At 71.3% G+C, this 56,331-nt stretch carries 46 protein-coding genes and 1 tRNA gene (1 of these 47 running past the window's edge); 19 read left to right on the top strand and 28 right to left on the bottom strand.

Going from position 1 to position 56,331, the window contains the following annotated elements:
• Positions 1-5: 5 nt before the first annotated feature.
• Positions 6-1,529, bottom strand: a complete 1,524-nt coding sequence (gene rpsA, locus ACGFU6_RS27630; protein ID WP_097963511.1) for a 30S ribosomal protein S1 — start codon at positions 1,527-1,529, stop codon at positions 6-8.
• A gap of 399 nt (positions 1,530-1,928) precedes the next feature.
• Between rpsA and ACGFU6_RS27625 the strand changes: the two genes are divergently transcribed.
• Positions 1,929-2,741 carry a class I SAM-dependent methyltransferase gene (locus ACGFU6_RS27625; RefSeq protein WP_393614711.1) on the top strand — a complete coding sequence of 271 codons (813 nt, stop codon included), beginning with the start codon at positions 1,929-1,931 and terminating at the stop codon, positions 2,739-2,741.
• Positions 2,742-2,790: 49 nt separating this feature from the next.
• The gene (hrpB, locus tag ACGFU6_RS27620; RefSeq protein WP_393614710.1) at positions 2,791-5,310 is read left to right on the top strand and encodes an ATP-dependent helicase HrpB; all 2,520 of its coding nucleotides are present in this window, start codon (positions 2,791-2,793) and stop codon (positions 5,308-5,310) included.
• On the opposite strand, the gene ACGFU6_RS27615 is transcribed toward hrpB, so the two are convergent.
• The 3 genes from ACGFU6_RS27615 to ACGFU6_RS27605 form a co-directional block, all read right to left on the bottom strand.
• Entirely contained in the window at positions 5,297-6,304 is a 1,008-nt protein-coding gene (locus ACGFU6_RS27615; protein WP_393614708.1) for a DUF3068 domain-containing protein, read from the bottom strand. The two genes, hrpB and ACGFU6_RS27615, sit on opposite strands and share 14 nt — an antisense overlap.
• 81 nt (positions 6,305-6,385) lie before the next feature.
• Positions 6,386-6,523 (bottom strand): SPW_0924 family protein, encoded by a 138-nt coding sequence (locus tag ACGFU6_RS27610; RefSeq protein WP_123469382.1) that lies wholly within the window; start codon positions 6,521-6,523, stop codon positions 6,386-6,388.
• Positions 6,524-6,761: 238 nt separating this feature from the next.
• Positions 6,762-8,534 (bottom strand): lytic transglycosylase domain-containing protein, encoded by a 1,773-nt coding sequence (locus tag ACGFU6_RS27605; protein WP_393614707.1) that lies wholly within the window; start codon positions 8,532-8,534, stop codon positions 6,762-6,764.
• Between the two features lie 200 nt (positions 8,535-8,734).
• Between ACGFU6_RS27605 and ACGFU6_RS27600 the strand changes: the two genes are divergently transcribed.
• On the top strand, positions 8,735-9,601 hold the full coding sequence (locus tag ACGFU6_RS27600) for a DUF4184 family protein (protein ID WP_393614705.1): 867 nt from the start codon (positions 8,735-8,737) through the stop codon (positions 9,599-9,601).
• Positions 9,602-9,672: 71 nt separating this feature from the next.
• On the opposite strand, the gene polA is transcribed toward ACGFU6_RS27600, so the two are convergent.
• A complete protein-coding gene (polA, locus tag ACGFU6_RS27595; RefSeq protein WP_393614704.1) occupies positions 9,673-12,384 on the bottom strand; it encodes a DNA polymerase I in 2,712 nt (903 codons plus the stop codon).
• A 169-nt stretch (positions 12,385-12,553) separates the two neighbouring features.
• Between polA and ACGFU6_RS27590 the strand changes: the two genes are divergently transcribed.
• The 7 genes from ACGFU6_RS27590 to ACGFU6_RS27560 all read left to right on the top strand — a co-directional run bounded on the left by ACGFU6_RS27590 (position 12,554) and on the right by ACGFU6_RS27560 (position 21,776).
• Positions 12,554-14,827: an FdhF/YdeP family oxidoreductase gene (locus tag ACGFU6_RS27590; protein WP_393614703.1), complete on the top strand. Its 2,274-nt coding sequence runs from the start codon at positions 12,554-12,556 to the stop codon at positions 14,825-14,827.
• Between the two features lie 116 nt (positions 14,828-14,943).
• Positions 14,944-15,414 (top strand): PaaI family thioesterase, encoded by a 471-nt coding sequence (locus ACGFU6_RS27585; protein WP_393614701.1) that lies wholly within the window; start codon positions 14,944-14,946, stop codon positions 15,412-15,414.
• 646 nt (positions 15,415-16,060) lie between these two features.
• Entirely contained in the window at positions 16,061-17,272 is a 1,212-nt protein-coding gene (locus ACGFU6_RS27580) for a branched-chain amino acid ABC transporter substrate-binding protein (RefSeq protein ID WP_393614785.1), read from the top strand.
• A 100-nt stretch (positions 17,273-17,372) separates the two neighbouring features.
• Positions 17,373-18,302: a branched-chain amino acid ABC transporter permease gene (locus ACGFU6_RS27575; RefSeq protein WP_393614700.1), complete on the top strand. Its 930-nt coding sequence runs from the start codon at positions 17,373-17,375 to the stop codon at positions 18,300-18,302.
• Between the two features lie 5 nt (positions 18,303-18,307).
• Entirely contained in the window at positions 18,308-20,149 is a 1,842-nt protein-coding gene (locus ACGFU6_RS27570; protein WP_393614699.1) for a branched-chain amino acid ABC transporter permease, read from the top strand.
• Positions 20,150-20,154: 5 nt separating this feature from the next.
• On the top strand, positions 20,155-21,063 hold the full coding sequence (locus tag ACGFU6_RS27565; RefSeq protein WP_393614783.1) for an ABC transporter ATP-binding protein: 909 nt from the start codon (positions 20,155-20,157) through the stop codon (positions 21,061-21,063).
• On the top strand, positions 21,060-21,776 hold the full coding sequence (locus ACGFU6_RS27560) for an ABC transporter ATP-binding protein (protein WP_393614697.1): 717 nt from the start codon (positions 21,060-21,062) through the stop codon (positions 21,774-21,776). Before ACGFU6_RS27565 ends, ACGFU6_RS27560 begins: the two co-directional genes overlap by 4 nt.
• 74 nt (positions 21,777-21,850) lie before the next feature.
• Here the strand turns inward: ACGFU6_RS27560 and ACGFU6_RS27555 are convergent, their stop codons facing one another.
• Entirely contained in the window at positions 21,851-22,507 is a 657-nt protein-coding gene (locus tag ACGFU6_RS27555; RefSeq protein ID WP_024492786.1) for an ANTAR domain-containing response regulator, read from the bottom strand.
• A gap of 95 nt (positions 22,508-22,602) precedes the next feature.
• On the opposite strand from ACGFU6_RS27555, the gene ACGFU6_RS27550 reads away from it, so the two are divergent.
• Both ACGFU6_RS27550 and ACGFU6_RS27545 read left to right on the top strand, forming a co-directional pair.
• A tRNA-Leu gene (locus ACGFU6_RS27550) sits at positions 22,603-22,677 on the top strand.
• A gap of 108 nt (positions 22,678-22,785) precedes the next feature.
• Positions 22,786-23,550, top strand: a complete 765-nt coding sequence (locus ACGFU6_RS27545; RefSeq protein WP_393614696.1) for a transcriptional regulator — start codon at positions 22,786-22,788, stop codon at positions 23,548-23,550.
• Between the two features lie 9 nt (positions 23,551-23,559).
• Here ACGFU6_RS27545 and pyk read toward each other — a convergent pair whose 3' ends face one another.
• Positions 23,560-24,993 (bottom strand): pyruvate kinase, encoded by a 1,434-nt coding sequence (pyk, locus tag ACGFU6_RS27540; RefSeq protein WP_393614694.1) that lies wholly within the window; start codon positions 24,991-24,993, stop codon positions 23,560-23,562.
• Between the two features lie 125 nt (positions 24,994-25,118).
• Positions 25,119-25,817, bottom strand: a complete 699-nt coding sequence (locus ACGFU6_RS27535; protein WP_393614693.1) for an SIMPL domain-containing protein — start codon at positions 25,815-25,817, stop codon at positions 25,119-25,121.
• A gap of 180 nt (positions 25,818-25,997) precedes the next feature.
• On the opposite strand from ACGFU6_RS27535, the gene ACGFU6_RS27530 reads away from it, so the two are divergent.
• On the top strand, positions 25,998-27,815 hold the full coding sequence (locus ACGFU6_RS27530) for a bifunctional metallophosphatase/5'-nucleotidase (protein ID WP_393614692.1): 1,818 nt from the start codon (positions 25,998-26,000) through the stop codon (positions 27,813-27,815).
• An 88-nt stretch (positions 27,816-27,903) separates the two neighbouring features.
• Here the strand turns inward: ACGFU6_RS27530 and ACGFU6_RS27525 are convergent, their stop codons facing one another.
• The 3 genes from ACGFU6_RS27525 to ACGFU6_RS27515 form a co-directional block, all read right to left on the bottom strand.
• Complete coding sequence (locus ACGFU6_RS27525) at positions 27,904-29,340, bottom strand: lysine N(6)-hydroxylase/L-ornithine N(5)-oxygenase family protein (RefSeq protein ID WP_393614690.1); 1,437 nt, start codon at positions 29,338-29,340, stop codon at positions 27,904-27,906.
• Positions 29,337-30,746, bottom strand: a complete 1,410-nt coding sequence (locus ACGFU6_RS27520; protein WP_393614688.1) for a pyridoxal phosphate-dependent decarboxylase family protein — start codon at positions 30,744-30,746, stop codon at positions 29,337-29,339. Before ACGFU6_RS27520 ends, ACGFU6_RS27525 begins: the two co-directional genes overlap by 4 nt.
• Before the next feature lie 272 nt (positions 30,747-31,018).
• On the bottom strand, positions 31,019-32,137 hold the full coding sequence (locus ACGFU6_RS27515) for a serine hydrolase domain-containing protein (RefSeq protein ID WP_393614687.1): 1,119 nt from the start codon (positions 32,135-32,137) through the stop codon (positions 31,019-31,021).
• A gap of 193 nt (positions 32,138-32,330) precedes the next feature.
• On the opposite strand from ACGFU6_RS27515, the gene ACGFU6_RS27510 reads away from it, so the two are divergent.
• Positions 32,331-33,020 (top strand): TetR/AcrR family transcriptional regulator, encoded by a 690-nt coding sequence (locus ACGFU6_RS27510; RefSeq protein ID WP_393614685.1) that lies wholly within the window; start codon positions 32,331-32,333, stop codon positions 33,018-33,020.
• Here ACGFU6_RS27510 and ACGFU6_RS27505 read toward each other — a convergent pair.
• The 3 genes from ACGFU6_RS27505 to pepN all read right to left on the bottom strand — a co-directional run bounded on the left by ACGFU6_RS27505 (position 33,008) and on the right by pepN (position 37,372).
• On the bottom strand, positions 33,008-34,045 hold the full coding sequence (locus tag ACGFU6_RS27505) for a CU044_5270 family protein (RefSeq protein WP_393614683.1): 1,038 nt from the start codon (positions 34,043-34,045) through the stop codon (positions 33,008-33,010). The genes ACGFU6_RS27510 and ACGFU6_RS27505 overlap by 13 nt on opposite strands.
• Complete coding sequence (locus tag ACGFU6_RS27500) at positions 34,042-34,698, bottom strand: RNA polymerase sigma factor (RefSeq protein ID WP_393614681.1); 657 nt, start codon at positions 34,696-34,698, stop codon at positions 34,042-34,044. Before ACGFU6_RS27500 ends, ACGFU6_RS27505 begins: the two co-directional genes overlap by 4 nt.
• Before the next feature lie 169 nt (positions 34,699-34,867).
• Positions 34,868-37,372, bottom strand: coding sequence for an aminopeptidase N (gene pepN / locus ACGFU6_RS27495; RefSeq protein ID WP_393614680.1), 2,505 nt, complete (start codon positions 37,370-37,372; stop codon positions 34,868-34,870).
• A 185-nt stretch (positions 37,373-37,557) separates the two neighbouring features.
• On the opposite strand from pepN, the gene ACGFU6_RS27490 reads away from it, so the two are divergent.
• Entirely contained in the window at positions 37,558-38,106 is a 549-nt protein-coding gene (locus ACGFU6_RS27490) for a MarR family winged helix-turn-helix transcriptional regulator (protein ID WP_393614678.1), read from the top strand.
• Between the two features lie 199 nt (positions 38,107-38,305).
• Here the strand turns inward: ACGFU6_RS27490 and ACGFU6_RS27485 are convergent, their stop codons facing one another.
• From ACGFU6_RS27485 to ACGFU6_RS27435, 11 genes are all read right to left on the bottom strand, one after another.
• Positions 38,306-39,376 carry a Rieske 2Fe-2S domain-containing protein gene (locus ACGFU6_RS27485; protein WP_393614676.1) on the bottom strand — a complete coding sequence of 357 codons (1,071 nt, stop codon included), beginning with the start codon at positions 39,374-39,376 and terminating at the stop codon, positions 38,306-38,308.
• A gap of 7 nt (positions 39,377-39,383) precedes the next feature.
• Positions 39,384-39,614 (bottom strand): recombinase-like helix-turn-helix domain-containing protein, encoded by a 231-nt coding sequence (locus ACGFU6_RS27480; RefSeq protein WP_393614675.1) that lies wholly within the window; start codon positions 39,612-39,614, stop codon positions 39,384-39,386.
• Between the two features lie 22 nt (positions 39,615-39,636).
• Positions 39,637-40,599 carry a PDR/VanB family oxidoreductase gene (locus ACGFU6_RS27475; RefSeq protein ID WP_393614674.1) on the bottom strand — a complete coding sequence of 321 codons (963 nt, stop codon included), beginning with the start codon at positions 40,597-40,599 and terminating at the stop codon, positions 39,637-39,639.
• Positions 40,596-42,266 carry a thiamine pyrophosphate-binding protein gene (locus ACGFU6_RS27470; RefSeq protein ID WP_393614672.1) on the bottom strand — a complete coding sequence of 557 codons (1,671 nt, stop codon included), beginning with the start codon at positions 42,264-42,266 and terminating at the stop codon, positions 40,596-40,598. Before ACGFU6_RS27470 ends, ACGFU6_RS27475 begins: the two co-directional genes overlap by 4 nt.
• A 32-nt stretch (positions 42,267-42,298) precedes the next feature.
• Complete coding sequence (locus ACGFU6_RS27465; protein ID WP_393614670.1) at positions 42,299-43,096, bottom strand: SDR family oxidoreductase; 798 nt, start codon at positions 43,094-43,096, stop codon at positions 42,299-42,301.
• Positions 43,097-43,216: 120 nt separating this feature from the next.
• Positions 43,217-43,984, bottom strand: coding sequence for an SDR family NAD(P)-dependent oxidoreductase (locus ACGFU6_RS27460; RefSeq protein WP_393614669.1), 768 nt, complete (start codon positions 43,982-43,984; stop codon positions 43,217-43,219).
• Positions 43,984-44,505 carry a cupin domain-containing protein gene (locus ACGFU6_RS27455; RefSeq protein WP_393614667.1) on the bottom strand — a complete coding sequence of 174 codons (522 nt, stop codon included), beginning with the start codon at positions 44,503-44,505 and terminating at the stop codon, positions 43,984-43,986. Before ACGFU6_RS27455 ends, ACGFU6_RS27460 begins: the two co-directional genes overlap by 1 nt.
• 55 nt (positions 44,506-44,560) lie before the next feature.
• Positions 44,561-45,349, bottom strand: a complete 789-nt coding sequence (locus tag ACGFU6_RS27450) for an alpha/beta fold hydrolase (protein ID WP_393614665.1) — start codon at positions 45,347-45,349, stop codon at positions 44,561-44,563.
• Complete coding sequence (locus tag ACGFU6_RS27445) at positions 45,346-46,185, bottom strand: aspartate dehydrogenase domain-containing protein (RefSeq protein WP_393614663.1); 840 nt, start codon at positions 46,183-46,185, stop codon at positions 45,346-45,348. Before ACGFU6_RS27445 ends, ACGFU6_RS27450 begins: the two co-directional genes overlap by 4 nt.
• A complete protein-coding gene (locus ACGFU6_RS27440) occupies positions 46,182-47,138 on the bottom strand; it encodes a VOC family protein (protein ID WP_393614661.1) in 957 nt (318 codons plus the stop codon). Before ACGFU6_RS27440 ends, ACGFU6_RS27445 begins: the two co-directional genes overlap by 4 nt.
• 38 nt (positions 47,139-47,176) lie before the next feature.
• Complete coding sequence (locus ACGFU6_RS27435) at positions 47,177-48,661, bottom strand: aldehyde dehydrogenase (protein ID WP_393614660.1); 1,485 nt, start codon at positions 48,659-48,661, stop codon at positions 47,177-47,179.
• Positions 48,662-48,981: 320 nt separating this feature from the next.
• Here ACGFU6_RS27435 and ACGFU6_RS27430 point away from each other — a divergent pair, with 320 nt between their 5' ends.
• Positions 48,982-50,424 (top strand): MFS transporter, encoded by a 1,443-nt coding sequence (locus ACGFU6_RS27430; protein WP_393614658.1) that lies wholly within the window; start codon positions 48,982-48,984, stop codon positions 50,422-50,424.
• Between the two features lie 30 nt (positions 50,425-50,454).
• On the opposite strand, the gene ACGFU6_RS27425 is transcribed toward ACGFU6_RS27430, so the two are convergent.
• Together ACGFU6_RS27425 and ACGFU6_RS27420 are read right to left on the bottom strand one after the other, a co-directional pair.
• The gene (locus ACGFU6_RS27425) at positions 50,455-50,790 is read right to left on the bottom strand and encodes a chorismate mutase (protein WP_393614656.1); all 336 of its coding nucleotides are present in this window, start codon (positions 50,788-50,790) and stop codon (positions 50,455-50,457) included.
• 198 nt (positions 50,791-50,988) lie between these two features.
• On the bottom strand, positions 50,989-51,867 hold the full coding sequence (locus ACGFU6_RS27420; RefSeq protein WP_393614781.1) for a helix-turn-helix domain-containing protein: 879 nt from the start codon (positions 51,865-51,867) through the stop codon (positions 50,989-50,991).
• 270 nt (positions 51,868-52,137) lie between these two features.
• Between ACGFU6_RS27420 and ACGFU6_RS27415 the strand changes: the two genes are divergently transcribed.
• The 3 genes from ACGFU6_RS27415 to ACGFU6_RS27405 all read left to right on the top strand — a co-directional run bounded on the left by ACGFU6_RS27415 (position 52,138) and on the right by ACGFU6_RS27405 (position 55,974).
• Positions 52,138-53,958: a beta-galactosidase family protein gene (locus ACGFU6_RS27415; protein WP_393614655.1), complete on the top strand. Its 1,821-nt coding sequence runs from the start codon at positions 52,138-52,140 to the stop codon at positions 53,956-53,958.
• A gap of 81 nt (positions 53,959-54,039) precedes the next feature.
• Complete coding sequence (locus tag ACGFU6_RS27410; protein WP_393614654.1) at positions 54,040-54,948, top strand: hypothetical protein; 909 nt, start codon at positions 54,040-54,042, stop codon at positions 54,946-54,948.
• A gap of 51 nt (positions 54,949-54,999) precedes the next feature.
• The gene (locus ACGFU6_RS27405) at positions 55,000-55,974 is read left to right on the top strand and encodes an ankyrin repeat domain-containing protein (protein ID WP_393614652.1); all 975 of its coding nucleotides are present in this window, start codon (positions 55,000-55,002) and stop codon (positions 55,972-55,974) included.
• A gap of 140 nt (positions 55,975-56,114) precedes the next feature.
• Here the strand turns inward: ACGFU6_RS27405 and ACGFU6_RS27400 are convergent, their stop codons facing one another.
• Positions 56,115-56,331 carry the final stretch of a DEAD/DEAH box helicase gene (locus ACGFU6_RS27400; RefSeq protein WP_393614650.1) on the bottom strand. It continues 1,370 nt past the right edge of the window, so only the last 217 of its 1,587 coding nucleotides appear in the window; the start codon falls outside the window, past its right edge — the gene reads right to left on this strand; the stop codon is at positions 56,115-56,117.

The following is a 56,331-nucleotide window of genomic DNA, read 5'->3' as shown; positions in this document are numbered from 1 at the left end:
GAGCGTCAGCTCTGGCCGCCCGCCAGCTTCTCGCGCAGGGCAGCCAGGGCCTCGTCCGACGCCAGGGCGCCGGAGTTGTCCGCGGACTCCGAGGAGTACGAACCGCCGCCGCCGCCACCACCGCTGCCGCCGGAGGCAGCCGGAGCCGCGCCGGCCGGGGCGGCAGCGCCCTCGGCAGCAGCGGCCTCGTCGGCCTCGCGGGACTTGATGACCTGGGCCTGGTGCTGCTCGAAGCGCGTCTGCGCCTCGGCGTACTGGGTCTCCCAGACCTCGCGCTGAGCCTCGAAGCCCTCGAGCCAGTCGTTGGTCTCGGGGTCGAAGCCCTCGGGGTAGATGTAGTTGCCCTGGTCGTCGTACGACGCGGCCATGCCGTACAGCGTCGGGTCGAACTCGACCGAGGCCGGGTCGCCACCGAAGGACTCGTTGGCCTGCTTCAGCGAGAGGCTGATGCGACGACGCTCGAGGTCGATGTCGATGACCTTGACGAAGATCTCGTCGTTGACCTGGACGACCTGCTCCGGGATCTCCACGTGGCGCTCGGCCAGCTCGGAGATGTGGACCAGGCCCTCGATGCCCTCGTCGACGCGCACGAACGCACCGAACGGAACGAGCTTGGTGACCTTACCGGGAACAACCTGCCCGATCTGGTGCGTCCGGGCGAACTGCTGCCACGGGTCTTCCTGCGTCGCCTTGAGCGACAGGGAGACACGCTCGCGGTCCATGTCCACGTCGAGAACCTCGACGGTGACTTCCTGGCCGACCTCGACAACCTCGGAGGGGTGGTCGATGTGCTTCCAGGACAGCTCGGAGACGTGCACGAGACCGTCGACGCCACCCAGGTCCACGAAGGCACCGAAGTTGACGATCGAGGAGACGACGCCGGAGCGGACCTGACCCTTCTGGAGGGTCGTGAGGAACGTCTGGCGAACCTCGGACTGGGTCTGCTCGAGCCAGGCACGGCGGGACAGGACCACGTTGTTGCGGTTCTTGTCCAGCTCGATGATCTTGGCCTCGAGCTCCTTGCCCACGTACGGCTGGAGGTCGCGGACGCGGCGCATCTCGACGAGGGACGCCGGCAGGAAGCCCCGGAGGCCGATGTCGAGGATGAGACCACCCTTGACGACCTCGATGACGGTACCGGTGACGATGCCGTCTTCTTCCTTGATCTTCTCGATGGTGCCCCAGGCACGCTCGTACTGAGCGCGCTTCTTCGAGAGGATCAGGCGGCCTTCCTTGTCCTCCTTCTGGAGAACCAGGGCCTCGATCTCGTCGCCGACCTTGACGACCTCGTTGGGGTCGACGTCGTGCTTGATCGAGAGCTCGCGGCTCGGGATGACACCTTCGGTCTTGTAACCGATGTCGAGGAGGACCTCGTCGCGGTCAACCTTGACGATGACACCATCGACGATGTCGCCGTCGTTGAAGTACTTGATCGTCTCGTCGATGGCCGCGAGGAACGCGTCCGCGTCGCCGATGTCGTTGACCGCAACCTGCGGAGTGGTGGCGGTGGTCTCGGTGCTGCTCGTCATGTGGGAAAGGGCTCCGGTACGGACAGTGAGTCGAAGTTACTGCTACGCCGTGAGCCCGTATCGCCTCTGCAGAAGCCGGACAGCCTGGGAAGCGCCGAATCCCGCGAGCGGGAGGCGCCTCGTAAACCGAGGGGACATACAACAGATGCGAGCGCGGCCTGCTAGGTCTGAGGCGCGCAGGCTCGCAGCGCAACTTGTAGCATACGGGGGCAGCAGGGCAGGGTCAATGCGCGAAGGCGCACACCAGGGGCGGAAGGCCCCATACCCGGCACAACTCGTGTTCACCGAGGCCACATCGGCCCCGATGGTGGCCGGGACACACGGGTTGCCCCCACCCAGATCCCCCCTTGGTACGTACCGCGTACGACGGGGTGAAGGCAAACTACAGCGACGGGCACGATGAGCCAAGAGACCGACCGGACCGAACCCGAGGTGACGCGCCGCAGCGCCGGCGAGGCCGAGAGCAGCAGGGCCAGCCGCGGCTGGTGGAACAGCAACGCCGACGACTACCAGAACGAGCACGGGACGTTCCTGGGCGATGACAGGTTCGTCTGGGGCCCGGAAGGCCTCGACGAGATGGAGGCCGGACTCCTGGGCCCCCTGGACGACCTGGCGGGTCTGGACGTCCTGGAGATCGGGGCGGGCGCGGCCCAGTGCTCCCGCTGGCTGGCCGCCCAGGGCGCCCGCCCGGTCGCCCTGGACCTCTCGCACCGCCAGCTCCAGCACGCGCTGCGGATCGGCGACGGTGTCCCCCTGGTCGAGGCGGACGCCGGGGTGCTGCCCTTCCGCGACGGCAGCTTCGACCTGGCCTGCTCCGCCTACGGCGCGGTGCCGTTCGTCGCCGACCCGGTGCAGGTGTTCCGCGAGGTGCACCGGGTGCTGCGGCCCGGCGGCCGCTGGGTCTTCTCGGTCACGCATCCGGTCCGCTGGGCGTTCCCGGACGAGCCGGGGCCCGAGGGCCTTTCCGTCGCCGCCTCCTACTTCGACCGCACCCCCTATGTCGAGCAGGACGAGCGCGGCGAGGCCGTCTACGTCGAGCACCACCGGACCGTCGGTGACCGGGTGCGGGACGTGGTGGCGGGCGGCTTCCGCCTGGTCGACCTGGTCGAACCGGAGTGGCCGGTCTGGAACAGCCAGGAGTGGGGCGGCTGGTCGCCGCTGCGCGGCAGCCTGATCCCCGGGACCGCGATCTTCGTCTGCGAGCGCGACTGAGCCACCGGCCGGTGCGGGGCGCGGCGGCGGGCCGTACGAGACTGGGCACGTGATCCGCACCGACGCCCTGGACCAGCTGCCCGTCCGCACCGCCGTGCCCGCGCTGCGGCGGGCCCTCGACGACCGGGGCACGGCCGTGCTGTGCGCACCCCCCGGCACCGGCAAGACCACCCTCGTCCCGCTGGTCCTGGCCGGACTGACCGGCGACGGGCCGGTGCGCCGGGTCGTGGTGGCCGAACCCCGGCGGATCGCGGCCCGCGCCGCGGCACGGCGGATGGCCTGGCTGCTCGGTGAGCGGCCCGGCGAGCGGGTCGGCTTCACCGTGCGCGGCGAGCGGGTGACGGGCCCGCGCACCGTGGTGGAGGTGGTCACCACCGGGGTGCTGCTCCAGCGGCTCCAGCGCGACCAGGAACTGTCCGGCACCGACGTGGTGATCATCGACGAGTGCCACGAACGCCATCTGGACGCGGACACCGTGGCCGCGTTCCTGCTGGACGTACGGGAGGCGATCCGGCCCGATCTGCGACTGGTCGCCGCCTCCGCGACGACGGACGCGCAGGGCTGGGCCCGGCTGCTCGGGGACGCCCCGGTGGTCGAGGCACAGGGGGTGTCCCATCCGGTGGAGGTGGTGTGGGCGCCGCCGGCCCGGCCGGTGCGGCCGCCGCACGGGATGCGCGTGGACCCGGCGCTGCTGAGCCATGTCGCCTCGGTGGTGCGGCGGGCGCTGGCCGAGCGGGACGGCGACGTGCTGTGCTTCCTGCCCGGGGTCGGCGAGATCAGCCGGGTGGCGGGGCAGCTGTCCGGCGTCGCGGCCGAGGTGCTCCAGGTGCACGGGCGGGCCCCGGCGGCGGTGCAGGACGCGGTGCTGGCCGGTTCGTCCGAGGGGCGCCGGGTGGTGCTCGCGACCTCGGTCGCGGAGTCGTCGCTGACCGTACCCGGGGTGCGGACCGTCGTCGACTCGGGGCTGGCCAGGGAGCCGCGCACCGATCACGCCCGGGGCCTGAGCGCCCTGACGACGGTACGGGCCTCGCAGGCGGCGGGCCGGCAGCGGGCGGGCCGGGCCGGCCGCGAGGCGCCCGGGGCGGTGTACCGCTGCTGGGAGCAGGCGGAGGACGGGCGGCTCGCCCGCTTCCCCTCCCCCGAGATCAAGGTGGCCGACCTCGCGGCGTTCGCCCTCCAGGCGGCCTGCTGGGGCGATCCGGACGCGACGGGACTCGCCCTGCTCGACGCACCGCCGGCCGGTGCGATGGGCGCGGCCCACGAGGTGCTGACGGCGATCGGCGCGGTGGACGCCGACGGCCGGGTGAGCGCGCGCGGCGTACGGATGTCCCGGCTCGGGCTGCATCCCCGGCTGGCCAGGGCCCTGCTGGACGGCGCGGCCTCGGTCGGCGGGCGCCGGGCCGCGGAGGCGGTGGCGCTGCTGAGCGAGGAACCGCCCCGGGAGTACGGGGACGACCTGGCGGCCGCGTTGCGCACCGCGCGCCAGGGCAAGGACGCCTACGCGGCCCGCTGGCGCCAGGAGGTACGGCGGCTGTCGTCCTCACTGAAGGACGTGAAGGGCGGGGAGGACGGTGCCGGTGGCGGGCCGGGTCCTGACGATGCCGCCGTCGGTCTGGTGGCGGCCCTCGCGTTCCCGGAGCGGGTGGCGCGGGCCCGCGGCGAGGGGGCGTTCCTGATGGCGTCCGGCACGGGCGCGGAGCTGCGGGACGGCTCACGGCTGCGCAGCGCCGCCTGGCTGGCCGTCGCGGTCGCCGACCGTCCGTCGCACGCCGCGTCGGCGCGGGTCCGGCTCGCCGCCGTCATCGACGAGGACACGGCACGCCTGGCCGCCGGACACCTGCGGTTCGCGGGCGAGGAGGTCCGCTGGGACGGCCACGACGTGGTGGCCCGCCGGGTGGAACGCCTCGGCGCCGTCGAGCTGTCGGCGCGCCCGCTGAAGCAGCCCGATCCCGCCCTGGTCCGCGAGGCCCTGGTGGAGGGGCTGCGGCGGGAGGGGCTCGGCCTGCTGCGCTGGACCCGGGACACCGGCGCGCTGCGCGAGCGGCTGGCCTTCCTGCACCGGGAGCTGGGCGAGCCCTGGCCGGACGTGTCGGACGAGGCGCTGCTGGACCGTACCCAGGAGTGGCTGGAGCCCGAGCTGTCGCGGGCCCGGCGCCGCTCGGCGCTGGCCGGGATCGACGCCGGGCAGGCGCTGCGCCGGCTGCTGCCGTGGGCGACCGGCGAGGCGGCCCGGCTGGACGAGCTGGCGCCGGAGCGGATCGAGGTGCCGAGCGGTTCGCGGATCAGGGTGGAGTACGGCGGGGCGCAGCCGGTGCTCGCGGTGAAGCTCCAGGAGCTGTTCGGGCTCCAGGAGACCCCGCGGGTGGCCGGGGTGCCGGTCCTGGTGCACCTGCTCTCCCCGGCCGGGCGCCCGGCCGCGGTGACGGCCGACCTGGCCTCGTTCTGGCGGGAGGGCTACAGGGCGGTGCGCGCGGAGCTGCGTGGCCGGTACCCGAAGCATCCGTGGCCCGAGGACCCGACGACGGTCGAGGCGACCCGGTTCACGAAGGCCCGGCTCAAGCGGGAGTAGGTTCCGGGTCGGGGACGGGTTCCGGTGCGGCGTGCGGCCTCGGTGTGCCCGGCCGCCGGGAGCGGGCCTCCAGCCAGAGCGAGAGGGCCAGGAGCGCGGCACCGAGGAAGAGGAAGCCCCAGGGCAGGTACGAGGTCAGCAGCAGGACCAGCACCCGCTGGGACTTGACCTGGTCGACGATCGAGGCGATGTAGTCCTCGCGCATCTTCACGTGCCCGGCGAACACGGTGACGGTGTCCTTGGGCATGCCCATCGCCTTCGCGTTCCGCATCTCCTCCTTGTGGATCTCCTCGCCGTTGACCGGCGCCCCGGTGACGGGGTCGACCCAGAACATCCGCTTGGTGGTGTACCAGCGGGTCATCCCGGTCTTGGCGATCTGCTCCGGGGTGATGCCCTTGATGGGCATCGTCTTCGGCATCGGGACCTTGGTCCACGGGATGGTCTGCTCGAAGTAGTAGACCTCCATGCCCCGGAAGTTCTGGGTGCCCTTGTAGTGGATGGGCGAGCTGGTGCGGGTCTGGGCGTCGAAGTACTCGTAGTCGCGCTTCTCGGTGAGGAAGGGCCACTTGAACTCGATGCCCTCGCGGCTGACCCGGTCGCCGTCGACCATCTCGCCGGTGGCGTGCACCGGGGCCTGGCTGTGCGCGTCGAAAATGTAGCGCTCGGGGATCTTGGACACCATCTTGCCGTCCGGGCCCTGGACGTAGGAGAGCGCGTCCCAGACGACGACGTCACGGCCGGCGCTGCGCTCGATCTTCTCGGACGCCTCCACGTCGCCCTTGAGCGTCTGCACGATGGTGATCTTGTCGACCTTCTTGGCCGTGAGGGTGCTGTAGTCGAGCAGGGTCGCGGGCTTCGCCTCGAGCACCGTCTCCTGGTACTGGTTCGGCGGGATCTTCGCCAGCCGGGGGAAGGCGTACCAGCGCAGCAGCGGCGACAGCGCGGCGAAGAAGACGGCGAAGGCCAGGAGTACGAGGCTGGCTCGGCGGCGCATGGGGTGTCCTCCCTCTGCATTCCGTGGTGCGGACGGCGTTGTGCGGGCGGGCGTGGTGCGGTGCGGACTCCGTACGGACGGCTAGTTCTTGGGGCCCGGGACGGTGGTCAGCAGGGGTTTGGGCGAGGTCTCGCCGGGTGGTGCGCCCACCGCGCTGATGGTGAGCACGAGGGCGAGGGCGGCGGCCAGTCCGATGGCGGCGGCGACTAGGGCACGCAAGCTCGGCCTCCCGGGGCGCGGAACTGATGGGGCGTCAGGGCTGGGGCACCGTAGCAACCCGGGCGCGAGATGAGAACACCGGCGTACCCCGCGACCGGAAGGAGAGAAGGCCGGTCCCCGCGGTGTCTCCCTCGGGGCAGGTCCCGGCAAGACCGCTGAGCGCCTGACACCCGCACGACGGCGAACAGCCCCCGCGCCGGGTCCCGGCGCGGGGGCTGTTGCGGTTGCGGACGTCCGGTCAGGCGCCGGCCCCGGTGCCTGTCTCACTGCCCGTCTCGGTGCCTGCCCCGGTGCCGGTTCCGGCATCGGTCCCGGTCCCGGCATCGGTCGCCGCTTCGACCGTCAGCTCGATGACGACGGTGGCGCCGCCCTCGGCGGTGAGGCGCAGCCTGTACGTGCCCGCGGTGTCACCGGCGTGGATCTTGGCGAGGACGAGCTTCCCGTCGGCGTCGGTGCTCAGCTCCGTCAGGGTGCGGACCTGCTTGCCGTCCTTCCCCTCGAAGTAGGGGCCCTTGCCGTTCTCGACCGGCTTCTCGTCGTCGGTGATCATCGTGGCGGTGACGGCGACACCGTCGGCGGCCGCCTTCTTGTACAGCGCCTCGAACGCGATGTCGTCGAAGATGGCGCCGGTCTCGGCGGTCAGCTTCTCGGTGCCGGTCCTGGCGATCGTGTCGGCCTGCCTGGCGGTGACCGTCGCGGGGTAGCTCACGGCGGGCAGCGAGGTGCCGGTGGCCGTCGCCCGCACGGCGAACTCGCCCGTCTTCTCGCCCGCCTTCAGCACCGGCGCGGTGACCGTGCCGTCGGCGCCGGTGGTGAGGATGACGGTGCGCTTACCGCCGGCGAACGCGGCATCGGTGTCACCGGTGACGGCGAAGGTCACGGACACCTTGGCGAGCGGGCCGCCGAGGCCGTTGCGCGCCCGCACCTTGATCCGCTCGGCGAACGCGTCGCCCGCCGTGGCGGTCAGCGCGCCGGTGCCCGCGTTCCGCACACCGGCGAGGACCTGGGACGGCGTGGGGTCGGGCGTCGGCGGGTACGACGGCTTGTCGGCCGGACCGCCGGGGTCCGACGGGCCGGGGCTCGGCTTCGAGGGGGGCTTCGGGGTCGCCGAACCGTGCGGCGTGGGCGACGGATCGGGTGAGGGCGTGGTGCCGGTGCGGCCGGGGGCCGGGTCCCGGCCGGTGTCGTTGCCGCTGCCGAGGCCGGCGGGCAGGACGCCGCTGCCGTCCGGGACCTCGTGGGTGCCGCGCTTGTAGTACTCGAACCAGGAGCGGACGGTGCGCAGGTACTCGTCCGAGTGGTTGTAGCTCAGGACCGCCCGGTCCAGGTCCGCGGCGAGCGACAGGTCGCCGGAGCCGGCGCAGAGGTAGCGTCCGGCGGCCAGGGCCGCGTCGTGGATGTTGTTGGGGTCCTTGCGGCCGTCGCCGTTGCCGTCCTGGCCCCAGGTCTCCCAGGTGGACGGGATGAACTGCATCGGGCCGACCGCGCGGTCGTGCGTCGAGTCCCCGTCGTAGGCACCGTTGTCGGTGTCCTTGATCAGGGCGAAGCCCTGGCCGTTGAGGACCGGGCCGAGGATCGGGGAGAGCGTGGTGCCCTGCGCGTCGACGCGGCCGCCTCGGGCCTGGCCGGACTCGACCTTGCCGATCGCCGCGAGGAGCTGCCACGGCAGCCGGCAGGCGGCGTCCGTGCCCGCCACGGTCTGCTGGGTCTTCTTGTACGCTGCCAGGATCGAGGCCGGTATGCCCGATTCCGCGCTGCCGGTCACCGGCAGATCGACGGAAGTGCCGGGCTTGTCCGGCGTGTTCAGCGGCGGGAGGTCCGTGAAGTAGGGCGAGTTGCCGGAGGCCGCGTTGTCGTCCGAGGGCGTCGCACCGGCGGCGGGCTGGTCGTCCTCGGACGCGATCAGGGGCGAACCGGGGCCCTGCGATGCGGAGAGCGCCGCGACGGCGGCGGCGGCCACAGCAGTGGTGGTCGCCCCTCTGCGCAGTCGGCGACCGAATTGCACTGCCATAACGTGTGGGCCCTCCCCGTCGTCGGCTGTCCGCGCTCCCCTGCGCCTGGACTCAGGCGACCCTACGGCAACTTGTGCCGCCCGAACACAGTGGCCTTACCGCTTCTCACCGGTTTCTCACGTTCCGGGCCACAACGTGTACAGGAGGCGGCGACCCGGTGACGGCGGCTGGTGACGGCTGCTCACCGCATACTTCCACCATGCCGTTCACCCTCAGCCATGCCGCAGCCGTGCTGCCGGGGCTCCACCGCGACGGAACGGGGCGCGGGCCGCTCGTCGCCTCGGCCCTCGTCGCCGGTTCGTTCGCCCCCGACCTCACGTACTACGCGGACACCGCCGTTCCGGGCGCCATGGAGTTCGGGGAGGTCACGCACGCGGTGTGGGGCGTGTTCACGGTGGACGTCCTGATCACGGCGGCGGCCGTCGGACTGTGGCTGCTGCTGCGTGAACCACTGGTGGCGCTGCTGCCCCGGAAGCGTCAGGGGCGGGTGTACGCGCTGGTACGGGGAGCCCGTCGCGCCCCGGGGCGTTGGGGGGTCAGGGACGGTGCGTGGTTCGTGGCGTCGGCGGTCATCGGGGCCGGTACGCATGTCGTCTGGGACGCGTTCACCCACCACGACCGGTGGGGGGTGCGGCTGGTGCCGGTGCTCAGCCGTGACGTGGGCGGATACCCGGTGTTCCAGCTGGTGCAGTACGGCACTTCGGCCCTGGCGCTGACGGTGCTCGCCTGGTTCACGCTCTCCGCGCTGCGGCGCACCGGCGCGCGCCCGGCGCCCGCGTCCGTTCCGGTGCTGGAGCGGCGGGCGCGGTGGTACGCGGGCGGCGTCATCGGGCTGTGCGTGCTGCTGGGCACCGCTCACCGGTGCGCGCGCTGGTACGCGTACTTCGGGCACATCGACACCCCGCTCGACATCATCCCGACCGCGTGCTTCGGCGCGGGCGCCGGACTCGCGGTGGGGCTGGTGCTGTACGGGGTGTGGATGCGGCTCCCGTTCCGCGGCGGACCCGGCGCGCCGCCGCTGCCCGCCGCGGAACGGGCCCGCAGCACGAGCCCGTCCGACAGCTGAGGGCGGCACCCGCCGGGGAGCCGGGGACCGCGCGTGCCCCGCGGTCCGGGGTGCCCCGGCGGCCCCGGCTGTCAGTGCGCCGCGGACTCCCAGTCCGTGCCGACGCCGACCGACACGTCGAGCGGGGCGCGCAGCTGCACCGCGGTCGACATCTCGTGGCGCAGGATGCTCTCCACCCGCTTCCGCTCGCCCGCGGCGATCTCCAGCACGATTTCGTCATGCACCTGGAGGAGCATCCGGGACGTCAGTTCCGCCTCGGTGAGCGCCCGGTCGACCTGGAGCATCGCGACCTTCACGATGTCCGCCGCCGTGCCCTGGATCGGGGCGTTGAGCGCCATCCGCTCGGCCGTCTCCCTGCGCTGGCGGTTGTCGCTGTTCAGGTCCGGCAGGTAGCGGCGACGGCCGAAGACCGTCTCCGTGTAACCGGTGGCGCGGGCCTCCTCGACCACCCGGTGCAGATAGTCACGGACCCCGCCGAACCGCTCGAAGTAGGTGTCCATCAGGCCCCGGGCCTCGCCCGCCTCGATGTTCAGCTGCTGGGAGAGGCCGAACGCGGAGAGACCGTAGGCCAGCCCGTAGCTCATGGCCTTGATCTTGCGCCGCATCTCCGGGTCGACGGCCGTCTTCCCGACGCCGAAGACCTGTGAGGCGACCGTGGTGTGCAGGTCCTCACCGGAGGTGAACGCCTCGATCAGGCCCGCGTCCTCGGAGAGGTGGGCCATCACCCGCAGTTCGATCTGGCTGTAGTCCGCCGTCATCAGCGTCTCGAAGCCCTCGCCGACGACGAAGCCCCGGCGGATCGCCCGGCCCTCGTCCGTACGGACGGGGATGTTCTGCAGGTTGGGGTCGGTCGAGGAGAGCCGGCCGGTCGCCGCCACCGTCTGGTTGAACGTGGTGTGGATGCGGCCGTCCGCCGCGATCGTCTTGACCAGGCCCTCGACCGTCACCCGGAGCTTCGCCTGCTCGCGGTGGCGCAGCATGATGACGGGCAGCTCGTGCTCCGTCTGTGCGGCCAGCCACGCCAGCGCGTCGGCGTCCGTGGTGAAACCGGTCTTCGTCTTCTTCGTCTTCGGCAGACCCAGCTCGCCGAACAGCACTTCCTGGAGCTGCTTGGGCGAGCCGAGGTTGAACTCCCGGCCGACCGCCGCGTGCGCCTCCTTCACCGCCTGCTGCACGGCGCCCGCGAACTGCTGCTCCATGCCCTCCAGATGGGAGCGGTCCGCCGCGATGCCGTGCCGCTCCAGGCGGGCCAGCAGGATGGACGTCGGCAGCTCCATGTCGTGGAGCAGCCCGGCGGCGCCGACCTCCTTCAGCCGGGTGGTGAACGCGTCCCCGAGGTCCAGGACCGCGCGGGCCTGCGCCATCAGCGCGTCGGCCTCCGCCCGGTCGTCCGCGCCGAAGGCGAGCTGCCCGTCCGAGGCGGCCGCCGGGGCCAGCTCCCGCCCCAGGTACTCCACCGCCAGGGCGTCCAGCGCGAAGGAGCGCCGGCCGGGCTTGACCAGGTACGCGGCGAGCGCGGTGTCCATCGAGACGCCCTCGATCCGCCAGCCGTGCTCCGGGAAGACCCGCATGGCGCTCTTCGCGTTGTGCATGACCTTCGGCCGGGCGGCGTCCGAGATCCAGGCCGCGAACGCCTGCTCGTCGGCCTCGTCGAGCTGTGCGGGGTCGAACCAGGCGGCGGCCCCGCCGGCCGCGGCGAGCGCGATCTCGGTGACCGTGCCGCTGCCGAGCGCCCAGGTGTCGGCCGTGGAGACGCCGAGCGGCTGCCCGCCGTGCTCGGCCAGCCACGGGGCGACCTCGCCCGCGCCCAGCACCGTGCCGTCCAGCTCGATGCCCGCGGCCGGCGCCGGGGCCTCGTCCTCCGTCTTGCCCGGGTCCACGGCCAGCAGCCGCTCGCGCAGGCTCGGGTTGCGGATCTCCAGCACATCGAGCACTCCGGTGACCGCGGTGCGGTCGTACGGGGCGCGCTCCAGGTCGACGGGGGTCTTCGGCAGCGCCACGTCACGGACCATCTCGGTCAGCCGCCGGTTCAGCCGCACCGCGTCCAGGTGGTCGCGGAAATTCTGCCCGGCCTTGCCCTTGACCTCCTCGGCCCGCTCCACCAGCTCGTCGAACGAACCGAACTGGTTGATCCACTTCGCGGCCGTCTTCTCGCCGACCCCGGGGATGCCCGGAAGGTTGTCCGACGGGTCACCGCGCAGCGCCGCGAAATCCGGGTACTGCTGCGGGGTGAGCCCGTACTTCTCCTCGACCTTCGCCGGGGTGAAGCGGGTCAGCTCGGAGACGCCCTTGGTCGGGTACAGCACCGTCACGTTGTCCGTGATCAGCTGGAAGGAATCCCGGTCACCGGTGACGATCAGCACCTCGAACCCGGCCGCCTCGGCCTGGGTGGCCAGCGTGGCGATCACGTCGTCCGCCTCGAAACCGTCGATCGCGAAACGGTCGGCGTGCATCGCGTCGAGCAGCTCCCCGATCAGCTCGACCTGGCCCTTGAACTCGTCCGGGGTCTTCGACCGGTTCGCCTTGTACTCGGGGAACTCCTCCGAGCGCCAGGTCTTGCGGGACACGTCGAACGCCACGGCGAAATGCGTCGGCGCCTCGTCACGCAACGTGTTCGCCAGCATCGACGCGAAGCCGTACACCGCGTTCGTCGGCTGCCCCGCCCCGGTCGTGAAATTCTCCGCAGGCAGCGCAAAGAACGCCCGGTACGCCAGGGAGTGCCCGTCCATCAGGAGCAGGCGCGGTCGGTTGTCTGCCGTCTTCTTCGATGCCGTCTCAGCCACGCCCCCGATCCTGCCACGTACCACTGACAATCCGGACCGGCCGCAGTCCGCGGCCGCCCCCGGACCGCTCGGCGGGCCGCCGCGGCGCGCCGCGTGCCAGGATCGGGTGAGAAGGAAACACGCACAGCGGGCCCCACCCGGTCCGCAGCCGGCTCAAAGGGGAATGTCGATGGCCACCAAGCCGCCCGCAGGTGATCCGGTCCAGGACGCGCCGCAGGTCGAACCGGCCAAGCACGCCGCCGCCGGGCTGCCCGCCGTCGCCCACAGCCTGCGCATCGCCCAGCAGCAGATGGGGGTGCGCCGCACCGCGCAGACCCTCCTCAAGGTCAACCAGAAGAACGGCTTCGACTGCCCCGGCTGCGCCTGGCCCGAGGGCGACAAACGGCACACCGCCGAATTCTGCGAGAACGGCGCGAAGGCCGTCGCGGAGGAGGCGACGCTGCGCCGCGTCACCCCGGACTTCTTCGCCGCCCACCCCGTCTCCGACCTCGCCACCCGCAGCGGCTACTGGCTCGGCCAGCAGGGACGCATCACGCAGCCCGTGTACCTGCCCGAGGGGGCCGACCGGTACGAGGCCGTGACCTGGGAGCGCGCCTTCGCCATCATCGCCGAGGAGCTCGGCGCGCTCGGCTCCCCCGACGAGGCCCTCTTCTACACCTCCGGGCGCACCAGCAACGAGGCAGCTTTCCTCCTCCAGCTGTTCGCCCGCGAATTCGGCACCAACAACCTGCCCGACTGCTCCAACATGTGCCACGAGTCCTCCGGCTCGGCGCTTACGGAGACCATCGGCGTCGGCAAGGGCTCGGTGTCCCTGGAGGACCTGCACCACGCCGACCTGATCATCGTCGCCGGACAGAACCCCGGCACCAACCACCCCCGGATGCTCTCCGCCCTGGAGAAGGCCAAGTCCGCCGGCGCGAAGATCATCTCGGTGAACCCGCTGCCCGAGGCGGGGATGGAGCGCTTCAAGAACCCGCAGACCCCGCTCGGCATGATCAAGGGCGCCGCCCTCAACGACCTGTTCCTCCAGATCCGCATCGGTGGCGACCAGGCCCTCTTCCGACTCCTCAACAAGCTGATCCTGCAGACCGAGGGCGCCGTCGACGAGGCCTTCGTCGCGGAACACACCCACGGCTACGAGGCGTTCACCGAAGCAGCCGCCGAGGCCGACTGGGACGAGACCCTCGCCGCCACCGGCCTGGAGCGCGCCGCCATCGAAGAGGCCCTGACGATGGTCCTCGCCTCCAAGCGCACCATCGTGTGCTGGGCCATGGGCCTCACCCAGCACAAGCACTCCGTGCCGACCATCCGCGAAGTCGTCAACTTCCTTCTCCTGCGCGGCAACATCGGCCGCACCGGCGCCGGCGTCTGCCCCGTCCGGGGCCACTCCAACGTCCAGGGCGACCGCACCATGGGCATCTTCGAACGGCCCGCACCCGAATTCCTCGACGCCCTCGACAAGGAGTTCGGCATCACCTCACCGCGCCACCACGGCTACGACGTGGTCCGCTCCATCCAGGCCCTGCGCGACGGCGACGCCAAGGTCTTCTTCGCCATGGGCGGCAACTTCGTCGCCGCCACCCCCGACACCGACGTCACCGAGGCCGCCATGCGCCGGGCCCGCCTCACCGTCCACGTCTCCACCAAGGTCAACCGCTCCCACGCCGTCACCGGCACCCGCGCCCTGATCCTGCCCACCCTGGGCCGCACCGACAAGGACGTCCAGGCCGGCGGCAAGCAGTTCGTCACCGTCGAGGACTCCATGAGCATGGTCCACGCCTCCCGCGGCAACCTCACCCCCGCGAGCCCCCACCTGCTCTCCGAGCCCGCCATCGTCGCCCGCCTCGCCCGCGCCGTACTCGGACCCGCCTCGGCCACACCGTGGGAGGAGTTCGAGAAGGACTACGGCACGATCCGCGACCGCATCTCCCGCATCGTCCCCGGCTTCGACAACTTCAACCAACGCGTCGCCCACCCCGGCGGGTTCGCCCTACCGCACGGCCCCCGCGACTCCCGCCGCTTCCCCACCGCCACCGGCCGGGCCAACTTCACCGCGGCCCCCGTCGAGTTCCCCGAACTCCCCGAAGGGCGCCTGCTGTTGCAGACGCTGCGCTCCCACGACCAGTACAACACCACCATCTACGGCCTCGACGACCGCTACCGAGGCATCAAGGGCGGCCGCCGCGTCGTCCTCGTCAACCCCGACGACGCCACCGCCCTCGGCCTCACCGACGGCGCCTACGCGGACCTCGTCAGCGAATGGAAGGACGGAACCGAACGGCGCGCCCCCGGCTTCCGCGTCGTCCACTACCCCACCGCCCGGGGCTGCGCAGCCGCCTACTACCCCGAGACCAACGTCCTGGTCCCCCTCGGCTCCACCGCCGACACCAGCAACACCCCCGCCAGCAAATCCGTCGTGATCCGCTTCGAGAACGTCCACTGACACCCGGGCCGGGCGTGATCCCGGCGACAAAACCTAAGCGCCCGCTCAGCCGTCTGATAAGAACAACGGACACCACACGCGCCAGCGCATCACCGCAGAGAGACGGAGCCGGACCCATGGGCGAGCACACCGCACCCAAGTTCCCCCAGGAGATCATCGACGAGTACGCCGCCCTCGGCGTCGACCTGCCGGCCCTCTTCTCCGCCGGACACCTCGGCGAACGCATGGGTGTCCGGATCACCGAGGCCGCCGCCGGCCGCGTCGTCGGCACCATGCCCGTCGAGGGCAACACCCAGCCCTACGGACTCCTGCACGGCGGCGCCTCAGCCGTCCTCGCCGAGACCCTCGGCTCCGTCGGCGCCATGCTCCACGGCGGCGCCACCAAGGTCGCCGTCGGCGTCGACCTGAACTGCACCCATCACCGAGGGGTGCGCAGCGGTCTCGTCACCGGCGTCGCCACCCCCGTACACCGGGGCCGCACCACCACCACGTACGAGATCGTCATCACCGACGAACACGACAAGCGCGTCTGCACCGCCCGCCTCACCTGCCTCCTGCGCGACGTGCCCAAGAACGAGACCGTCTGACCGCCCGACACCCCCGCACCTCCGCTGCCCGGCCGGACCGCAATCCGGCCGGGCAGCCCCATATCCCCCCACAACCACCACCCCGCACAACGAACTTGCCCGCCCGCACCAGCCAACACCCTTGACCGCGGACCCCGTTCTGTGGCCCACTCAGCAGCCACGCACGCCCGCGCACCCGCCACCCCGCGTCGACCACGCCGCCCCCGACGTAACACTGCGTAACATCCGCGCAATGTGAACCCTCCCCGGCACACCCCGGGCCACCCGGCCCCGCAGGCACCGGGCACTTTCGCGCGCACTCTCGCGGCCTCCCGCACCCCCACCGCGCGACAGCAGCAAGATCGCTTCAAGCCCCTTAGCAGAGCTGCGCGTTCTCAGAATGCGGTCACTTCACGCTCCAGTAAAAAGCCGTACATGTCCCCACAGCCACCTCAAGCCTTCCTCAAAGGCATAACAAGACAGTCACATCATTCGGCTGACCCATCCCCGACCCCCGCCCCTGCCCTTAGAGTCACCGCCAGTCACCGCGCCGCCGGGCGCGTCTGCGGCACGGCCCTGTACCAACCAGTACGGCCCGGCGAACGACACGGCACCTCAAGCAGAGGAGGCCGCGCCAGGGAAAGGACTTTTCGTGCGACACCGTTCTTTGCTCATCCTCACCACAGTGCTCACCACAGGAGCACTGACGCTCACCGCCTGCGGGTCGCGCGACGACGACAAGAAGAGCAGCGACAGCGGCGGCACCCAGACCGTCGTCATCGGCCTCGACGCGCCCACCACGGGTGACCTGTCCGCGCTCGGCCTCGGCATCAAGAACTCCGCCGATCTCGCCGCCAAGACGGCGAACAAGAACAAGACCGTCCCCGGCATCAAGTTCGTCGTCAAGCCCCTCGACGACCAGGCGCAGCCCTCCGTCGGCCAGCAGAACGCCCAGAAGTTCATCGACGACGACACCGTCCTCGGCGTCGTCGGCCCCCTGAACTCCAGCGTCTCCCAGTCGATGCAGAAGCCGCTCAACGACGCCAGCCTCACCCAGGTCTCCCCCGCCAACACGGGCACCGAACTGACCCAGGGCGAGAACTGGAAGACCGGCGACAAGAAGCGCCCCTTCAAGACCTTCTTCCGGACCGCCACCACGGACCAGATCCAGGGCGCCTTCGCGGCGAAGTACCTCTACAACAACGCGAAGATCAAGCAGGTCTACCTGATCGACGACCAGAAGACCTACGGCGCCGGTCTCGCGGCCTCCTTCAAGGCGACCTTCACCGGCCTCGGCGGCAAGATCGCCGGCGCCGACCACGTCAACCCCGACGACCGCGACTTCAACGCCGTCGTCACCAAGGTCAAGAAGTCCGGCGCCAAGGCCGTCTACTACGGCGGCGAGTACCCCGCCGGCGCCCCCCTGAGCCAGCAGCTCAAGGACAGCGTCAAGATCCCCCTCATGGGCGGCGACGGCATGTACAGCGCCGACTTCATCAAGCTCAACAAGAAGGCCCAGGGCGACATCGCCACCTCGGTCGGCAAGCCCGTCGAAGAGCTCGACTCCGCGAAGCAGTTCATCGCGGACTACAAGACGGCCGGATACAAGGACGCCTACGAGGCCTACGGCGGCGGCACCTACGACGCCACCTGGTCCATCATCGAGGCCGTCAAGATCGCCGTCGCCGAGAACGACGGCAAGATCCCCGACGACGCCCGCGCCAAGGTCCTCGACGCCATGAGCAAGGTCAAGTTCGACGGCGTCACCGGCCCCGTCTCCTTCGACGAGTTCGGCGACACCACCAACACCATGATGACCGCCTACCAGGTGGACGGCGGCAAGTGGGCCTCCAAGCTCAGCGAGGTCTACAAGCCGTAACCAGCTCCCCGGTCACCACTGACTGACACCAGACCGCGCGGGAGCGCCAAGAGCGCTCCCGCGCGGTGCCATATCCGAACCACTCCACGGAGGCCCTGCGGTGCACGAACTGCCGCAACAGCTGGCCAATGGACTCATCCTCGGCGCGATGTACGGTCTCATCGCGATCGGTTACACGATGGTCTACGGAATCATCCAGCTCATCAACTTCGCCCACGGCGAGATCTTCATGGTCGGAGGCTTCGGTGCCCTCACCGTCTACCTCTGGATGCCGGCCGGCTCCAACCTCCTCGCGATCATCCCCCTCATGATCATCGGCGGCGTCATCTGCTCCGTCGCCATCAGCGCCGCCGCCGAACGCTTCGCCTACCGGCCCCTGCGCAACGCACCACGGCTCGCCCCGCTCATCACCGCCATCGGCCTCTCCCTCGCCCTACAGCAGGCCATCTGGAAGTGGTACCCGGACGCCAAGAAGGACCGCCCCTTCCCGCAGTTCAAGGGCGACGCCATCGACCTCTTCGGCGCCCACATCCAGCGCGGCGACCTCTTCGTCCTCATCAGCGCACCCATCTGCATGGTCGCCCTCGGCCTCTTCGTCTCCAAGACCCGCGCCGGCCGCGGCATGCAGGCCACCAGCCAGGACCCCGACACCGCCAAGCTCATGGGCATCAACACCGACCGCATCATCGTCATGGCCTTCGCCATCGGTGCCGCGTTCGCAGCCGTCGCCGCCGTCGCCTACGGGCTCAAGAACGGTCAGATCGGCTTCAAAATGGGCTTCATCATGGGCCTCAAAGCCTTCACCGCAGCCGTGCTCGGCGGAATCGGCAACATCTACGGCGCCATGCTCGGCGGCGTCGTACTCGGCATCGCCGAATCACTCGCCACCGGCTACATGAGCGACGTCCCCGGCATGGAACTCTTCGGCGGCGGTGCCTGGAAGGACGTATGGGCCTTCGTCCTCCTCATCATCGTCCTGCTGCTCCGCCCCCAGGGCCTGCTCGGCGAACGCGTCGCGGATCGGGCGTGATACGGATGACCACCCACAGCACCACCGAAGTCACGCCCGTACTCCCCGTGCCCACGGCGGCCGCCCGCGCTGTCACCACAGCCGGATCCGCGCTCACCCTCGCCTCGACGTTCCTCGCCTGGACCTGGACCGACGCGTTCCCCGGTGACCTCACCGTCACCGGCTACCCCGGCGGCCTCCAGGTCCTCACCCTCATCAGCGCAGTCATCACCCTGCTGTACGCCGCCTCCGGCTACGGCATTCGCGGCCTCGGCTGGCTCAACCCATCAGGCAGCAACAACACCGTCCTCTTCCTGGCCCTCGGCACCTTCGCCACCACCTGGTTCACCGTCATAGCCATCACGGTCGACCTCGGCGGCCTGGCGAACCTCGAACCCGGTGCGTACCTCGCCGCGGCGGCCAGCCTCATCGCCCTCCTCGGCACTTTCGGCCTCCCACTGGACCGCAGAACCAAGGCCTCCCTCCGCCCGATCCGCATGAAGCTGCCCCTGCGCATCTTCCTGTTCGGCGTAGGCACCGTCGCACTCATCCGCTTCATCCGACTCGGCAAGAGCGAACGCAGCCTCCCCCGGGCCAAACCCATCCCCGCCTGGGCCGAGATCCTCACCATCGCCGTCACCTTCGGCATCGGCCTCTACGTCTTCGCCTACGGCGTCGACACCGATTACACCGAACTCTTCATCGGCTTCCTCATCACCGCCGCCTTCGTCTTCACCGCGCTGAACCGCGCCGGACTCATCTCCCGCATCACCGCGCTGACCACGAAGCACCGCAACATCACCCTCACAGCCGCACTCGTCGCAGCCGTCTGCTTCCCCTTCACCCAGCAGAAAGAGGAATACGCGCTCATCGGCGCCAACATCCTCATCTTCGCGACCGTCGCACTCGGCCTGAACGTCGTTGTCGGCCTCGCCGGCCTCCTCGACCTCGGCTACGTCGCCTTCCTCGGCGTCGGCGCCTACGCCGCCGCCCTGGTCTCCGGCTCCACCATGTCGGCCATCGGCGTCGAATTCCCCTTCTGGGCCGCCGTCCTCACCGGCGCCGGAGCCTCACTGATCTTCGGCGTCCTCATCGGCGCACCCACCCTGCGACTACGCGGCGACTACCTCGCCATCGTCACGCTCGGCTTCGGTGAGATCTTCCGCCTCACCGTGAACAACCTCAACGGCAACAGCGGCCCCGACCTCACCAACGGCTCCCAGGGCATCCCCAGCATCCCCGACCTCAACCTCTTCGGGATCGACTTCGGGCTCAAGCACGACATCGGCGGCTTCACCCTCGGCAGGTCCGCCAACTACTACCTGCTCATGCTCGTCTTCACCGCCGTCGTCGTCCTCGTCTTCCGCCGCTCCGGAGAATCCCGCATCGGCCGCGCCTGGGTCGCCATCCGCGAGGACGAGACCGCCGCCACCGCCATGGGCATCAACGCCTTCCGGCTCAAGCTGCTCGCCTTCGCCCTCGGCGCGACCCTCGCCGGACTCGCCGGAACCGTGCAGTCGCACGTCAACTACACGGTGACACCCGAGCAGTACCAGTTCGCCGGCTCGGTACCCCCGAACTCCGCGTTCCTCCTCGCCGCCGTCATCCTCGGCGGCATGGGAACCCTCAGCGGACCCCTCGTCGGCGCCGCACTGCTCTACCTCATCCCGGCCAAGCTCCAGTTCATGCAGGACTACCAGCTCTTCCTCTTCGGCATCGCACTCATCCTCCTGATGCGCCTGCGCCCCGAAGGACTGGTCGCCGACCGCCGGAAGCAGCTCGAATTCCACGAGACCGACCAGCTCGACGTACCGGAACCCCGGAAGTCCGACGACGTCGACGCGGGCATCGCCAAGGCGGGGGCGTGACCACCATGACCACCACCACGAAGACCGGCACCCCCGTGCTCGACGCCAGCGGCGTCACCATGCGGTTCGGCGGCCTCACCGCCGTCCACAACGTCGACCTCACCGTCAACGCGGGCGAGATCGTCGGCCTCATCGGCCCCAACGGCGCCGGGAAGACCACCTTCTTCAACTGCCTCACCGGCCTCTACGTCCCCACCGAGGGCAGGGTCAGCTACAAGGGCACCGTCCTGCCGCCCAAGCCCCACCTCGTCACCCAGGCAGGCATCGCCCGCACCTTCCAGAACATCCGGCTCTTCGCCAACATGACTGTCCTGGAGAACGTCCTGGTCGGACGCCACACCAGGACCAAGGAAGGGCTCTGGTCCGCCCTCCTGCGCCTCCCCGGCTTCACCAGGGCCGAGAACGCCAGCCGGGAACGCGCCATGGAACTCCTGGAGTTCATCGGCCTCCAGGACAAGGCCGACCACCTCGCGCGCAACCTCCCCTACGGAGACCAGCGCAAGCTGGAGATCGCCCGCGCACTGGCCAGCGACCCCGGACTCCTCCTCCTGGACGAGCCCACCGCCGGCATGAACCCGCAGGAAACCCGCGTCACCGAAGAGCTCATCTTCGCCATCCGCGACCAGGGCATCGCCGTACTCGTCATCGAGCACGACATGCGCTTCATCTTCAACCTCTGCGACCGCGTCACCGTCCTCGTCCAGGGCGAGAAGCTCGTCGAGGGCACATCCGACGTCGTCCAGAGCGACGAACGCGTCGTCGCCGCCTACCTCGGCACCCCCTTCGAAGGCGCCCCCGGCGCCGAAGAACTCGCCGAGGTCGAAGCCGCCGAGGCGGTGGCCACCAAGGCACCCGCGGCCGCCCCCGCACCCACCACCGACACCACCAGCACCGAGGAGGAGGACACCCGATGACCGCACTGCTAGAGGTCGAGGACCTCCGCGTCGCCTACGGCAAGATCGAAGCCGTCAAGGGCATCTCCTTCAGCGTCGAGGCCAGCCAGGTCGTCACCCTGATCGGCACCAACGGTGCGGGCAAGACCACCACCCTGCGCACCCTCTCCGGACTGCTCAAGCCGCTCGGCGGCCGCATCCTGTTCGAGGGCAAGCCGCTGACGGGCATCCCCGCCCACAAGATCGTCGCCCTCGGCCTCGCCCACTCCCCCGAGGGCCGCCACATCTTCCCCCGGCTGACGATCACCGAGAACCTCCAGCTCGGCGCCTACCTCCGCAACGACAGGGCAGGCATCGAGAAGGACATCCAGCGCGCCTACGACCTCTTCCCCATCCTCGGGGAACGCCGCAAGCAGGCCGCAGGCACCCTCTCGGGCGGCGAGCAGCAGATGCTCGCCATGGGCAGGGCCCTGATGTGCCAGCCCAAGCTCCTGATGCTCGACGAACCCTCGATGGGCCTCTCCCCGATCATGATGCAGAAGATCATGGAGACCATCGTCGAGCTCAAGGCCCAGGGCACCACGATCCTGCTCGTCGAGCAGAACGCCCAGGCCGCGCTCTCACTGGCCGACCACGGCCACGTCATGGAGGTCGGCAAGATCGTCCTCTCCGGCACCGGCGCGGACCTCCTCCACGACGAATCGGTCCGCAAGGCCTACCTCGGCGAGGACTGAGCCCGTACGCACACGGAGAAGGCCCGCGCCCCGGACTGCTTCCGGGGCGCGGGCCTTCTCCATGTCCTAAGGAACTACTCCGCGGCCTTCTTCTTCTCCTCGGCGTCCTCGATCAGCGCCTCGGCGAGCTGCTGCATCGACAGCCGACGGTCCATCGACGTCTTCTGGATCCAGCGGAACGCGGCGGGCTCGGACAGCCCGTAGTCCGTCTGCAGAATGCTCTTCGCCCGGTCCACCAGCTTCCGGGTCTCCAGCCGCTGCGACAGGTCCGCGACCTCGCCCTCCAGCGCCTTCAGCTCCGCGAACCGCGACACCGCCATCTCGATGGCCGGCACCACGTCACTCTTGCTGAACGGCTTCACCAGGTACGCCATCGCCCCGGCGTCCCGGGCCCGCTCCACGAGGTCGCGCTGCGAGAACGCGGTGAGCATCAGGACCGGCGCGATGGACTCCTCGGCGATCTTCTCGGCCGCCGAGATCCCGTCGAGGACCGGCATCTTCACATCGAGGATGACCAGGTCGGGCTTGTGCTCCCGGGCCAGCTCGACAGCCTGCTGCCCGTCCCCGGCCTCACCGACGACCGAGTACCCCTCTTCCTCCAGCATCTCTTTGAGGTCCAGGCGGATGAGCGCCTCGTCCTCGGCGATGACGACGCGGGTCGTCAGCGGCGGGACGTGCGACTTGTCGTCGTCGGACGCGTCTACGGGCTGGGGCGACTCGGGGGTGGTCACGGGGCTCCTCGGTCAGGGCATATGGCTCTCCATGAGCCTACCTAGCTACGGTATGGTGTCACTACGCAGGGCGCTCTTGGCCCTTCCTTTCTAAGGCCCCAGTACTCCAACTGGTTAGAGAGGCGGCTCTCAAACAGCCGAAAGTGTGGGTTCGAATCCCACCTGGGGCACTTTTCCTTCGATTCCAAGGCCGCAGGGAAACGGTACGGTTTCACGTGATCGTGTGACGCCAGGCCGTTTACGCTCACGCAAGCGGCAATTCGCTCAAACTCGACCCTGTGTACGACCTTGGCACGCGTAAACGCGCACTCACCCTTCTCGATCAGGGCTTCAGTCAGAACTCCGTCAGCAAACAGACCGGGATTTCCCGGGCCGCCATCCGCTCCTGGCTCAAGCGGATAGAGCCCGTTCCGTATTTCCGCGGCAGAGAATGCCCTCGGTGCGGCGATACACCCAGGCCGCCCGACGACCCTGCCGCATACGCGTACCTGCTCGGCCTCTACCTCGGCGACGGCTGCATCAGTTCGCACAGACGAGGCGTCTATTCTCTGCGCATCGCGTGCGCCGACGCGTGGCCCGGCCTCATTGACGCCTGCGCCAGCGCTGTTCAGACGGTCCGCCCGGACAACAAGGTTTGCCGAGTCTCGAGTCCAGGCTGCCAGTACGTCACCGCCTTCAGTAAGCACTGGCCGTGCCTCTTCCCTCAGCATGGCCCCGGCAAGAAGCACCACCGAAGCATCGCTCTCGAACCCTGGCAACAGAAAATCGTCGATGCCCATCCATGGGAGCTGATCCGCGGCCTCATCCACTCCGACGGCTGCCGAATCACCAACTGGACCACACGCCTCGTCGGCGGCGTTCAACGACGCTACGAGTACCCCCGCTACTTCTTCACCAACCTGTCTGCCGACATCCTGGGGCTCTTCACCAGCACGCTCGACCAGGTCGGGGTCGAATGGAAGCACGCCAACAGGAAAAACATCTCCGTAGCCCGACGGGCGTCCGTCGCCCTCATGGACGCTCACGTCGGGCCGAAATACTGAGCGAGCCCGCTACTTCGGGCTGTCGTCCTCGCCGATGTGGTGCACCCGCACCAGGTTCGTCGAGCCCGCGACTCCGGGCGGGGAGCCGGCCGTGATGACCACGACGTCGCCCTTCCGGCAGCGGCCGATCTTCAGCAGCTCCTCGTCGACCTGGGCGACCATCGCGTCCGTCGAGTCCACGTGCGGGCCCAGGAACGTCTCCACGCCCCAGGTGAGGTTCAGCTGGGAGCGGGTGGCCGGGTCCGGGGTGAAGGCCAGGAGCGGGATGGGTGAGCGGTATCGGGAGAGGCGCTTGACCGTGTCTCCGCTCTGGGTGAAGGCCACCAGGAACTTCGCGCCGAGGAAGTCGCCCATCTCCGCCGCCGCGCGGGCGACCGCGCCGCCCTGGGTGCGGGGCTTGTTGCGGTCGGTGAGCGGCGGGAGGCCCTTGGCGAGGATGTCCTCCTCGGCGGCTTCGACGATGCGGGACATCGTGCGGACCGTCTCGATGGGGTATTTGCCGACACTGGTCTCGCCGGAGAGCATGACGGCGTCCGTGCCGTCGATGACGGCGTTGGCGACGTCGGAGGCCTCGGCGCGGGTCGGGCGGGAGTTGTCGATCATCGAGTCGAGCATCTGGGTGGCGACGATGACCGGCTTGGCGTTGCGCTTGGCGAGCTTGATGGCGCGTTTCTGGACGATCGGCACCTGCTCCAGGGGCATTTCGACGCCGAGGTCGCCGCGGGCGACCATGATGCCGTCGAAGGCGGCGACGATGTCGTCGATGTTCTCGACGGCCTGGGGCTTCTCGACCTTGGCGATGACGGGGAGGCGTCGGCCTTCCTCGTCCATGACGCGGTGGACGGGTTCGATGTCGCGTCCGCTGCGCACGAAGGAGAGGGCGATGATGTCCGCGCCGGTGCGCAGGGCCCAGCGGAGGTCGTCGATGTCCTTTTCGGAGAGGGCGGGGACGGAGACGGCGACTCCGGGGAGGTTGAGTCCCTTGTGGTCGGAGACCATGCCTCCTTCGATGACGGTGGTGTGGACGCGGGGGCCGTCGACGGCGGTCACTTCGAGGGTGACCCGGCCGTCGTCGATGAGGATGCGTTCCCCGGGGGTGACGTCGGTGTTGAGGCCGTCGTAGGTGGTGCCGCAGCTGTGGCGGTCACCTTCCATGGGTTCGACGGTGATGGTGAAGTCGTCCCCGCGTTCAAGGAGTACGGGGCCTTCGCGGAAGCGTCCCAGGCGGATCTTCGGGCCTTGAAGGTCTGCGAGGATTCCGACGCTGCGTCCGGCTTCGTCGGACGCTTTGCGTACTCGGTGGTATCGCTCTTCGTGTTCGGCGTAGGTGCCGTGGCTGAGGTTGAGGCGGGCGATGTCCATTCCCGCTGCGACCAGGGCCTTGATCTGGTCATATGTGTCGGTGGCGGGTCCTAGGGTGCAAACGATTTTTGCTCGGCGCATGGTTTGAGCCTAGACCTTACCTACGGGTAGCGAATTGGCTCCGGATGACTGCCCAACATCCTTTGGGTGAAGGCTTTTTGACAAGTGTTGAATTGTGCGGCGGGGTGCTCGGATGAGCATTCCGGTCAGAGGTTCGGTGGGGTCATGATGAAGCGGGCGTTCACCTGGGCGTAGACCGTCTGGCGTTGTGGTTCGAGGTCGAGTGCGGGGGCGGCTTCGGCGGGTGCGCCGCCGTATCCGCGGGTGAGGCCGTAGCCGCCGGGGGCGGCTGGCATGGGCGGGGCGGTGTTCTCGGCGCCGAGGTCGGCGAGTTCGACGAGGGCGGCGAGTCCGGCGCCGACGGCGTCGGCGTATTCGCGGGCGCGCTTGACGGCTTCGCGGACGGCTTGGCGGCGGGCTTCGCCGTGGGCGGATGAGTCGGGGCGCAGGTTCCACCAGGGGCCGTCGATGCGCGTCATGTCGAGGTCCGCGATGCGGGTGGTGAATTCACCGAGTGCGGTGAAGTCGCCCAGTACGGCGGTGATGTGGACGCGTCCGTGGTAGGCACGGATCTTCTCGTCGCGGCCGCGTTGGGTGAGTTCGGGGGTGATGGAGAACGCCCCGGTTTCGAGCTTCTCGACGGCCTCACCGTAGGTGCGGGCGAGTTCGAGGACGGTGGTGTTGCGTCGGGTGAGGTCGTCGAGGGCGGCGCGGCGGTCCTTTCCGCGGGCGCTGACGGTGATGCCGACGCGGGCGATCTCGGGGTCGATCTCGAGGCGGGCTTCGCCTCGGACGGCGAGGCGGGGGTGGTCGGGGGTGCCGTAGGGGTACGGAGTGTCGGTCATGGGTCCACTGTCGCACTCGGGTACGACAGCTGGTGGTCATCGAAACGAAACCTGCGGGGGGTGTTGCCGGGTGCGGTGCGTGGGTGATTATCTACGCGCGTTGTCCACGCGTGTGCGGGATCTACGCGCGTTGTGTACGAGAGCACCGAGTACGGACAGAACTGAGATGTGGGAGACGAGATGCCGCTGAACCGAAGGACGTTCCTGGGTACGTCGGCCGCGGCCGGCGCCGGTGCCGCGATCGTGGGCGGTGCCGCGGTTCCGGCCGGGGCGCACGGTCGCGGGCATGGGCACGGGCACGACCACGGGCGTCCGCAGAAGCGGTACTCGTTCACCGTGATGGGTACGACGGACCTGCACGGCAACGTCTTCAACTGGGACTACTTCACGGACAAGGAGTTCGACGACAAGGATCACAACGACGTCGGTCTGGCGAAGATCTCGACACTGGTGGAGCAGGTGCGCCGGGAGAAGGGCCGTCACAACACCCTGATGATCGATGCGGGTGACACGATCCAGGGGACGCAGCTGTCGTACTACTACGCGAAGATCGATCCGATCACGGCGAAGCGCGGTCCGGTGCATCCGATGGCGCAGGCGATGAACGTGATCGGCTACGACGCGGCGGCGCTGGGCAACCATGAGTTCAACTACGGGATTCCGGTGCTGCGCAAGTTCGAGGAGCAGTGTGATTTCCCGCTGCTGGGTGCGAACGCGCTGGACGCGAAGACGCTGAAGCCGGCGTTCGCGCCGTATGTGATCAAGAAGCTGCGGACGCCGCACGGCCGGGATGTGAAGGTGGCGATCCTGGGGCTGACGAATCCGGGTATCGCGATCTGGGACAAGGTGAACGTCGGCGGCAAGATGGTGTTCCCGGGACTTGAGGAGCAGGCGGCGAAGTTCGTGCCGCGGCTGCGGTCGATGGGCGCGGATGTGGTGATCGTGTCGGCGCACTCGGGGAACAGCGGGACGTCGTCGTACGGGGATCAGATTCCGTACGTGGAGAACGCGGCGGGTCTGGTGGCGGAGCAGGTGCCGGGGATCGACGCGATTCTGGTGGGTCACGCGCATCTGGAGATCCCCGAGTACTTCGTGGAGAACAAGGAGACCGGCAAGAAGGTCGTTCTTTCGGAGCCGTTGAAGTGGGGGCAGCGGCTGACGCTGTTCGACTTCGATCTGGTGTGGGAGAAGGGCCGCTGGGTGGTCGAGAAGGCCGGTTCGCAGGTGCTGAACTCCAACACGGCGGTGGAGGACCGGCGGATCACGCGGCTGCTGGCGGACGAGCACAAGAAGGTCGTGGCGTACGTCAATCAGGTGATCGGTACGTCGACGGCGGCGATGACCACGGCGGAGGCGGCGTGGAAGGACGAGCCGATCATCGACCTGATCAACGTGGTGCAGGCGGAGACGGTGAAGGCGGCGCTGGCGGGTGGCGAGTACGCGGCGCTTCCGGTGCTGTCGCAGGCGTCGTGCTTCTCGCGTACGGCGCAGATCCCGGCCGGTGATGTGACGATCAAGGATGCGGCGGGCCTGTATCCGTTCGAGAACACCCTTGAGGCGCGGTTGGTGACGGGTGCGCAGGTCAAGGACTATCTGGAGTTCTCGGCGCGGTATTACGTGCAGACGGCGGCCGGTGCTCCGGTGGATACGGCGAAGCTGACGAACGCGGACAACACTCCGGATTACAACTATGACGCGGTGTCGGGTCTGACGTATGACATCGACATCGCGAAGCCGAACGGTTCGCGCATTGTCGGTCTCTCGTTCGAGGGCAAGGCGATTGATCCGGCGGCGCAGTTCGTGCTGGCGGTGAACAACTACCGGGCCAGTGGTGGGGGCAACTTCCCGCATGTGCCCGCTGCGAAGCAGTTGTGGGCGAATTCGGAGGAGATCCGGAACACGATTATCGCGTGGGTGCAGGCGAAGGGTTCGGTGGACGGTGCGCAGTTCGCTTCGGTGGACTGGCGGCTGACGCGGGACGGTACGCCGGTGTTCTAGGTCACTGGTGCTCTTGGTGGGCGGCCGTCTCCTTTCCTTTCGGGGTGGGGGCGGCCGCTTCTCTGTGCGTTGAGGTGGTGCGGGGGTGTCAGTTGCTCTGGACGAGGGGGGTGAGGGTGGGGGCTTGGGTGGGGATGTTCGAGGTGTGGGGGGTGAGGCCGAAGGTGGTGAAGGCGGTGCGTTGCGGCAGGTGGTAGGCGGTGGTGCCGGTGAGGTTGTTGAGGATGGTGGCGCTGCGCCAGGCGGCCAGGCCGAGGTCGGGGGCGCCGACGCCGTGGGTGTGACGTTCGGCGTTCTGTACGTAGATGTTGCCGGTGATGGCGGGGTCGAGGTCGAGGCGGAACTGCTCGTCGATGCGGGGGCGGCCGGAGCTGTCGCGGCGCAGGTGGGTGCGGAGGCCGTCGAGCATCTGGTCGAGGGGGCGTTCGCGGTAGCCGGTGGCAAGGACGACGGCGTCGGTGGTGAGGCGGGAGCGGGTGCCTTGCTGGGTGTGTTCGAGGTGGAGCTCGACGCGGGTGGTGGCGACGCGGCCCGCGGTGCGTACGTGGACGCCGGGGGTGAGGGTGGCGTCGGGCCAGCCGCCCCGGAGGGTGCGGCGGTAGAGCTCTTCGTGGATGGCGGTGATGGTGTCGTGGTCGATGCCCTTGTGGAGCTGCCACTGGTCGGGGACGAGTTCGTCGCGGACGGGTTCGGGGAGTGCGTGGAAGTAGCGGGTGTAGTCGGGGGTGAAGTGTTCGAGGCCGAGTTTGGAGTACTCCATGGGTGCGAAGGCGGGGGTGCGGGCGAGCCAGTGGAGTTTCTCGTGGCCGGCGGGGCGGGCGCGCAGGAGGTCGAGGAAGATTTCGGCGCCGGACTGGCCCGAGCCGATGACGGTGATGTGTTCGGCGTCGAGGAGTTGTTCGCGGTGATGGAGGTAGTCGGCGGAGTGGATGACGGGGACGGATCCGGCTTCCGCGAGGGGTTTGAGGGGTTCGGGGATGTGGGGTTCGGTGCCGACGCCGAGGGCGATGTGGCGGGTGTGGGCGCGGCCGAGCGCTTCGGCTTCGCCGTGGGCGTCGAGTTGGGTGAAGTCGACTTCGAAGAGGGCGCGTTCGGGATTCCAGCGGATGGCGTCGACCTGGTGGCCGAAATGGAGGCCGGGGAGTTGCTCGGTGACCCAGCGGCAGTAGGCGTCGTATTCGGCGCGTTGGATGTGGAAGCGCTCCGCGAAGTAGAAGGGGAAGAGGCGGTCGCGGGTGCGTAGGTAGTTGAGGAAGGTCCAGGGGCTGGTGGGGTCGGCGAGGGTGACGAGGTCCGCCAGGAAGGGCACTTGGAGGCTGGCGCCGTCGATGAGGAGGCCGGGGTGCCAGTGGAAGGCGGGTCGTTGTTCGTAGAAGGTGGCGGCGAGGGGGTGGGGGCTGCCGGGGATGCCGTGGGCGAGGGCGGCGAGGGAGAGGTTGAAGGGGCCGATGCCGATGCCGACGAGGTCGTGGGGCTGGTCGGTCTCGGGGGCGGGCCGGTCGGGTCGGGGTGGCCGGGCTGTCATCGGGGTGTGCTGCCTTCCGTGATCTCTGTGGCGAGGTGGGTGACGAGGTCGAGGAGTTTCTGCAGGTCGTCGGGGGTGGTGTGGGGGTTGAGGAGGGTGGCTTTGAACCAGAGGCGGCCGTGGGCGCGGGTGCGGCCGAGTACGGCGTGACCGCGGGTGAGGAGGGTGCGGCGGATGGTGGCGACGGTGTGGTCGTCGGTGTCCGTGGGGCGGAAGAGGACGGTGGAGATGGTGGGGTGGTCGTAGAGGTCGAGGGTGGGGGTTTTGGTGATGAGGTCGGCCAGGTGGTGGGCGGCGGCGCAGGTGCGGTCGATGAGGTCGGCCAGTCCGGTGCGGCCGAGGGCCTGGAGGGTGACGGCGATCTTGAGTGCGTCGGGGCGGCGGGTGGTGCGCAGGGAGCGGCCGAGGAGGTCGGGGAGGCCGGCTTCGGTGTCGTCGTCGGCGTTGAGGTAGGGGGCGTGGTGGTGGAGGGCGTCGAGTCGGTGGTGGTCGGGGACGGCGAGGATGCCTGCCGAGGCGGGTTGCCAGCCGAGTTTGTGCAGGTCGAGGGTGACGCTGTGGGCGCGGTCGAGGCCGTGGACCTTGTTGCGGTGGGTGGGGCTGAAGAGGAGGGGCCCGCCGTAGGCGGCGTCGATGTGGAGTTCGGCGCCGTGGGCGGTGCAGAGGGCCGCGATCTCGGGGAGGGGGTCGATCTGGCCGGTGTCGGTGGTGCCGGCGGTGGCGGTGACGAGGAGGGGGGTGCCGGGCTGCTGGTGGAGGCGGTCGAGGGTGTCGGCGAGGGCGGTGAGGTCCATGACGCCGGTGGGGGCGGGGATGGTGATGGGTTCGGGGAGGCCGAGGAGCCAGGCGGCGCGGGTGATGCTGTGGTGGGCGTTGGCGCCGTGGATGGTCCGCACGGGGCCGTGGCGTTCGCGGGCGAGGAGCAGCGCGAGTTGGTTGGCTTCGGTGCCGCCGGTGGTGACGAGGGCGTCGGGTGCGGTGCTGTGGGGGTAGATCTCGGCGGCGAGTGCGGCGGTGAGGTCGGCTTCGAGGGCGGAGGCGGCGGGGGCCTGGTCCCAGGAGTCCATGGAGGGGTTGAGGGCGGAGGCGGCGAGGTCCGCCGCTGCGGCGAGGGCGAGGGGCGGGGTGTGGAGGTGGGCCGCGCAGAGGGGGTCGGCGGGGTCTGCGGCGCCCTGGGTGAGGGCGCCGATGAGGGTGGTGAGTGCGTGGTGGGCGCCGGTGCCGTGGTCGGGGATGACGGGGTGGAGGGCTGTGCGCAGGTGGGGGGTGACGGTGTCGGGGCCGCCGGCGGGGAGGGGGCCGTCGCGTCGGCGGGCGCCGTCGTGGAGCGCGGTGAGCACGGTGTCGATGAGGGGGCGCAGGGCGGCGGGGCCGGTGGTGCCTCCGGCGAGGGGCGGGGTGGGCATGGAGGTGGTGGCCCTTCGGAGCGCATGGGTGGACATCGCAGCTTGTCCGGGTTTTGGGTGGCGTGGCCGGTGAGCGCGGTGATCTGAACTCGAAAGGGGGACGGGTGTGCGATGGGGGCGGAGTTGTGGGGGTTCGGCTGGTATGGGTGCGGGGCCGTCGCCCGGAACCAGGGTCTGGTTCCGGGCGACGGCCCCGTCCTTGGTCCCGGCCCCGCCGCTTCGGGCCCGGTCTCGGGCCCGGTCTCGGGCCCGGTCTCGGGCCCGGTTTGCGCTCAGCCGTACATCGCTGTGCGGCAGAGGGCCGCGAGTGCGTCGTCGATGGGGTGGGGGCGCGGTTTGCCGGCGGGGTCGAGGGTGTTCCACCTCTGGAGGTTGAGCGCGAGGGACAGTTGGCGGTTGCCGTCGGCGCGGGTCACGGACAGCGTTCCGCCGCCCCAGACGGTGCCGCCGTGGCCCCAGAAGGTGGCCTGGCCGGGTGCCTCGGTCGGGTACAGGCCGAGGCCGTATTCGATCGTCTTTCTCTCCTGGGAGATGACCGGGACGGTGCGTTGCATCTGGGCCAGGGATGCGGGGCCGACGATCTTTCCGGCGAGCAGCATGCCGTAGAAGCGGTTGAGGTCCGTGACGGTCGATATCAGCCCGGCCGCCGGTTCCACCCATGACATGTCGTAGACGCTGTAGTCGCGTGGCGGGTCGATCATGCCGAACCACGACTCGTAGAGCTGTGAGTGCGGGCCGTCGATGTGCGGTCCGGTGGGGAACGCGGTGTTCCGGAGTCCGGCGCGTTCGATGACGTTCCGGGTGATGCACTGCTGGGCCGTGGTGCCGGTGACGTGTTCCAGGAGTTCGCCGAGGAGCAGGTAGTTGGTGTTGGAGTAGACGCCCGGTGTGCCGCCCGGGACGCCGGTGGCGGGTGCGCGGACTCCCATCTCGATGAGTTCGGCGGGCTCGAAGCGGGTGAACCGGTTGTCGTCCAGGCTCTGCGGCCCGGTGTTGGCGATGTCGGGGAATCCCTTGAGGGAGGGGTAGGCGTAGGGGAGGTACTCGGCGAGGCCGCTGGTGTGGTTGATGAGCATGCGGACGGTGACGGCCTCACCGCGTTCTCCGGGAACGAGCTGCGGAAGGTACCGGCCGATCGGTGTGTCGAGGCCGATCCGGCCGTTCTCGGTCTGTTGCAGTACGGCGGCGGCGGTGAAGGTCTTGGTGACGCTGCCGACGCGGTGTCGCATGCCGGCGGTGGCGGGGCGGCCGGTGGTGGTGTCGGCGGTCCCGGCGGCTCCGCGCCAGGTCCGCTCGCCGTCGCGTACTTCGGCGAACAGGCCCGGCATTCCGGCGCGGTGGACGTTGTCGATGGCGGCGTTCAGTTGAGCGGGATCCAGTGCGTTCGTCACGGCTTGCGTCCTTTCGTGGACCCGGGGTGACCTCCGCGTCGGGTGGCCCGGACCGGGTGACGGATGCGCGGGCAGGCCGGCCGATCTGCTGCCGGCCGCCCGGCACGCTCATGTCCTCATTATGCACGCGGTGCGTGCAACACCAAGCGCATGCGTTAGGCTGGAACCCGGCGAAAGGGACGAGAGGAATGGCATGACAGGGAGAAGGCGCTGGTCGACCGAGGAAATCCTGGATGCGGCGGCGGAGTTGCTGCGCACGGGCGACGCGGAGTCGTTCAGTGTGCGCAAGCTGGCCGCGGTCCTCGGGACCGATTCCTCCAGCCTGTACCGGCACTTCCGCAGCAAGACCGAACTGCTGCGCGCGGTCGCCGACCGGATCCTCCTGGCCGCCATGGACGGCTACCGTCCCGAGGGCGACTGGAAGCAGCGCATCACCTCCCTCGGCCTGCGGCTGCGGGAGGCCTTCGGCCGGCAGCCGCAGCTCGCCTCGGTCTGGGGGCGCTACGCGTCGAGCGGCGCCGGTTCCCGGCTGGTGATGGAAGCGGTGCTGCAGGACCTGCGGGCCTCGGGCCTGCCCGACGAGGAGATCCCGGCGCACTATCACCGGCTCGCGGTCCTCATCTCCGCACTGGTCGCCTCCGAGGCCGGGGTCAGCACGATCACCCCGCAGGAGTACGACCAGGGCATGGAGCTGTTCCGCGTCGCGGTGCTCGGCGCCGACCCCGAGCGCTTCCCCGCCCTGTCGCACTTCGCCCGCGAGGTCCGCCCGCTCGGGGTGGACCGCCGCGAGGCGTTCGTGGAACTGCTCGCCGCCCAGCTCGCCCACGTGGAGGCCGCGGCGGCCGGCCCCACCCGGGGGGCCGTGCGGCCTCAGTCCAGGTAGGCGTCGTACTGCTCGACGTCACCGGGCTTGAGCCGCATCTGCGGGTCGGTCCTGATGCTGGAGAGCTCCGTGCCCAGGACGCGTCCGGTGTGCTCGTCGAGGATGACCGTCCACCGCACCGTCCCCTTGAAGTCCGCGGCGTACGCCTGGCCCCGGCGCCCCGCACGGTCCCTGACCGGACCGATGGCGCGCAGGCCGGGCTGCTCGGCGAGCAGGCCGTCGATCGCGGCCGTCTGGGCGGGGCCCGGTGTCCACTCACGCAGCAGCGCCTCCAAGGAGTCCACCGTCCAGTACGCGCTGCCGCGGGTGTCGGGGTTCTCCCTCGCCAAGTAGTCGGCGAGGCCGCCGACGGTGGTCGGGGGCGTGCTCACGTAGGAGGCGGACTCCTCCCACGAACCTGCCGGCAGGTGCGTGCGGTGGACGACCCGGCCGCCCTCGATGTCCTGCGCCTCACCGCTGCCGTCGGCGTTGTAGCGGTCGCGGGACTCGGTCACCGGCATCTGCTCCGGTTCGCGCTTGCCGTCGTCCCACATCCCCATGGCCCACTCCCGGCGGTGGGTCCCTCGGCGCGCGGCGCCATGGGAACCGGCGAGGGCGGCGGCCCGCCTCGCGACGGTGGTGAGCGGCACGGTGGCCCGGGAGCTCTCCACCTTGAGCGGGGCGGGCGCGGCGACGGCCGTCTGACCGCTGCTGCCGGTGACGGCGAACCCGGCCAGGGTCGCCGCGACGACGGCGGCGGCCACCCCGAGGGACATCGACCGGCCGGGCGTGAGCCGGCCGAAGGGCGAGGGGCGGCCGACGGCGGAGCGGGGCCTGACGGACTTGAAAGGCGTGCGGGACCTCGCGGCGTCGGACGTGGTGGCCGTGTCGTTGACCGCGTTCATCAGCTGCGCTTCGAGCTCCGCGTGACGGGTGGGCGAGAGCCGGGGGGCGCCGGGCCGCGGGACCATCTCACGCAGTGCGGCGAGTTCGGTGCGGTCCTGGGCCGCCGGACGGGAGGACGGGTGCCGGAACAGGGCGTTCATGCGGGGTTCTCCTGGGTGGTTCGGGCCAGAATGCTGTCTACGTGCTGTACTTGTCCGCCGCCTCCGGGGAGTTCCCGGCCGGATGTACCCCGGGTGCCGGCGCGCCGGATGGCCGGGTGCCCCACGGAGTCGCGCAGCTTGGCGCGGGCGCGGGACAGCCGGGAGCGCACGGTGCCGACGGGTATGCCCAGGGCCTCGGCGGCGGACGCGTAGTCCAGCCCGCCCCAGACGCACAGGGTGAACACCTCGCGCTCGGTGCGCCGCAGCCCCTCCAGCGCCGCCTTGGCGGCCGCCAGCTGTTCGGCGTCCGCCAGCCGCCCGGTCACCTCCTCCGCGAAGTCCGGGACGGTGTCCGAGCGCTCCATCCGGGCCAGGGCCCTGCGGTGCCGCCGGGCCGAACGGGCCGTGTTGCGCATCACGTTGGTGGCGATGCCCAGCAGCCACGGGCGGAGACTGCCGGTCTCCTCCGGGCGCAGCCGCTCGCGCGAGCGCCACGCCTCCAGGTAGGTGAGGGAGACGACGTCCTCGGCCGTGGCCCAGTTGCCGGTGGACCACAGGGCATGGCGGTACACGGCGTCCGCGTGCTCCCGGAACGCCTCGGCGAGCGCGGCCGGGTCACCTTCGCGGAGACGGGCGGGGGTTGAATGAGTCACGTGGCTTAATGTCCGAGCGGTCCGGCGGGTTCCTGTGACGTGTGTCACCGGACGGGGTTCGCGGACACGGCTCGGCCGCCTGCCCGGCGCACAACGGACCGTGCCCGGTCCGCCCTCGGTGACGAGGGCGGGCCGGGCACGGGTGGTGCGGGTTCTTCGCCGGTCCGGGTCAGTGGGCTTCGCGGACGGCGAGGGCGCGGCGCAGATCGTCGATCTGGTCGGTGAGCTTGCGGCGCAGCGCGGGGATCAGCGCCTGGTCGGTGAGTGCTCGCTCGCCGAGGTGGAGGCTGCTCGTGTCGACGGCGTACGCGGGGAACGCGTACCGTCCGGCGGCATCCGCGATGGCGGGCCCGCGGCGGACGGCGAGCTGGGTCGCCTCGGGGTAGTAACGGGGCACGTACGCGCTGACGAGGTCGGCCTGTTCGGGCTGCCAGAAGCCCTGCGCGACCGCGGTGAAGAGGTAGTTGGAGAGGCTGTCGTCGGTGAACATGGCCTGCCAGGCGGCCGCCTTGGCCTCGGGGGTGGGCAGGGCGGCGCGGCAGCGGGCGGCGCCTTCCTGGCCGGTGGCGCTGGGGTCCTGGCCGAGTTCGGCGGCGATGGCCGTCTCGTCGACGGCACCGAGGACGGCGAGGCGGGTGAGGACGCGCCAGCGCAGCTCGGCGTCGAGTTCGGGTCCGCCGGGGACGGTGCCGTCGGTGAGCCAGCCCTGGATGGCATCGGGCTGGGTGGCGGCGTCGATGAGGTGGCGCACGGCGATGAGGCGGAGGCCGGGGTTGCTGCCGTCCTCGGTGCGGCGGATGAGGTCGCGGCACAGGGCGGTGAGGGCGGTGAGGGCGGCGGGGCGGTCCTCGGGGCTGAGGTAGCGGCCGGCGATCTGGGTGTTGGCGAAGGTCAGGACGCCCTGGTGGAGTGCGAGGTCGCTCTCGTGCGGGAGGTGGGTGCGGGCGGCCTCGATGTAGGTGGCGGGGTCGAGTTCGCCGTCGCGGACCATGTCGCGGGCGGTGTTCCAGACGACGGCCCGGGTGAGCGCGTCGGGGATGCCGGAGAGGCTGCTCAGGACGGTGTTCCAGGAGTCCGGGTCGAGGCGGACCTTGGCGTAGGTGAGGTCGCCGTCGTTGAGGACGACGAGGGCGGGGCGGCGGCCGGGCCGGGTGGTGGGTGCGTCGTCCTGGGGGACGGTGACGTCGAAGCGGTCGCGCAGGACGAGCCGGTCGGGGCCGGACTGGGTGTCGATGGCGTGGTCGTAGGTGCCGACGGCGATGCGGTGGGGGCGGGAGCCCTGGTGGCCGACGGTGAGGGACCAGGTGGTGTCGGCCTCGGTGATGTGCGGGGTGAGGGTGTCGACCCCGGTGGTGCGCAGCCACTGGTCGGCCCAGGCGTGGACGTCGTGGTCGGTGGCGGAGGCGAGGTTGTCGATGAAGTCGGCCAGGGTCGCGTTGCCGAACCTGTGGCGGGCGAAGTGGGTGTTGATGCCGGCCAGGAAGTCCTTCTCGCCGAGCCAGGCGACGAGCTGGCGCAGGGCGGAGGCGCCCTTGGCGTAGGAGATGCCGTCGAAGTTGAGCATCGCGGAGGCGGTGTCGGGGACGGCGGCCGGGTCGGGGGCCACGGGGTGGGTGGAGGGGCGCTGGTCGGCGTCGTATCCCCAGCTCTTGCGGGCGACGCCGAAGTCGACCCAGGTGTCGGTGTAGGGGGTGGCCTCGGCGAGGGTCTGGTAGCCCATGTACTCGGCGAAGGACTCGTTGAGCCAGATGTCGTCCCACCAGGCGAGGGTGACGAGGTCGCCGAACCACATGTGGGCCATCTCGTGGGCGATGACCATGCCGCGGGTCTGGCGCTCGGTGGCGGTGACGGCGGAGCGGTAGACGAACTCGTCGCGGAAGGTGACGAGGCCGGGGTTCTCCATGGCGCCCGCGTTGAACTCGGGGACGAAGGCCTGGTCGTAGGAGTCGAACGGGTAGGGCTCGTCGAACTTCTCCTGGAACCGGTCGAAGCAGGCCCGGGTGATGTCGAGGATCTCGTCGGCGTCGGCGTCGAGGTGGGGGGCGAGGGAGGCGCGGCAGTGGATGCCGAAGGGCAGTCCGGCGTGTTCGGTGGTCACGGAGTGCCAGGGGCCCGCGGCGACGGCGACGAGGTAGGTGGAGATCGGCGGGGTGGGGGCGAGGGTCCAGCGGCCGTCGTCGGTGCGCTGGGCGATGCCGTTGCCGAGGACGGTCCAGCCTTCGGGGGCGGTGACGGTGAGGGCGAAGACGGACTTGAGGTCGGGCTGGTCGAACGCGGCGAAGACGCGCTGGACGTCCTCCATGAAGAGCTGGGTGTAGACGTAGGTCTCGTTGTCGGTGGGGTCGGTGAAGCGGTGCATGCCTTCGCCGGTCCGGGAGTAGCGCATCGCGGCGTCGACCCGGAGTTCGTGTTCGCCGCTGGTCAGGGCGGTGAGCGGGAAGCGGTTGCCGTCGAGGTCCGCGGGGTCGAGCGGCTGCCCGTCGAGGCTGATCGAGCGCAGGGTGGCGGGCTTGATCTCGACGAAGGTGTCGCCGTCCGTGCGGGCGGTGAACCGGATGAGGGTACGGGAGTCGAAGGTCTCCTCCCCCGCGGTCAGATCGAGGTCGATCGTGTACCGCTGTACGTCGAGGAACTGGGCTCGGGTCTGCGCTTCGTCGCGCATCAGTACGGACATGGCCCCATGCTGCCGTATGCGGTGTGCGGTGCGCAGGCGGGTTCGCGGCGGGCTGAGCGGGGTCCGGGCCGGGGCGCGGGCGGGGTACGGGCGGGGTACGGGTGGGGTACGGGTCGGGGTCCGGGTGGTTCCTTTGAGGGCTAAGATTCTTACCCGTTGTGTATCTGTACGGAGGAGTGCCCGCGATGGCGAAGAACCAGGCTTCCGCGACGACCGGGACGACCGCGAGGGGGCAGGACGCGGTGGCCTCGATCGTGGAGGACTGGCGGCGCGAGCGGCCGGAGCTGGACACGGCTCCGCTGGAGGTGTTCGGCAGGCTGCACCGGGCGTTCCTGCGGTACAGCACGGCGATCTCGCGGCCGGTGGAGCGCAAGGGGCTGTCGATGGCCGGGTTCGACGTGCTGACCGCGTTGCGCAGGGCGGGCGCGCCGTTTCGCCGTACGGCGGGTGAGCTGGCCGATTCGGGGCTGATCAGTTCGGCGGGGGTGACGCTGCGCATCGACCGGCTGGAGAAGGACGGGCTGATCCGGCGGGAGCGGGATCCGCAGGACCGCCGCGTGGTGCACTCGCGGCTGACGGACGAGGGGTTGTCCGTGATCGACGAGCTGTTCTCCGAGCATCTGGACAACGAGCGGCGGATGCTGGCCGGTTTGTCTCCGGCGGAGTGCCGGCAGCTGGCGCGGTTGCTGGAGAAGCTGGAGCGGTCTGTGCTGGCGGCGGAGGGGGACGCGTAGCGGTTCGGGGGCGGGGCGGAGTCGCTCCGCGCGGGCGGTTCGGGGGCGGGGCGGAGTCGCTCCGCGCGGGCGCCGGGGACCCCGGCGCGAGTGGTGTCCTCAATCGCCGGACGGGCTTGAACCGGGGCGCCGATGCCCCGGCGCGGGGGGTCCTCAATCGCCGGACGGGTTTGACCGGGCCGGCGATTGAGGACGGTTTTCAGGCCGTCGCCGCCTGGGCCTCGGCCTCGGTGCGGTACATACGGCGGACGCGGACCACGCCCAGGTCGTGCTGGTAGAGGTTCTCCGCCTGGTCGGCGTCCGTACGGAGGTCCTCCAGCATGACGCGGTCCTGCTCGAGTACCTCCCAGTGGCGGTCCTCCAGGAGCGTCTTGTAGAGGAAGCGCCAGGTGTCGCGCTGCCAGTCGGTGACCTTGCGGTAGCGCCAGAAGAAGACGGCGCACCGGTTCTCGTCGATGGGGGTGGCCATGCCGACGATGCCGAACGGGCCGCCGGGGCCGGCGGTCGGCGGGTACGGGATGGTGAGGTCGACCCAGTCGACGCCGGTGCGGCAGAGCTCGACCCAGTCGAAGTTGACGCCGCTCTGGTCGGTCTTCTCGAAGAAGAAGCCGCGCTCGGTCTCGCGGATGCGGAAGCGTGCGGTGGTCTGTCCCTCGGCCATGCTGTGCGAGTCGCGGTGCAGGAACGATCCGTGCATGGGGTCGAGCAGGTTCTCCACGGCGTAACGCCAGTTGACGTTCCACTCGGCGTAGCAGAGGAACGCGGTCGTGCCGGGGTCCGTGAGCTGTTCGGGGAGGGTGAGCGGGGCCGGTTCGGGGTGCGCCTCGTCTCCGAAGTAGGCGAGGATTCCGCCGCCGGTCTCGATGACGTGGGGTGCGGCGACGAGCTGCTTGCCTTCGAGGTTGCAGCCGGGCAGCCCCGGTACGGCGGCGACGGTTCCGGTGCCGTCGACCTGTACGCCGTGGTACCAGCAGGCGATGCGGTCACCGAGGTGTTTGCCGAGGGAGAGGCGGGCGCCGCGGTGCGGGCAGCGGTCCTCCAGCATGTGCAGGGTGCCGTCGGCGCGGCGGAAGAGGAGCCATTCCTCGCCGAGCAGGGTGAGGCGTTTCATGCCGCCTGCGGGGACGAAGCCGGAGGGGCAGACCGCGTACCACTGGTTGCGGATGCCGGTGTCGAAGAGCCGGTCGGCGGTGCGGTTGCCGGGGCGGGCGACCTCGGAGGGGCGGGTGGGGGTGCCGGGCTGTACGGGGGTGGTGGCGGTGGTGGTCATGGTTGTCTCACGCTCCCAGGCGTCGCATCTCGGTGCGGAAGGTTTCCTCGGTCCACGGGCTGCCGTCGGGTGCGGGCAGGTCGCGGGCGTTGAGACCGGCGACGAGGCCGGGCAGGTCGTGGGCGCCGCTGCCGAAGACCTCCTCGATCTCGGCCGCGAGCTTCTTCTCGTACGGGGTGGGCTCGGCGGTGCGGGCCTGGTTGGGGTTGAGGTACTGCGGGGTGGTCGGGGTGGTCATGCCGGCTCCCTTCGGGGGCGTTTCAGAGGTCGAGTACGAGGCGGGGGGTGCGGGCGCGGGAGACGCAGAGCATCATCGACGCGCCGGCTTCGCGTTCGCCGTCGGTGAGCAGGAAGTCGCGGTGGTCGGGGGTGCCTTCGAGGACCTTGGTCTCGCAGGTGCCGCAGATTCCGTCGCGGCAGGAAGAGGCGACGCTGATGCCGGCGCTGTCCAGGGCGTCGAGGACGGAGATGCCGGGGCCCACCTCGACGGTGCGTCCGGTGCGCGAGCACAGGACGTCGAAGCCGGTGTCCTCGCCGTCGCGCGGTGGGGCGGTGGGCGCGGCGAAGCGTTCGGTGCGGGCGTCGGGGCGGCGTTCCTCGACTGCGGCGAGGAGGGGTTCGGGCCCGCAGCAGTAGACCTGGGTGCCCGGGTCGAGGCCGGTGAGGAGGGCGTCGAGGTCGGGGGGGCCGCCCTCGTCCTGGGGAACGAACTCCACCGATCCGCCCGGGAGTTCGGCCAGTGCGCTCAGCTCGGCGGCGAAGGCCATGGAGGCTCGGGTACGGCCGCCGTGGACGAGCCGCCACGGGGTGCCGGTGCGGGCGGCCTCGTGGGCCATGGCCAGGAGCGGGGTGATGCCGATGCCGCCCGCGATGAAGAGGTAGCCGGTGACGCCGGGTGCGGTGTCGAGCTCGAAGTGGTTGCGGGGGCCCTGGACGTGGAGGGTCTGGCCGGGGCGGAGCCCGCTGTGGACGTGGGCGGAGCCGCCGCGGGAGGCGGGTTCCCGCAGGACGCCGATGCGCCAGTGGCCGGTGTCGGCGGGGTCGGAGCACAGCGAGTACTGGCGGACGTGCCCGCCGGTGTGTACGTCGATGTGGGCGCCGGGCCGCCAGGCGGGAAGCGGGGAGCCGTCCGGGTGGGTGAGTTCGACGCTCAGGACGCCGTCGGCCTCCCAGGTCATGCGGTGGACGAGCAGGTCGAGCCGGGGTTCCTCGGCGGGTGTCATGACGGGTTGCCTCCTTCTCCAGAGGTATCGGTGGCGGCTGCGGGGAGCTTGACCGGCGGGGTGAACGGGGTGTTCATCGGGCCGAGCGCGTCGAGGTCGATCTCGACGAGGACGGGCCCCGGCGCTGCGATGGCCTGCTTGATGACGGGTCCGGCGTCGGACTCGGCGGCGATGCGCGCGTACGGGAGGCCGACGGCGGCGGCGAGGAGAGCGAAGTCGGGGGTGGTGAGGTCGACTCCGGAGCGGCGCGGGAAGTGGTTGTCCTGCATGTTGCGCAGGACGCCGTAGCCGCCGTCGTTGAAGACGAGGAGGGTCAGGTCGGGCTTCTCCTGGGCGAGGGTGAGGAGTTCGCCGAGGTGGACGGCGAGGCCGCCGTCGCCGGCGATGACAACGGCCGGGGTGTGGGGGCGGCCGAGTGCGGCGCCGATGCCCATGGCGAGCCCCTGTCCGATGCCGCCGCCGCGCGGGAAGACGTTGGTGGCCGGGTCGGTGATCTCCAGGAGCCGGTTTCCCCAGGTGGAGGAGGGGATGGTGACGTCGCGGGCGATGACGGAGCCGGGCGGGCAGGCATCGCGGATCGCGTCGTTGATCGCGGCCTGGGGTCCGATGGCGTGGCGCTGCGCGGTGCGGGCGCCGGTGCGGGCCTTGCGTACCCGCTCGGGCCAGCCCGTCTGCGTACCGCCGCTGGTGACGCGTCCCAGGAGCGCGGCGAGCACGGCGGAAGCGTCGCCGTGCAGGGCGACGGTGGCCGGGTACACGCGGCCGGGGGCGGCGGGGTCGAGGTCCAGTTGGAGGTGGACGGGCGGGAGTTCGAGGCTGTAGTCGGCGGTCTCGTTGGAGCGGAAGTGGGTGCCGATGGAGAGCAGTACGTCGGCTTCGGCGAGCAGGGCGCGGCCGGCCGGTGCGGTGGCGTAGTTGCCGAGGACCCGCTCGTCGGACTCGGGGACGGAGCCCCGGCCGGAGTTGGAGGTGACGAGTCCGGCGTCCAGCGCGTCGAGCAGGGCGGCGAGTTCGGGCCGGGCGCTGTTGGCGCCGCCGCCGGCCCAGACGAGGGGGCGGCGGGCCGCGGACAGCAGGGCGGCGGCCTCGTCGAGGAGCGCGGGCTCGGGCAGGGCGGGTACGGCCGCCGCGGGGACCGGAGTGCCGGTGAGGTGCTGCGGGGCGAACTGCAGGTCGATGGGCCATTCGACGCTGACCGGTCCGTGCGGTGCGGTCAGGGCGCGGGCGGCCGCGTCGCGGAGGATGCCGCCGGCGGACGCGGCGTCGGTGACCGTGACGGCATGCGCGGAGACCGCCCGCAACATGCCGAGCTGGTCCTTGGTCTCGTGGATGAAGCCGCGTCCGGAGCCGAGGTACTCGCTGTCGATCTGGCCGGTGATGTGCAGGACGGGGGTGCCGGAGCTGAGGGACTCGATGAGGGAGCCCGCCGCGTTGCCCGCGCCGGTGCCGGTGCTGGTGAGGGCGCAGCCGAGGTTGCCGGTGGCGCGGGCGTAGCCGTCGGCGGCGTTGACGGCCGCGGCCTCGTGCCGGACGGGGACGAAGCGCAGGTCGCGGTCGACGGCTTCGACGAGCGGCAGGTTGTGCACGCTGACGATGCCGAACACCGTGTCGACGCCGAGTCCGCGCAGCGTCTCGACGAGCAGGTCGCCGCCGTTGGGCTGGGTCATGTCGTTGTGCTCCTGGGGTTCTGGGACAAGGGTTACGCGACGGCGCGGTTGACGCCGCCGCAGACGTCGACGGTGGTGCCGGTGATGTACGAGGCCCTGGGCGACAGGAGTGCGGTGACGGCGTACGCGACCTCGTCGGCGTTGCCCAGGCGGCCGAGCGCGATGCCTCGGTCGGCGGCCAGTGCGGCCTGCCAGGCGGGGTAGTCGAGGGGGCTGCCGGAGGCGGCGTGGCGGCGTTCCCACTGGCCGGTGTCGACGAGGCCGAGGCAGACGGAGTTGACGCGGATGCCGTCCGGGGCGAGTTCCCTGGACAGGGAGGTGGAGAGGTTGAGGATGCCGGCGCGGGCGGCGCTGGTGGTCATCAGCGCGGTCTCGGGCTGCTTGGCGAGGACGGCGTTGATGTTGACGACCGAGGCGTGGCCGGAGGCTCTGCCGGCTGCGCGCAGGTGGGGCAGGGCGGCGTTGAGGGGGTTGAGGACGCCGAAGAACTTGAGTTCGAGTTCGTCGCGCCAGTCCTCGGCGGTGGTCTCGGCGAAGGGTTTCATCCGGGAGGCGCCGGCGTTGTTGACGAGTCCGTCGAGACCGCCGAGGTGGTGGGCGGCGGCCTCGGTGAAGGCGCGCACGGCGGTCTCGTCGCGGACGTCGCAGGGGGCGTGGTAGAGCCGGTCCGGGGTGGCGAGGCCGTCCAGCGCGGCGGCGAGGGCGTCGGGGCGGCGGCCGCAGGTGGCTACGCGGGCGCCCTCCGCGAGCAGCGTGCGGACGGTGGCGAGGCCGACGCCGGAGCTGCCGCCGGTGACGAGGATGCGGTGGCCTTTCAGGCGGAGGTCCATGGGGTTCCTTGCGGGTTGGGGGGAGCGGCGGGGGTGCTCCGCGGGGGCACCGGGACCCCGGTGCGGGTGGTGTCCTCGATCGCCGGACGGGCTTGATTTCGGCGGACGGGCTTGGACGGCTCACTGCATCGTGAAGCCGCCGTTGACCGCGAAGGTCTGGCCGGTGATGTAGCCGGACTCGTCGCCGATGAGGAAGGCGATGAGGCCGACGAGGTCGGCGGGTTGCTGGGGGCGGGAGATGGCCCGGTTGAGGCGGTAGAGCTCGTGGCGTTCGGCGGGGATGTCCACGGCGGACTCCCCTTCGGTGAGGCCGGGGGCGACGGCGTTGACGGTGATGCCGAAGTCGCCGGTCTCGCGTGCCATGGCCCGGGTCAGGGAGATCACCGCGCCCTTGGAGGCGATGTAGTGGGCGAGCCGGGGCGAGCCGTACAGGGCGGCGTCCGAGGCGAGGTTGACGATGCGTCCGCCGCCGTGGGCCCGCATCAGCGGGAGGAGGGCGCGGGCGACGAGCCAGGGCCCCCGGGCGTTGACCGTCATGATGCGGTCCCACGCCTCGACGTCGATCTCGTGGAAGGGCCTGCCGCCCACGCCGTTGGCGAGGCCTGCGTTGTTGACGAGGCCGTGCAGCCGGCTGCCGTCGCCCGCGAGGGTGGCGGCCAGGGCGGTGACGGAGTCCGGGTCGGCCACGTCGAGCGGGTGGAAGTCGGCGGTGATGCCGTCGGCGCGCAGTTCCCCGGCGGCCTGCCGGCCGGTGGCCTCGTCGAGTTCGGCGATGACGACGCGGTGTCCGTCGTCGCCGATCCGGCGGGCCGCGGCCAGTCCGAGGCCGCGGCCGGCGCCGGTGACGACGACCGTACGGGCGGTACGGGGGGTGTCGTCGGTAGCCATCAGTCGCGGGTGATGCCGTGCATCGGGGAGTGCTCGGGGTAGGTCGGGACCTGCGGCTTGCGGGTGCCGATGATGACGCAGAACAGGGCGTCGGTGTCGCCCTCGTTCTTCAGCGAGCGGGCCACTCCGGCGGGTACGACGATCATGTCGCGGTAGCCGAGGGTGCGGTACTCGGCCTCGTCCGCGCCTCGGTGGATGCCGACCGTGACCCGGCCCTCCAGGACGAAGAAGGCTTCCTCGACGTCGTGGTGGGTGTGCTCGGGGCCCTCGGCGCCCGGCGGGAGGAGCATGTTGGAGAGGGTGAAGCCGCCCGAGGGCAGGATGCGGTTGTCGCTCTCGTGGTTGCCGGTGGCGCCGGAGCCGACGTAGCGGATCTGGGCGCGGCGGTACTGGGCGCCGGCCTTCTCCTGGAAGGACAGGGTGTCCCAGTCGGGTTCGCGGGAGTCCTTGGTCGCGATGAGCGAGTCGGTGTACTCGGCGAGGTCGCCGTCTGTCTCGTACGGGGTGTTGTCGATGGGCACGGTTTCCTCCTCGGTCGGTGGGTGAGGGTGGTGGGTGCGGGTGGTGGCCGCGTCGTTACACGGGAACGCGGGCGACGACGTGGAGGTGGGCGCGGACCCAGGCGTTGAAGGCCTCGGGCCGTTCCTGGTTGGCGAGGTGTCCGGCGCCGCTGAGGGTGACGTAGACGGATGTGGGGAGTGCTCCGGCGATGGGCTGCGACTCATCGGGGCCGGTGACGGTGTCCTGTTCGCCGCACAGGACGAGGGCCGGTGCGGCGATGGCGGGCAGTTCGCCGGTGAGGTCCGCCTCGGCCATGGACGCGGCGGCGTAGCCGTAACCGGGGCTGCGCAGGGAGCCGGCCATCGTGGCGACGACGCGTTCGACGAGGGCGGGCGGCGCGGCGGCCGAGACGAGGCGGGGTCCGCGGGCGGCGGCGAAGGCCTCGGGGCCCTGGGCGGCGAGCTGTCCGGCGCGCCCGCGCATGGCCTTCGCCCGGTCCGGGTCGGTGCCGGACCCCCGGCTGGAGTCGGCGACGATCAGGGAGGCCACCAGGTCCGGGTGCCGGGCGGCGAGGCGCAGCGCGATGACGCCGCCCCAGGAGACGCCGAGGACGTGGGCGGGGCCGCCGTGTTCGCGGATGAGGTCTGCGGCGGTGTCCGCGTAGCCGTCGAGGCCGGGGGCCCGGTCCGGGTCGGCGGAGTCGGCGTAGCCGGGCGCGTCCCACGCCACCACGTGGACCCGGTCCGCTAGCCCGGCGAGCTGGGGGGCGAAGGCGGCGGATGAGGAGCCGATGCCGTGCAGGCAGAGCAGCAGCGGGGCGTCCGGGGCACCCGCCTCCCGGGTATGAACTGCGGCGGCGCTCACAGGATCTGTCCTGCCCGGCCGACGACGGCGCCGAGGCTGCGGAGCACGGCGTGCGGGACGACCTGGCTGGTGGCGGGGTTGGCGGCGTCGGGCCGGTGGGCCACCTCGAAGCGGTACGTGCCGTGCGGGCCGGCCGCCTCGATGACGTGCCGGGTGAGGGTGGCGGCCGGGTCCGCGACGACCACGACCTCGACGAGGCCCGGGTCTCCGGTGGCCAGCGCGACGGAGGCCGCGACGTTCGTCGACTTGGGGAACTTGACCGGGACGTCGCACGCGGTGCCGCGCATCACCTCGACGGGTTCGGTGGTGGTCCGCAGCCGCTCGGTCAGTTCGGCGTCCATCCACGGCTGGTGGAGGGTGCCGGGCAGCTTCGTGGTGGTGAGGGTGACTGAGGTGAGGGGGCCGAGGCCGCGGACGGCCTGGAGGAGGTCGAGTCCGCCGACGGCTCCGCCGGTGAAGTAGACGCGTCCGGGGCCGGCGGCGCGCAGCCGGTCGGTGAGTGCGGGGTCGACGAGGGCGCCGGTGGAGGCGATCAGCAGGTCGGCGCCGCTGTTCAGGACCCGCTCGGCCCATTCCCGTACCACTGCCTGGCCCGCTGCCTCGACGATCAGGTCGCAGACGGCGAGGGCGTCCTCGAAGGACAGCTGGGGTGCGGGGGCGTCGACGAGGGGGCGGTTGTCGATGACGCAGGTGAGTTCTGCGCCGGGGACGAGCCCGTCGGCCAGTGCGGTGCCGACGACGCGTCCGATGGCGCCCCAGCCGACGAGGCCGATGCGGCGCACGGGGCGGGCGGGGCGGGCGGTCGTCTCCGGGCGGGGGGTGAGGGTGGCGGTCATGCGGTGGCCTCTTCCGGTACGTCGGCGGGGGCGAGGGGCCCGGGGTCGGGGGTGCCCGCCATGTGGCGGCGGATCGCGGGCGAGGGCGGGCCGGCGGTGCCCCACAGGTCGGAGAGGTCGGGGGTGCGGCGCCAGACCTTGGCGATCCAGGCGTCCTCGACGATCTGCGCGACCTCGGAGGTGTATTCGCAGACGAGTCCGGCGGGGTCGGTGAAGTAGGAGAAGGTGTTGTTGCCGGGGCCGTGCCGGCCGGGCCCCCATTGGGGGTTGATGCCGTGGTGGCGCAGCCGGCCGAGGCCGCGCATGAAGTGGTCGACGTCACTCATCTCGTAGGCGACGTGGTTGAGGGAGGTCCACTCGGCCTGGTTGAACGCGATGCAGTGGTGGTCGGCGTTGCAGCGCAGGAACGCCATCTGGTGCTCGGACCAGTCGGAGACGCGCAGGCCGAGCACGGAGGTGTAGAAGGCGACGGCGGCGTCGATGTCCGTGGTGTTGAGGACGGTGTGGGTGACGCCGACGGGGACGGCGGCGTCCCGGCCGCGCGGGGTGACGGCGTGGGTCTGGGCGCTGAGTTCGAGTCGCCGGCCCTCGGGGTCGGTGAAGCGGAGTCCGTAGCCGCCGCCGACCTGGTCGAGCGGGCCGGGCCCGGCGACGGGGACGATTCCCCGGGCGAGGAGGCGGCGGGCGGCCTCGTCGATCTCGGCGGGGGTGGCGACGGCGAAGGTGATGCGGCCCAGGCCGTTGCGTTCGCCTCGGGCGAGGTGGAGGACGTGGTGCTCCTCGCCGGTGCCGCGCAGCCAGGTGGCGTCGCTCTCGCGTTCGACGGGTTCCAGGCCCCAGACCTCGGAGTAGAAGTCGGCGGACTCGGTGAGGGCGGGGGTGCGCAGTTCGACGGAGCGCAGGGCGCGCAGCCGGGCGACGGGTTGCGTGTGGGGGTGGTTCTCGTGGGGCATGGCGTTCTCCCGCTCGGGTGGGTGGGGCGCGTGCGGTGTCAGCGGGCGGCGGCCCAGGGCAGCGGGGTGGTGTCGGTGGCCCAGTAGAGGGACTTCTGCCGCTGGTAGCCGCGGATGAGGTCGCGGCCCTTCTCGGTGCCGATACCGCTGTCCTTGAGCCCGCCGAACGGGGTGGAGATGCTGAACTGCTTGTACGTGTTGATCCAGACGGTGCCCGCGTCGATGCGGCGGGCCAGGCGCCAGGCCCTGGCGTGGTCGCGGGTCCAGATGCCGCAGGCCAGCCCGTAGACGCTGTCGTTGGCCTGGGCGACGAGGTCGTCCTCGTCGTCGAAGGGCAGGGCGATCAGGACCGGGCCGAAGATCTCCTCCTGGCAGACGCGGGCGGTGTTGGGCAGCCCGTCCAGGACGGTGGGCAGGTAGTACGCGCCGTCGCGGTACTCCTCGCCGTCGGGGGCCGCTCCCCCGCACCGGACGGTGGCGCCCTCCGCGCGGGCCAGGTCGACGTGGGCGGCGACGTTGTCGCGGTGCCTGTGGTGGACGAGCGGGGCGACCTGGGTGTCCGGGTCGGTGCCGGGTCCGACGCGCAACTTCTCGGTGCGGGCGACGAGTTCGCCCAGGAACTCCTCGTAGCGGGAGCGGGCGACGAACAGCCGGGAGCCGGCGATGCAGCTCTGGCCGGTGGAGGAGAAGACCCCGTACATGACACCGGCCAGTGCCTGCTCCAGGTCGGCGTCCTCCAGCACGACGGTCGGCGACTTGCCGCCGAGTTCGAGCGACACGGGCATCAGCTTGTCCGCCGCGGCGTGGGCGAGGGTGCGCCCGGTACTCGTACCGCCGGTGAAGGTGACCTTCCCGACGGCGGGATGGCGCACGATCGCGTCCCCGATGACGCTGCCCCGGCCGGGCAGTACGGAGAGCAGCGCGGTGGGCAGTGCGGCCTCGGTGAGGGCCCGGTGGACGAGGCGGCCGAGCGCGAGGGCGACGAGCGGCGTCCATTCGGCGGGCTTGAGGAGGACGGCGTTGCCCGCGGCGAGTGCGGGGGCGAGCTTCTGGGCGTCACTGGCGATCGGTGAGTTCCAGGGGGTGATCGCGCCGACGACGCCGATGGGTTCGTGGACGCTCATCGTGACGTACGGGCCGCGGGACGGGGTGAGGGCGTCCTCGGCGGTCTCCAGGGCGGCGGCGGTGTAGCGGAAGGTGCCGGCGGCGCTGAGGACGAGGGCGTGGGTCTCGGTGCGGCATTTGCCGGTGTCGGCGGTCTGCAGGGCGGAGAGCCGGTCGGCGCTCTCCTCGACGAGGGCGGCGATGCGGTGCAGCAGCCGGGCGCGGAGGTGGGCGGGGAGCTCGCGCCAGGCGGGGTCCTGGGCGGCTCGGGCGGCCGCGGTGGCTGCCTCCTCGACGTCGTCGAGGGACGCGGCGTGCACGGTGGCGATGACCTGGCCGGTGGCCGGGTCGGCCGTCTCGATGAGGGCTCCACGGCCCTGGCGCCACTGCCCCGCGACCAACACCTGGTCGGCAAGCATCAGTTGGCCTCCTGCTGTCGAATGGGTTACCTCAGGACTAAAAAGCTAAGCCCTTAAGTAATTGACCGCAAGCCCCCTCGGAAAAAACTCTTTCGCCTCGAAGGTCTTGACGGCGTCCACCCCAGGGCGGATAAAACTTAAGCACTAAGAAGCTAGGCGCTTGCAGAGATCTCCCTGGGGACAGTGATCGTTTCCACCCGCTCACCCACCCCTGAGCCGGCTCCCCTCCCGTACGCTCGGCTCACTCCCCGCCCCCTCTGCAACCCGTACGCCTGGCTCCCCAACCGCTCCGGCCCCACGCGGAGCAGGAGGAACCCTGGATGAGCACCGACACCTCGAAGGACGCCGCACCGGGCCCACCGCCCGCCGGCACCACTCGCGCCGCCGTCGCAGCCCGCTTCGAGCGGCTGCCCCTCTCCCGCTGGCATGTCACCGTCCGGCTCATCGTGGGTGTCGTCACCTTCTTCGAGGCCTTCGACCAGCTGCTGATCGCCTACGCGCTGCCGGAGCTCCGCGACGAATGGCACCTGACCACGGGTGATGCCACCGCCGTCCTCACCGTCGGCTCGGTCGGCATGCTCGCCGGCGCCCTGCTGTCGGGGCGGCTGGCCGACCGCTACGGCCGGGTGAAGGTGATCGCGTACTGCGTGGCGGCCTCGGGCCTGGTGAGCCTGGCGCTGACCGCCTGCACCTCGCTCACCCCCTTTCTCGCGCTCCGCTTCCTCCAGGGGCTCGCGATCGGCGGGGAGGTGCCGGTGGCGGCGGCGTTCATCAGCGAGATCACCCGGAGCTTCAAGCGGGGCCGCTTCGTCCTGCTGTACGAGCTCGTCTTCCCGGCCGGCCTCACCGTCGGCGCCCTGGCAGCGGCCTGGGTGGTCCCGGCGGCCGGCTGGCGCGTGATGTTCGCGATCGCCGCCGTACCGGGCCTGCTGGCCTTCCTCGTCCAGCGCAGGGTCCCCGAGTCACCGCGCTGGCTGGCGGACCGGGGCCGGCTCGCGGAGGCCGAGGCGGTGATGGCCGGGATCGAGGCGAAGGTGTCGGCGGCGACGGGCCGGCCACTGCCCCCGCCGCTCCGGCCCACCCCGGAGGCGGTGCCGGAAGCGGCAGCGCAAGCGGCGGCCCCCACCCCGGCGGAACGCGCCGCGAACGGCATCCGCGGCCTGTTCACCGGCCGCTACCGGCGCCGCACGCTGGTCGTCGGCGCGATCTGGTTCACCGGCTACTTCGTCAACTACGGCGTGACGTCCTGGCTGCCCAGCATCTACAAGGACGAGTACGGCCTCGGCCTCTCCGACGCCCTGCTCTACTCCACCGTGACCTCGGTCGCCGGTCTGCTCGGCTGCCTGCTGGTCGCGCTGACGGTGGACGTCCTGGGCCGCCGCCGGATCTTCGCGATCTGCCTCGGCGCCTCGGCCGCGCTCCTGCTGACCCTCGCCGCGCTCGGCGCCCGCTCCCCCGCCCAGGTCCTGATCTGGACCTCCCTGTCGGCGGTCGGCTTCTTCGGCTCCAACATCTGCCTGTACCTGTACACGCCCGAGCTCTACCCGACCCGGATGCGCGCGCTGGGCTGCAGCGTCGGCGGCGCGGTCAACCGCCTGGGCGTGATCCTCGGCCCGATCCTGGTCGGCGTGGTCTACGCGGCGGGCGACAGCGTCGCGGCGGTGTTCGTGATGCTGGGGGCGGTCGCGGTAATCGGCGCGGTGGTGGCCGCGACCCTGGCCGAGGAGACGGCGAACCGCCCGCTGGAGGAGATCTCCCCCTGAGAAACGGGCGGTCGCGGCGGGGGGAGCCGCTCAGGCCCCCGCGCCGCCCGTCCCGTTCGCCGACTCCTCCGCGATGCGCTCGTGATGGCGGATGACCTCGGCCACGATGAAGTTCAGCAGCTTCTCGGCGAACGCGGGGTCCAGGTGCGCGCTCTCCGCCAGCTGCCGCAGCCGGGCGATCTGGCGGGACTCCCGGGCCTGATCGGCCGGGGGAAGCTGGTGGGCGGCCTTGAGGTGACCAACCTGCTGGGTGCACTTGAAGCGCTCGGCCAGCATATGGACGACTGCGGCGTCGATGTTGTCGATGCTCTCTCGCAGCCGGTTCAGCTCGGCGCCTACGGAATCGTCGATGTCGCTCGTGGTCATGGTCATCGAGCTTAGGGCCTTTCGTCTGGATCATGCTGGGCTCGCGGGGTCCGGCGCCGCACCTCGCGGCGTTGTCGTCACTCACCAACGGCTCCGCGTTGCCTCAATCCTCCGCCTTGCGATGCACGACACCGGACCCCGCTCCCCGATCCAGCCTGATCCAGACGAAAGACCCTGGAGCCTGTCCGGCGGAGCGGGCTACGGAGTGATCGTCGGCGGGTGGGCCGGGTCCGGCACCCGGTCGCTCCAGCCCCCCGGCACACTGCGCCCCTGCTGCTCACGGAAGCGGACCGGCGCGATGCCGACCCGGCGGGCGAACAGCCGGGAGAAGTACGCCGGATCGTCGTACCCGACCCGGCGGGCGACCGCCGCGACCGGCAGATCGCTGGTGGCCAGCAGCTCCTTGGCGCGGCCCAGCCGGATGCCGAGCAGGTAGTCCTTCGGGCTGCACCCCGCACCGCGCCGGACGGCCGTGCGCAGTTCGGCGGCGGTCATCCCGTGCCGGGCGGCGTGCTCGGCGACGGAGAGCGGCTGGAAGGCGTCCCGGGTCATGGCCTGGAGCACCGGGTCACCGTCGGGGCTGACATCGGCGCGGGCCCGGCGCAGCGCGACGAGCAGTTCGTGGACGGCGGCGCCCGTCTCCACCTCCAGGAGCGGGTTGCCGCGCCGCGCCGCCCGCACCATCCGGCCGATGGCGGCCCGTGGCGCCGCCGTGTCGGAGAGCGGGACGAGGGGGCGGTCCGGCTCGATGTAGCCGAGTTCGGTGTACGTGGTGGTGGCGGGGCCCGTGAAGTCGACGAAGCTCTCGTCCCAGCCGGTGGCGGGGTCGGCGCCGTAGTGGTGCGGGGTGCCCGGGGTGAGCCAGATCAGGCTGGGCGCGGTGACCGGGGTGCGCCGCCCGTCGGGCCCGGCGAACCACCCGCTGCCCGAGTTGATGACCACGGCGACGTGGTGGTCCAGGGTGCGGGGGCCGACGGTGGGCAGCGCGCCGTGCTGGAGGCCCACCCCCAGGCAGACCAGGCCGAGGCGGTGGTGGAGCGGGCTCGGCGTGAAGAAGCGCATCCAGGTGTGGTACATCGGCGTTCGCTCCCGGTTCTCGCTCCATGCCGCGACGCGGTGCGCCGCGACAGCCGTGTACTGCGACAGCGGTGTGCCGCCGCAGCCGTGTGCCGCTGCGTCCAAACAGCAATGATCTTTGTCCATGGACCGGCCGCACGCCAGGGGGTGAGGCTGGGTCGCGACATTCCTCCCGGGTTCGCCCGCTCCGTCACACGTGCCGCGTTCCGGCCGTACCCGGTCGCGGAGCACGGCGCCCCGGGACCGCCCGCACAGGAGAGAACGAGCACGATGGCTGACTTCACGGTGGGCGACGACGACCACTTCCGGCTCGACGGGCGGCCCGTGCGGCTGCTTTCGGGCGCCCTGCACTACTTCCGGGTGCACGAGGCACAGTGGGACCACCGGCTGTCGATGCTGCGGGCGATGGGCCTGAACTGTGTCGAGACGTACGTGCCGTGGAACCTCCACGAACCCCGGCCCGGCCGGTTCCGGGACGTGGCGGCGCTGGGCCGGTTCCTGGACGCGGCCCAGCGGGCCGGTCTCCGGGCGATCGTCCGGCCGGGTCCGTACATCTGCGCGGAGTGGGAGAACGGCGGTCTGCCGGTCTGGGTGACCGGGCGGTACGGCCGGCGGGTACGGACCCGCGACGCCGGCTACCTGGGCGCGGTACGGCGGTGGTTCGCCGAACTCCTGCCGCAGGTCGTGGAGCGGCAGATCGACCGCGGCGGCCCGGTGATCATGGTCCAGGCGGAGAACGAGTACGGCAGCTACGGCACCGACCAGGAGTACCTGCGGCAGGTGGCCGCGCTGCTCGTCGAACTCGGCGTGAGCGTGCCGCTGTTCACCTCCGACGGGCCGGAGGACCACATGCTCACGGGCGGTTCGGTGCCCGGCCTGCTGGCCACGGCCAACTTCGGGTCGGGCGCGCGCGAGGCGTTCCGGGTGCTCCGGCGCCACCAGGACAAGGGCCCGCTGATGTGCATGGAGTTCTGGTGCGGCTGGTTCGAGCACTGGGGTGCGCCGCCGGTCGTACGCGATCCGGCACAGGCCGCCGACGCGCTGCGGGAGATCCTGGAGTGCGGGGCGTCGGTCAACATCTACATGGCGCACGGCGGCACGAACTTCGGCGGCTGGGCGGGCGCCAACCGCTCGGGCCCGCTCCAGGACCAGCGGCTCCTGGGGACGGTGACGTCGTACGACTACGACGCGCCGGTCGACGAGTACGGGCGGGCCACCGAGAAGTTCCGGCGGTTCCGGGAGGTCCTCGCCCCCTACGCGGACGGGCCGCTCCCGGAGCTCCCGCCGGAGCCCGCCGGGCTCGCCGCGCCGCTGCGGGCCGCGCTGACCGGCTGGGCGCCCCTCAGCGACGTTCTGGAGGCGCTCGGGGACGAGGAGCAGCCGGAGTCCGGCGTTCCGCCCACGTTCGAGGAGCTGGGCGTCGACCGTGGCCTGGTGCGCTACCGGGTCGCCGTCCCGGGTCCCCGACGGCCGTACACCCTGGGCGTGTCGGGCCTGCGGGACCGGGCGGTGGTCTACGTGGACGGTGTCCGCGGAGGCGTCCTGAGCGAGGAGGACGGCTCCCTCGACGAGCCGGTGGCCGGGCCCGCCGAGGTGGAGCTCTGGGTCGAGTCGCTGGGCCGGGTCAACTACGGGCCGCGCCTCGGCGAGGCCAAGGGCATCACCGGAGGTGTGCTGCACGAGCGGCAGTTCCTGCACGGCGTACGGGCGCGGGCCCTGCGGCTCGACGCGTTCGAGGACGCGGCGGCGGTGGCCGCGGTCCCGTTCGTCCCGGTCGACGGGTCCGGGCGCGGCGGCCTGTACCGCGGCTCCTTCGAGCTCGCGGCGGCGGACGCGCGCGAGGCCGGGCACGCGGGCCTCGAACTGCCGGGCTGGACGCGCGGGTTCGTCTGGGTGAACGGGTTCTGCCTCGGCCGGTACTGGTCGACGGGCCCGCAGCGCACGCTGTACGTACCGGGTCCGGTGCTGCGGGAAGGGAGCAACGAGGTGTGGGTGCTGGAGCTGGAGGACGCGGGCGCGCCGTACGCGGAGCTGGGGCCGGGGCCGGCCTCGCGGACCGCTGCCGGCGTCCCGGAGGCGGCCGGCATCTGAGGGCCGCGCCGCTCTCCCGGGCCGCCCGGTGCCGCCCCCGCTACAGTGGGCGGCACCGAGTGGCGCGGACGGGGGTGAGGCATGAGCGACAGCCCCCACGGCAGCCCGGTCGTGCACGGCTTCCCGCACCTGGAGACCGTCCGGTCCGCGATCACCGCGCTGTACCGGCGGCTGTCGTACGACGGTGTGCACCGTTTCGCGCCGAGCCTGCTGCCCGTCGACGCCGCCTTCGCCGACTCGGACGACCTGCACCTCGGCGCGCAGCGCGTGGCGCGCGCGATGGTGCAGCACCTGCGGCTGCCGGATGCCCGCATGGTCGTGGCGTTCCGTGCGATGGAGCATGCCGGAAGCGTCGAACTCGCGGCCGGGCCCGAGTACTTCATCGAGCTCAACGACCGGTTCCGCACCCACCGCAGGGACATCGGCGCCGCGTTGTCGCACGAGGTCACCCATGTGCTGCTGCACCGGCTGGACCTGCAGTTCCCGGGTACCCGGGACAACGAGATTCTCACCGACACCGCTGCCGCCTATCTGGGGGCGGGCTGGCTGCTGCTCGACGCGTTCCGCGAGGATGCCACCTCCAGCCAGAAGCTCGGCTACCTCACCCCGGAGGAGTTCGGGTACGTACTGGCCAAGCGGGCACTCGCCTTCGACGAGGACCCCTCGCCCTGGTTCACCAGCCCGCAGGCCTACACGGCGTACACGAAGGGCCGGGCGCAGGCCCTGCGGGAGACTGTGCAGCCGCCGCTGACGGCGGCCGGCTGGGCGGGCCGGCGCCGGTACGCCAAGGACCGCCGGTACGCCCAGGACCATCCCGGTGCGGCCTCGGCCCCCGGCCCCGCGCCGCCGTACGTTTTCGAGACCGGGCGGGACGGGCTGCGGGTCGCGTTCGCGTGCCCGACCTGCCATCAGCGCAACCGGGTGCCGGTGCGCGGCCGGGTGCGGGCCAGGTGCGCGCTGTGCCGCACGGTGCTGGACTGCACTACCTGAGACGCCGGCACCCGTAACAGGCCTTGGCTCAAAAGGTATTACAGTCGAAATGTGACAGAAGATCCGATGACGCGGGTGTACCCGGCGGCGGGCGGGCAGAGCCTGTTCGACGCGGTGTACGAGGGCGAGGACGCCGTCGTACGGCTGCTCCGCGCCGGTGTGCCCGCCGAGTCGACCGACGAGGACGGGGCCAGCGCGCTCTACCTGGCGGCGGTCTCGGACCGGCCGGGCGTGGTGCGGCTGCTCCTCGCGGCCGGCGCCGATCCGGACCGGGCCTGCGGTCCGGAAGCGGGTGACCTGCCGATCTGCGGGGCGGCCTGCGGCGGTCACACCGAGGTGGCCGAGGCGCTGCTGTCGGCCGGGGCCCGGCCGGATCTGCGCGAGCAGTTCGGGTTCACGGCGCTGCGCTGGGCGGTGGGGCTCGGCCACGCGCGGACCGCCCGCGCCCTGCTCGCCCACGGCGCCGACCCCTGCCTGCCGGGGCCGGGCGGCGAGGCGCCGCTCCTCCTGGCCGCCCGCAGGGGCTCCCTGGAGACGGTGCGGGCGCTGCTGCACCACGGCGCGGGAGCACCGGACGGGGCCCTTGAGGAGGCGCTCGGCGAGGCGCGCCGCATGCTGGCCGTGGATCTGGAGCAGGAGATGCGCGGCGGGCTGCTCGACGCGTACGGGGACACCGACGCGCACCGCGTATCAGTGCGCCGCACCGTCGTCGACGGCGGCGAGACGCTGATCGTCGAGCTGGTCCGGGGCGACGGGGAGCCGTTCGCGGGCCAGGACCAGCAGACGGGGCACGGCGCGATCGCCACGCTCCTGGAGAGCGAGCTGGGGCTGCTCGCCCCGTTCGAGGAGCTGGCCCGCCGGGCGCTGCGCTCGGGCGGCCCGGACCTGGACAACTGGCAGTCCTCGGCGGAGGCGCTGCGTGAGCGCGGCGACGAGGAGACCCGGCAGGCGGCGGCCGCGTGGTGCGCGGCGGATGATCCGTTGCGCCGGGCGTTCGGCGCGGACGTGCTGGCGCGGCTCGGCTGACTCACGAATCCGCCCAGCACACGACAAGCCCGTCGCGCACAGACAAGCCCGTCCGGCGATTGAGGACGGACCCGACGCCCCGGGATCACCCGGGTGCCGCTCCGTCCCTCCAACCGCCGGACGGGCTGAAGAGCTACCGGCTACGCCGCGCGGCGGCCGCGCGCAGGGGCGCCGCTGCGGCCGGAGCCGCCCGAGCGGGCCGCGCCCCCGGTCCCGCTACCGGCGCCACCCGCGCCCCCGGCTCCGGATCCGCGCCGGCCACGCCCACGCGTCCCCGAGCGGAAACCGCCGCCCGTCCCCGCGCCCGAACCCCCGCCGGACCGCGTACGCGGCTTCGGCTGGGTCGGCTGCGGGATC

This window comes from Streptomyces sp. NPDC048462 (assembly GCF_043200175.1).
Classification (GTDB): domain Bacteria; phylum Actinomycetota; class Actinomycetes; order Streptomycetales; family Streptomycetaceae; genus Streptomyces.
Note: the sequence above shows the minus strand (reverse complement) of the source record. Positions and strands in the feature narration are given on the sequence as shown.

What these genes read in the sequence shown, in the direction of transcription:
- ACGFU6_RS27505 (WP_393614683.1), bottom strand. Translation starts at nt 34,045, where the DNA reads ATGAACGCCCTGTTCCGGCACCCGTCCTCCCGTCCGGCGGCCCAGGAC.
- ACGFU6_RS27445 (WP_393614663.1), bottom strand. Translation starts at nt 46,185, where the DNA reads ATGACCGCCACCCTCACCCCCCGCCCGGAGACGACCGCCCGCCCCGCC.
- ACGFU6_RS27600 (WP_393614705.1), top strand. Translation starts at nt 8,735, where the DNA reads ATGCCGTTCACCCTCAGCCATGCCGCAGCCGTGCTGCCGGGGCTCCAC.
- rpsA (WP_097963511.1), bottom strand. Translation starts at nt 1,529, where the DNA reads ATGACGAGCAGCACCGAGACCACCGCCACCACTCCGCAGGTTGCGGTC.
- ACGFU6_RS27625 (WP_393614711.1), top strand. Translation starts at nt 1,929, where the DNA reads ATGAGCCAAGAGACCGACCGGACCGAACCCGAGGTGACGCGCCGCAGC.
- ACGFU6_RS27430 (WP_393614658.1), top strand. Translation starts at nt 48,982, where the DNA reads ATGAGCACCGACACCTCGAAGGACGCCGCACCGGGCCCACCGCCCGCC.
- ACGFU6_RS27570 (WP_393614699.1), top strand. Translation starts at nt 18,308, where the DNA reads ATGACCACCCACAGCACCACCGAAGTCACGCCCGTACTCCCCGTGCCC.
- ACGFU6_RS27535 (WP_393614693.1), bottom strand. Translation starts at nt 25,817, where the DNA reads ATGACCGACACTCCGTACCCCTACGGCACCCCCGACCACCCCCGCCTC.
- ACGFU6_RS27510 (WP_393614685.1), top strand. Translation starts at nt 32,331, where the DNA reads ATGACAGGGAGAAGGCGCTGGTCGACCGAGGAAATCCTGGATGCGGCG.
- ACGFU6_RS27525 (WP_393614690.1), bottom strand. Translation starts at nt 29,340, where the DNA reads ATGACAGCCCGGCCACCCCGACCCGACCGGCCCGCCCCCGAGACCGAC.
- ACGFU6_RS27465 (WP_393614670.1), bottom strand. Translation starts at nt 43,096, where the DNA reads ATGGACCTCCGCCTGAAAGGCCACCGCATCCTCGTCACCGGCGGCAGC.
- ACGFU6_RS27520 (WP_393614688.1), bottom strand. Translation starts at nt 30,746, where the DNA reads ATGCCCACCCCGCCCCTCGCCGGAGGCACCACCGGCCCCGCCGCCCTG.
- ACGFU6_RS27565 (WP_393614783.1), top strand. Translation starts at nt 20,155, where the DNA reads ATGACCACCACCACGAAGACCGGCACCCCCGTGCTCGACGCCAGCGGC.
- ACGFU6_RS27485 (WP_393614676.1), bottom strand. Translation starts at nt 39,376, where the DNA reads ATGACCACCACCGCCACCACCCCCGTACAGCCCGGCACCCCCACCCGC.
- ACGFU6_RS27420 (WP_393614781.1), bottom strand. Translation starts at nt 51,867, where the DNA reads ATGTACCACACCTGGATGCGCTTCTTCACGCCGAGCCCGCTCCACCAC.
- ACGFU6_RS27440 (WP_393614661.1), bottom strand. Translation starts at nt 47,138, where the DNA reads ATGCCCCACGAGAACCACCCCCACACGCAACCCGTCGCCCGGCTGCGC.
- pepN (WP_393614680.1), bottom strand. Translation starts at nt 37,372, where the DNA reads ATGTCCGTACTGATGCGCGACGAAGCGCAGACCCGAGCCCAGTTCCTC.
- ACGFU6_RS27435 (WP_393614660.1), bottom strand. Translation starts at nt 48,661, where the DNA reads ATGCTTGCCGACCAGGTGTTGGTCGCGGGGCAGTGGCGCCAGGGCCGT.
- ACGFU6_RS27605 (WP_393614707.1), bottom strand. Translation starts at nt 8,534, where the DNA reads ATGGCAGTGCAATTCGGTCGCCGACTGCGCAGAGGGGCGACCACCACT.
- ACGFU6_RS27530 (WP_393614692.1), top strand. Translation starts at nt 25,998, where the DNA reads ATGCCGCTGAACCGAAGGACGTTCCTGGGTACGTCGGCCGCGGCCGGC.
- ACGFU6_RS27560 (WP_393614697.1), top strand. Translation starts at nt 21,060, where the DNA reads ATGACCGCACTGCTAGAGGTCGAGGACCTCCGCGTCGCCTACGGCAAG.
- ACGFU6_RS27480 (WP_393614675.1), bottom strand. Translation starts at nt 39,614, where the DNA reads ATGACCACCCCGACCACCCCGCAGTACCTCAACCCCAACCAGGCCCGC.
- ACGFU6_RS27425 (WP_393614656.1), bottom strand. Translation starts at nt 50,790, where the DNA reads ATGACCACGAGCGACATCGACGATTCCGTAGGCGCCGAGCTGAACCGG.
- ACGFU6_RS27470 (WP_393614672.1), bottom strand. Translation starts at nt 42,266, where the DNA reads ATGACCCAGCCCAACGGCGGCGACCTGCTCGTCGAGACGCTGCGCGGA.
- ACGFU6_RS27415 (WP_393614655.1), top strand. Translation starts at nt 52,138, where the DNA reads ATGGCTGACTTCACGGTGGGCGACGACGACCACTTCCGGCTCGACGGG.
- pyk (WP_393614694.1), bottom strand. Translation starts at nt 24,993, where the DNA reads ATGCGCCGAGCAAAAATCGTTTGCACCCTAGGACCCGCCACCGACACA.
- ACGFU6_RS27460 (WP_393614669.1), bottom strand. Translation starts at nt 43,984, where the DNA reads ATGGCTACCGACGACACCCCCCGTACCGCCCGTACGGTCGTCGTCACC.
- ACGFU6_RS27590 (WP_393614703.1), top strand. Translation starts at nt 12,554, where the DNA reads ATGGCCACCAAGCCGCCCGCAGGTGATCCGGTCCAGGACGCGCCGCAG.
- ACGFU6_RS27410 (WP_393614654.1), top strand. Translation starts at nt 54,040, where the DNA reads ATGAGCGACAGCCCCCACGGCAGCCCGGTCGTGCACGGCTTCCCGCAC.
- ACGFU6_RS27490 (WP_393614678.1), top strand. Translation starts at nt 37,558, where the DNA reads ATGGCGAAGAACCAGGCTTCCGCGACGACCGGGACGACCGCGAGGGGG.
- ACGFU6_RS27615 (WP_393614708.1), bottom strand. Translation starts at nt 6,304, where the DNA reads ATGCGCCGCCGAGCCAGCCTCGTACTCCTGGCCTTCGCCGTCTTCTTC.
- ACGFU6_RS27475 (WP_393614674.1), bottom strand. Translation starts at nt 40,599, where the DNA reads ATGACACCCGCCGAGGAACCCCGGCTCGACCTGCTCGTCCACCGCATG.
- ACGFU6_RS27585 (WP_393614701.1), top strand. Translation starts at nt 14,944, where the DNA reads ATGGGCGAGCACACCGCACCCAAGTTCCCCCAGGAGATCATCGACGAG.